The organism is Aliiroseovarius sp. PTFE2010 (assembly GCF_049943335.1).
GTDB lineage: Bacteria > Pseudomonadota > Alphaproteobacteria > Rhodobacterales > Rhodobacteraceae > JBNFVY01.
On record NZ_JBNFVY010000008.1, the window covers coordinates 56,064 to 107,571 of the forward strand.

Annotated in this window: 48 protein-coding genes; 24 read left to right on the plus strand and 24 right to left on the minus strand. The window is 59.0% G+C overall.

What is annotated here, in order from left to right; translation table 11 throughout:
- Positions 1 to 5 precede the first annotated feature (5 nt).
- The 11 genes from ACP2AV_RS11800 (at position 6) to ACP2AV_RS11850 (ending at position 12,906) form a co-directional block, all read left to right on the plus strand.
- A complete protein-coding gene (locus tag ACP2AV_RS11800; RefSeq protein ID WP_426372932.1) occupies positions 6 to 209 on the plus strand; it encodes an SDR family NAD(P)-dependent oxidoreductase in 204 nt (67 codons plus the stop codon).
- A gap of 27 nt (positions 210 to 236) precedes the next feature.
- Entirely contained in the window at positions 237 to 1,109 is an 873-nt protein-coding gene (locus tag ACP2AV_RS11805; RefSeq protein WP_426372933.1) for a branched-chain amino acid ABC transporter permease, read from the plus strand.
- Positions 1,110 to 1,113: 4 nt separating this feature from the next.
- Complete coding sequence (locus tag ACP2AV_RS11810; RefSeq protein WP_426372934.1) at positions 1,114 to 2,190, plus strand: branched-chain amino acid ABC transporter permease; 1,077 nt, start codon at positions 1,114 to 1,116, stop codon at positions 2,188 to 2,190.
- Positions 2,187 to 2,951 (plus strand): ABC transporter ATP-binding protein, encoded by a 765-nt coding sequence (locus ACP2AV_RS11815; RefSeq protein ID WP_426372935.1) that lies wholly within the window; start codon positions 2,187 to 2,189, stop codon positions 2,949 to 2,951. The genes ACP2AV_RS11810 and ACP2AV_RS11815 overlap by 4 nt, the downstream gene beginning before the upstream one ends.
- On the plus strand, positions 2,948 to 3,721 hold the full coding sequence (locus tag ACP2AV_RS11820) for an ABC transporter ATP-binding protein (protein WP_426372936.1): 774 nt from the start codon (positions 2,948 to 2,950) through the stop codon (positions 3,719 to 3,721). Before ACP2AV_RS11815 ends, ACP2AV_RS11820 begins: the two co-directional genes overlap by 4 nt.
- A gap of 2 nt (positions 3,722 to 3,723) precedes the next feature.
- Positions 3,724 to 5,553 carry an AMP-dependent synthetase/ligase gene (locus tag ACP2AV_RS11825; protein WP_426372937.1) on the plus strand — a complete coding sequence of 610 codons (1,830 nt, stop codon included), beginning with the start codon at positions 3,724 to 3,726 and terminating at the stop codon, positions 5,551 to 5,553.
- 34 nt (positions 5,554 to 5,587) lie between these two features.
- Complete coding sequence (locus ACP2AV_RS11830) at positions 5,588 to 6,772, plus strand: ABC transporter substrate-binding protein (protein ID WP_426372938.1); 1,185 nt, start codon at positions 5,588 to 5,590, stop codon at positions 6,770 to 6,772.
- Between the two features lie 67 nt (positions 6,773 to 6,839).
- Positions 6,840 to 7,934, plus strand: coding sequence for a CaiB/BaiF CoA transferase family protein (locus ACP2AV_RS11835; protein ID WP_426372939.1), 1,095 nt, complete (start codon positions 6,840 to 6,842; stop codon positions 7,932 to 7,934).
- 732 nt (positions 7,935 to 8,666) lie between these two features.
- Entirely contained in the window at positions 8,667 to 10,316 is a 1,650-nt protein-coding gene (locus ACP2AV_RS11840; RefSeq protein WP_426372940.1) for a sensor histidine kinase, read from the plus strand.
- The gene (locus ACP2AV_RS11845) at positions 10,316 to 11,653 is read left to right on the plus strand and encodes a sigma-54-dependent transcriptional regulator (protein WP_426372941.1); all 1,338 of its coding nucleotides are present in this window, start codon (positions 10,316 to 10,318) and stop codon (positions 11,651 to 11,653) included. Before ACP2AV_RS11840 ends, ACP2AV_RS11845 begins: the two co-directional genes overlap by 1 nt.
- On the plus strand, positions 11,650 to 12,906 hold the full coding sequence (locus tag ACP2AV_RS11850) for an ABC transporter substrate-binding protein (protein WP_426372942.1): 1,257 nt from the start codon (positions 11,650 to 11,652) through the stop codon (positions 12,904 to 12,906). Before ACP2AV_RS11845 ends, ACP2AV_RS11850 begins: the two co-directional genes overlap by 4 nt.
- Positions 12,907 to 13,115: 209 nt before the next feature.
- On the opposite strand, the gene ACP2AV_RS11855 is transcribed toward ACP2AV_RS11850, so the two are convergent.
- The 9 genes from ACP2AV_RS11855 to ACP2AV_RS11895 form a co-directional block, all read right to left on the minus strand.
- Entirely contained in the window at positions 13,116 to 14,600 is a 1,485-nt protein-coding gene (locus ACP2AV_RS11855) for an NAD-dependent succinate-semialdehyde dehydrogenase (RefSeq protein ID WP_426372943.1), read from the minus strand.
- A gap of 359 nt (positions 14,601 to 14,959) precedes the next feature.
- Positions 14,960 to 16,117 (minus strand): iron-containing alcohol dehydrogenase, encoded by a 1,158-nt coding sequence (locus ACP2AV_RS11860; RefSeq protein WP_426372944.1) that lies wholly within the window; start codon positions 16,115 to 16,117, stop codon positions 14,960 to 14,962.
- 491 nt (positions 16,118 to 16,608) lie between these two features.
- Positions 16,609 to 17,268, minus strand: a complete 660-nt coding sequence (locus ACP2AV_RS11865) for an ABC transporter ATP-binding protein (protein WP_426372945.1) — start codon at positions 17,266 to 17,268, stop codon at positions 16,609 to 16,611.
- Positions 17,268 to 18,059 (minus strand): ABC transporter ATP-binding protein, encoded by a 792-nt coding sequence (locus tag ACP2AV_RS11870; protein WP_426372946.1) that lies wholly within the window; start codon positions 18,057 to 18,059, stop codon positions 17,268 to 17,270. Before ACP2AV_RS11870 ends, ACP2AV_RS11865 begins: the two co-directional genes overlap by 1 nt.
- A 2-nt stretch (positions 18,060 to 18,061) precedes the next feature.
- Positions 18,062 to 19,030, minus strand: coding sequence for a branched-chain amino acid ABC transporter permease (locus ACP2AV_RS11875; RefSeq protein ID WP_426372947.1), 969 nt, complete (start codon positions 19,028 to 19,030; stop codon positions 18,062 to 18,064).
- Between the two features lie 8 nt (positions 19,031 to 19,038).
- Positions 19,039 to 19,935, minus strand: coding sequence for a branched-chain amino acid ABC transporter permease (locus ACP2AV_RS11880; RefSeq protein ID WP_426372948.1), 897 nt, complete (start codon positions 19,933 to 19,935; stop codon positions 19,039 to 19,041).
- Positions 19,936 to 20,093: 158 nt separating this feature from the next.
- A complete protein-coding gene (locus tag ACP2AV_RS11885) occupies positions 20,094 to 21,422 on the minus strand; it encodes an ABC transporter substrate-binding protein (protein ID WP_426372949.1) in 1,329 nt (442 codons plus the stop codon).
- A gap of 699 nt (positions 21,423 to 22,121) precedes the next feature.
- Positions 22,122 to 22,769, minus strand: a complete 648-nt coding sequence (locus ACP2AV_RS11890; RefSeq protein WP_426372950.1) for a pseudouridine synthase — start codon at positions 22,767 to 22,769, stop codon at positions 22,122 to 22,124.
- 473 nt (positions 22,770 to 23,242) lie between these two features.
- A complete protein-coding gene (locus ACP2AV_RS11895) occupies positions 23,243 to 24,403 on the minus strand; it encodes a thiolase family protein (protein ID WP_426372951.1) in 1,161 nt (386 codons plus the stop codon).
- 89 nt (positions 24,404 to 24,492) lie between these two features.
- Here ACP2AV_RS11895 and ACP2AV_RS11900 point away from each other — a divergent pair, with 89 nt between their 5' ends.
- Both ACP2AV_RS11900 and ACP2AV_RS11905 read left to right on the plus strand, forming a co-directional pair.
- Entirely contained in the window at positions 24,493 to 24,834 is a 342-nt protein-coding gene (locus tag ACP2AV_RS11900; RefSeq protein ID WP_426372952.1) for an STAS domain-containing protein, read from the plus strand.
- Positions 24,827 to 25,303, plus strand: coding sequence for an ATP-binding protein (locus tag ACP2AV_RS11905; protein WP_426372953.1), 477 nt, complete (start codon positions 24,827 to 24,829; stop codon positions 25,301 to 25,303). Before ACP2AV_RS11900 ends, ACP2AV_RS11905 begins: the two co-directional genes overlap by 8 nt.
- Positions 25,304 to 25,658: 355 nt before the next feature.
- Here the strand turns inward: ACP2AV_RS11905 and hspQ are convergent, their stop codons facing one another.
- Complete coding sequence (gene hspQ / locus ACP2AV_RS11910) at positions 25,659 to 25,985, minus strand: heat shock protein HspQ (RefSeq protein WP_426372982.1); 327 nt, start codon at positions 25,983 to 25,985, stop codon at positions 25,659 to 25,661.
- Positions 25,986 to 26,070: 85 nt separating this feature from the next.
- Between hspQ and ACP2AV_RS11915 the strand changes: the two genes are divergently transcribed.
- Positions 26,071 to 26,952, plus strand: a complete 882-nt coding sequence (locus tag ACP2AV_RS11915; RefSeq protein ID WP_426372954.1) for an AEC family transporter — start codon at positions 26,071 to 26,073, stop codon at positions 26,950 to 26,952.
- A gap of 75 nt (positions 26,953 to 27,027) precedes the next feature.
- Positions 27,028 to 27,615: a lytic transglycosylase gene (locus ACP2AV_RS11920; RefSeq protein WP_426372955.1), complete on the plus strand. Its 588-nt coding sequence runs from the start codon at positions 27,028 to 27,030 to the stop codon at positions 27,613 to 27,615.
- Here ACP2AV_RS11920 and ACP2AV_RS11925 read toward each other — a convergent pair whose 3' ends face one another.
- The 4 genes from ACP2AV_RS11925 to ACP2AV_RS11940 form a co-directional block, all read right to left on the minus strand.
- Complete coding sequence (locus tag ACP2AV_RS11925; RefSeq protein WP_426372956.1) at positions 27,616 to 28,218, minus strand: LolA family protein; 603 nt, start codon at positions 28,216 to 28,218, stop codon at positions 27,616 to 27,618.
- A gap of 157 nt (positions 28,219 to 28,375) precedes the next feature.
- Positions 28,376 to 31,258 (minus strand): DNA translocase FtsK 4TM domain-containing protein, encoded by a 2,883-nt coding sequence (locus ACP2AV_RS11930; protein ID WP_426372957.1) that lies wholly within the window; start codon positions 31,256 to 31,258, stop codon positions 28,376 to 28,378.
- 13 nt (positions 31,259 to 31,271) lie between these two features.
- Entirely contained in the window at positions 31,272 to 32,453 is a 1,182-nt protein-coding gene (locus ACP2AV_RS11935; RefSeq protein ID WP_426372983.1) for an aminotransferase class I/II-fold pyridoxal phosphate-dependent enzyme, read from the minus strand.
- A 134-nt stretch (positions 32,454 to 32,587) separates the two neighbouring features.
- Positions 32,588 to 33,916 (minus strand): amidase, encoded by a 1,329-nt coding sequence (locus ACP2AV_RS11940; RefSeq protein ID WP_426372958.1) that lies wholly within the window; start codon positions 33,914 to 33,916, stop codon positions 32,588 to 32,590.
- A gap of 47 nt (positions 33,917 to 33,963) precedes the next feature.
- Here ACP2AV_RS11940 and ACP2AV_RS11945 point away from each other — a divergent pair, with 47 nt between their 5' ends.
- Positions 33,964 to 35,220, plus strand: a complete 1,257-nt coding sequence (locus ACP2AV_RS11945) for a UbiH/UbiF/VisC/COQ6 family ubiquinone biosynthesis hydroxylase (protein WP_426372959.1) — start codon at positions 33,964 to 33,966, stop codon at positions 35,218 to 35,220.
- On the opposite strand, the gene ACP2AV_RS11950 is transcribed toward ACP2AV_RS11945, so the two are convergent.
- The 5 genes from ACP2AV_RS11950 to ACP2AV_RS11970 form a co-directional block, all read right to left on the minus strand.
- Positions 35,217 to 35,399 (minus strand): Trm112 family protein, encoded by a 183-nt coding sequence (locus ACP2AV_RS11950; RefSeq protein ID WP_426372960.1) that lies wholly within the window; start codon positions 35,397 to 35,399, stop codon positions 35,217 to 35,219. The genes ACP2AV_RS11945 and ACP2AV_RS11950 overlap by 4 nt on opposite strands.
- Positions 35,399 to 36,040 (minus strand): LON peptidase substrate-binding domain-containing protein, encoded by a 642-nt coding sequence (locus ACP2AV_RS11955; RefSeq protein ID WP_426372961.1) that lies wholly within the window; start codon positions 36,038 to 36,040, stop codon positions 35,399 to 35,401. The genes ACP2AV_RS11950 and ACP2AV_RS11955 overlap by 1 nt, the downstream gene beginning before the upstream one ends.
- Positions 36,041 to 36,066: 26 nt before the next feature.
- Complete coding sequence (gene trxA, locus ACP2AV_RS11960) at positions 36,067 to 36,975, minus strand: thioredoxin (RefSeq protein ID WP_426372962.1); 909 nt, start codon at positions 36,973 to 36,975, stop codon at positions 36,067 to 36,069.
- 53 nt (positions 36,976 to 37,028) lie between these two features.
- The gene (locus ACP2AV_RS11965; RefSeq protein ID WP_426372963.1) at positions 37,029 to 37,817 is read right to left on the minus strand and encodes an exodeoxyribonuclease III; all 789 of its coding nucleotides are present in this window, start codon (positions 37,815 to 37,817) and stop codon (positions 37,029 to 37,031) included.
- A gap of 227 nt (positions 37,818 to 38,044) precedes the next feature.
- A complete protein-coding gene (locus ACP2AV_RS11970; protein WP_426372964.1) occupies positions 38,045 to 38,731 on the minus strand; it encodes a response regulator transcription factor in 687 nt (228 codons plus the stop codon).
- A 161-nt stretch (positions 38,732 to 38,892) separates the two neighbouring features.
- Here ACP2AV_RS11970 and ribA point away from each other — a divergent pair, with 161 nt between their 5' ends.
- Both ribA and ACP2AV_RS11980 read left to right on the plus strand, forming a co-directional pair.
- The gene (gene ribA, locus ACP2AV_RS11975) at positions 38,893 to 39,981 is read left to right on the plus strand and encodes a GTP cyclohydrolase II (protein WP_426372965.1); all 1,089 of its coding nucleotides are present in this window, start codon (positions 38,893 to 38,895) and stop codon (positions 39,979 to 39,981) included.
- Between the two features lie 32 nt (positions 39,982 to 40,013).
- On the plus strand, positions 40,014 to 40,505 hold the full coding sequence (locus ACP2AV_RS11980) for a L,D-transpeptidase family protein (RefSeq protein ID WP_426372984.1): 492 nt from the start codon (positions 40,014 to 40,016) through the stop codon (positions 40,503 to 40,505).
- Here the strand turns inward: ACP2AV_RS11980 and ACP2AV_RS11985 are convergent.
- Both ACP2AV_RS11985 and ACP2AV_RS11990 read right to left on the minus strand, forming a co-directional pair.
- On the minus strand, positions 40,496 to 41,149 hold the full coding sequence (locus tag ACP2AV_RS11985; RefSeq protein ID WP_426372966.1) for a YggS family pyridoxal phosphate-dependent enzyme: 654 nt from the start codon (positions 41,147 to 41,149) through the stop codon (positions 40,496 to 40,498). The two genes, ACP2AV_RS11980 and ACP2AV_RS11985, sit on opposite strands and share 10 nt — an antisense overlap.
- Before the next feature lie 100 nt (positions 41,150 to 41,249).
- Positions 41,250 to 42,107 carry a porin gene (locus ACP2AV_RS11990; RefSeq protein WP_426372968.1) on the minus strand — a complete coding sequence of 286 codons (858 nt, stop codon included), beginning with the start codon at positions 42,105 to 42,107 and terminating at the stop codon, positions 41,250 to 41,252.
- A gap of 280 nt (positions 42,108 to 42,387) precedes the next feature.
- Between ACP2AV_RS11990 and ACP2AV_RS11995 the strand changes: the two genes are divergently transcribed.
- The 4 genes from ACP2AV_RS11995 (at position 42,388) to holA (ending at position 46,994) form a co-directional block, all read left to right on the plus strand.
- On the plus strand, positions 42,388 to 42,882 hold the full coding sequence (locus ACP2AV_RS11995) for a DUF3576 domain-containing protein (RefSeq protein WP_426372969.1): 495 nt from the start codon (positions 42,388 to 42,390) through the stop codon (positions 42,880 to 42,882).
- A gap of 74 nt (positions 42,883 to 42,956) precedes the next feature.
- Positions 42,957 to 45,509 (plus strand): leucine--tRNA ligase, encoded by a 2,553-nt coding sequence (gene leuS / locus ACP2AV_RS12000; RefSeq protein ID WP_426372970.1) that lies wholly within the window; start codon positions 42,957 to 42,959, stop codon positions 45,507 to 45,509.
- Positions 45,496 to 45,972, plus strand: a complete 477-nt coding sequence (lptE, locus tag ACP2AV_RS12005; protein WP_426372971.1) for an LPS assembly lipoprotein LptE — start codon at positions 45,496 to 45,498, stop codon at positions 45,970 to 45,972. The genes leuS and lptE overlap by 14 nt, the downstream gene beginning before the upstream one ends.
- Positions 45,969 to 46,994, plus strand: a complete 1,026-nt coding sequence (gene holA / locus ACP2AV_RS12010; protein WP_426372972.1) for a DNA polymerase III subunit delta — start codon at positions 45,969 to 45,971, stop codon at positions 46,992 to 46,994. The genes lptE and holA overlap by 4 nt, the downstream gene beginning before the upstream one ends.
- On the opposite strand, the gene ACP2AV_RS12015 is transcribed toward holA, so the two are convergent.
- From ACP2AV_RS12015 to ACP2AV_RS12025, 3 genes are read right to left on the minus strand one after another with little or no spacing between them, the layout of a single operon-like run.
- On the minus strand, positions 46,991 to 48,172 hold the full coding sequence (locus ACP2AV_RS12015; RefSeq protein WP_426372973.1) for a TIGR03862 family flavoprotein: 1,182 nt from the start codon (positions 48,170 to 48,172) through the stop codon (positions 46,991 to 46,993). The genes holA and ACP2AV_RS12015 overlap by 4 nt on opposite strands.
- 44 nt (positions 48,173 to 48,216) lie before the next feature.
- Positions 48,217 to 48,825 (minus strand): enoyl-CoA hydratase/isomerase family protein, encoded by a 609-nt coding sequence (locus tag ACP2AV_RS12020; RefSeq protein ID WP_426372974.1) that lies wholly within the window; start codon positions 48,823 to 48,825, stop codon positions 48,217 to 48,219.
- Positions 48,822 to 49,577: an SDR family oxidoreductase gene (locus ACP2AV_RS12025; RefSeq protein ID WP_426372975.1), complete on the minus strand. Its 756-nt coding sequence runs from the start codon at positions 49,575 to 49,577 to the stop codon at positions 48,822 to 48,824. Before ACP2AV_RS12025 ends, ACP2AV_RS12020 begins: the two co-directional genes overlap by 4 nt.
- 129 nt (positions 49,578 to 49,706) lie before the next feature.
- Between ACP2AV_RS12025 and ACP2AV_RS12030 the strand changes: the two genes are divergently transcribed.
- Both ACP2AV_RS12030 and ACP2AV_RS12035 read left to right on the plus strand, forming a co-directional pair.
- Positions 49,707 to 51,206 (plus strand): hypothetical protein, encoded by a 1,500-nt coding sequence (locus ACP2AV_RS12030; protein WP_426372976.1) that lies wholly within the window; start codon positions 49,707 to 49,709, stop codon positions 51,204 to 51,206.
- 51 nt (positions 51,207 to 51,257) lie between these two features.
- Positions 51,258 to 51,508, plus strand: a 251-nt coding sequence (locus ACP2AV_RS12035; RefSeq protein ID WP_426372977.1) for a PmbA/TldA family metallopeptidase, incomplete at its 3' end; no start/stop codon positions are given.

Here is a 51,508-nt window from a genome sequence, read left to right on the forward strand (position 1 = left end):
GATCTATGGCGTATCTGACCGGCAAAACCGCGTTCACCACAGGTTCTGGTCGTGATTTTGGCGGCGCAGTAGTGCTGAAACTGGCCGCCAAAGGCGCGCATGTCATTGTCGGCGATCTGGACAATGCACCAGCCGCAGAGGTGATCGAAACCATAAAGGCAGCAACCGGCAAAGTGCTGTCGATAGGTGGCAGCATGACACGCGGCTGAAGCCAAACATCGGGGAGGGGGAGCGTCATGGAATTTTCAGACGCAATACAACTATTGGTAATCGGGATATCGCAGGGCTGCGGCTATGCGTTGATCGCGATCGGTTTCGTGTTCATCTACCGCGCGACCGAAATCGTCAATTTCGCCCATGGTGAATTGATGATGCTGGGCGCGTTCATGGTGCTCACGTTCTCGGAAATCTGGGGCTTGGGCTTTTGGCTTGGCTCTGCTCTGGGCATCCTGTCGCTTGGGGTGTTCGGGTACCTGTTGGACGCCGTGGTCATGCGGCGCCTGGTGGGACAGGCGCAGGCCACGATCTTTATCCTGACTGTCGCAATCGCGATGATGCTGCGCGCGCTGGCTGGGATGATCTGGGGCTGGAGCCCGCTTACACTGAGCGTACCGTTCATGCGGGACGTGAACATTGGCGGCGTCGTGATCGGACTGGACCGGATCACCATCATCCTCGGCACGATTGTAATCTCGTTGCTGCTTTACGTCTTCTTCTCGCGTACCCGCACAGGTCTGGCGATTCAGGCCGCCTCGCAAAACCAGCTGGCGGCGTATTATTCGCGCATTCCGGTCAAACGACTGATTGCAGTGGTCTGGGCGATCGGCGCGATGGTTGCCGCAGTTGCGGGCATCATGATGGCGCCTGTGACTCAGGTCGATACCGGCATGAGCATTTTCGGCATCAAGGCGCTGGCGGGCGCGGTTGTGGGCGGCTTCGGCTCTATCCCCGGCGCGTTTCTTGGCTGCCTGATCATCGGCATCGCAGAACCGTTCCTTGATTTCTACTTCCCAGCATTCAAGGGCACATATGCCTATATCATCATGCTGGCCGTTCTTTTCATCCGCCCCGAAGGTCTGATCTCACAGACCTTCCAGAAGAAGGTCTGATGATATGCAGGTACTTTTCAAAACCAACTACGATCAAGACATCAACTACCTTGTGGACCGGGGCGAGCGTTTTCGCGTTCTGCTGGCGCTCGTTCTTGCGCTGATTGCGCCGCTGATCGTGGGCGGATACTTTCTTTCGGAACTCACGATGTTTCTGGTCTACATCATTGCCGGTCTGGGACTGATGGTACTGGTCGGATTTACCGGCATGGTCAGCTTTGGTCACGGTGCCTTCTTGGGGATCGGTGCTTACACCAACGCGGTGTTGTTGGGCTACGGCTTGCCGTTCTTCATCACGTTGCCAGCCGGCGCGTTGGCTGCGGGTCTGATCGGTGCGGCGCTTGGGCGTGCCGCAAGCAAGATGCACGGGTTTTACATGGCCATCGCCACGCTTGCCTTTGCGATTGTCGTAGAAACCGGCATCGGCGCCTGGGAACATGTCACGGGCGGACATATGGGCCTTTCGGTCCCGCCCATGACGGCCTTTGGCTGGGAAGTCACCGCCGGTCCGCTGCAATACTATCTGATCCTTGCACTTGTCGTGTTCTGCATCTGGGGCGTTGCCAACCTGATGCGTTCACCCACAGGACGTGCTTTTGTTGCGGTACGCGATTCCGAAACCTCGGCGCGATCGCTGGGGCTGAACATCGCACGCACCCGTATCAAGGCCTTCTTTATCAGCGCCATGCTGACGGGTCTTGCGGGTGGCTTGCTGTCGCATCTGACGTTCTACCTGTCGCCGGAATCCTTCGGCGTCAACGAATCCCTGAAACTGCTTTTGATGGTCATCGTCGGCGGTCTGGGCACGATCACTGGCGCGATCTTTGGTGCGGTTTTCGTGTCAATCCTGCCCAACCTGATCAATCTGCTGCAAAACGTGCTGCCGCAATCCATCGCGCAGGCTGCAGGGCTGGAACAGTTGTTGTTCGGCGCCATCATCTCCGGGTTCATAATGTTCGAACCGGAGGGTCTGTATGGCCGCTGGCGTAAACTGCGGCTGTTTCTGGAGACCTTCCCTTATTACAAACGGGCCACGTTCACGCGCCAGAAACGTTATCTCAAAACGGAGCGGTTCAGATGAGCGAATTGGAAGTCAACAATCTGGTCGTGGCCTTTGGGGGCGTCAAAGCGATCAACGATGTCAGCTTTTCGGTAGAACCTGGCGAAATCTACGCTGTTATCGGCCCGAATGGCGCCGGCAAGAGCACGATCTTCAACGCGATCAGCCGTGTCTATACGCCCAAATCCGGCTCGATCCGGTTTCAGGGTCAAGAGTTGCTGAACTGCGAGGCACATGAGGTCGTCAGCGCAGGCATCGCCCGCACGTTCCAGAACATCGAGCTGTTCGAGAACGCGACTGTGCTGGACAACTTGTTGGTCGGTCGCGCTTCGAAAGTGCGCACCGGGGCGCTGTCCGAGTTCTTCTTCACGCCTCGGGTACGGCGCGAAGAGCATGAACACCGCCGCAAGGTTGAGGATATTCTTGATCTGCTGGACATGCAGCATCATCGGTATGAAAAGGTCGCCGACCTGTCCTATGGCGCGCGCAAGAACGTCGAACTCGCGCGGGCGCTTTGTGCCGATCCCAAATTGCTGCTGCTGGACGAACCCGCATCGGGGCTGAACCCCGAAGAAACGGCGGACATGTCGTTCTGGCTGAAGGACATCAAGGAAGAACTGGGCGTAACCATCGTGATGGTCGAGCATGACATGAATCTGGTGGGCCGCATTGCCGACCGGGTTCTGGCCATCGCGGGCGGCGAGGTTCTGGCCGTCGGCAATGTCACCGAGGTTCAATCGAACCCCACCGTACAAGCCGCATATTTGGGGACAGACGCATGACCACTCCGCTGCTTGAACTGCGAAACATTGAAACCTTTTATGGCCCGATCATGGCCATTGCCGGTGTCAGCCTCAAGGTTGAGGCGGGTAGTATCGTCACCATCCTTGGCGCCAATGGCGCGGGCAAGACGACGCTGCTTAAAACCATTTCCGGCGCGATTGACTGCCGCAAGGGCAAGGTCCTCATCGACGGCGAAGAGGTGCAAAATCGGGCGCCGGACGTGGTTGCTTCGAAGGGCATTGGCCATGTCCCCGAGGGACGCGAAGTGTTCCCCTTCATGACTGTCGAGGAAAATCTCAAGCTGGGGGCGTGGGGGCGAAAGGATCGCGACGGCATCGCGCGCGATTTCGAAACGATTTATTCCTATTTCCCCGATCTCAAGACCAAGCGCCGCGACATGGCTGGTTTTCTATCTGGTGGTCAGCAGCAGATGCTTGCCATCGGCCGCGCTTTCATGGGCCAACCGCGCCTGATGATCCTTGACGAGCCGTCGCTGGGCCTGTCGCCGCTGCTGACCAAGACCATTTTCGACATCGTGCGGCGTATCAACGCCGAGCAGGGGGTGACCATCGTGCTGGTTGAGCAGAATGCGCAAGCAGCGCTGAACGTCGCCGAACACGGTTTCATCATGGAGGTCGGCCGGGTTGTGATGGACGCACCTACGAGTGAACTTCTCGACTCTGACGACATCAAGGAATTCTACCTCGGGCAGTCCGATGTAGGCGTGCGCGGCGAAAAGCGCTGGAAAAAACGAAAGACCTGGAGGTAGTCATGGACGCCGTTATTACATCCGATTTCGTCTCTATCGACGGGCACGACACACTGGCCAAGCTGTTTCGCGCGCGCGCGAAGGAATGGAGCGACCGTATCGCCATGCGCGAAAAGGACTACGGCATCTGGCGGGCCTTTACCTGGGCGGATTACGAACGCTTCGCCTATGATTGCGCAGGTGGCTTTATGTCACTGGGACTTACGCACGGCGATGTGGTGTCGATCCTGTCAGAGAACAATAAGGAATGGGCCTTTGTCGATATGGGCGCGCATGCCGCCGCACTGACGATAAACGGGGTCTATCCGACCTATCAGGAAGGCCAGCTGCGCCATCTTCTGAACGATTCCCAAACCCGCGTGCTGATCGTCGAAAACGAAGAGCAGCTGGACAAGTATCTGTCGGTCCGTGACGAAGTTCCGTCAGTCTTGCGGGTTTATGTGATCGATTGGAAAGGGCTTCGCGGATTCAGCGATCCCATGGTCGAACCCATCGAAAACCTCTACGAGGCGGGCGCGCTCTATCGCAAAGAGAACCCGGACGCGATCAACAAGGCGATTGACAGCGGCAAAAACGATGACACCGCGGTGCTGATCTATACCTCTGGCACCACCGGCGCGCCCAAAGGGGCGCTGATCCCCGATCGCTATCTGCTGTTCCAGATGTCCGCCGCGCCAGACACCTTTCCGATCACCGGCGACGACGATATCCTGACCTACCTGCCGCTGTGCCACGCGGCTGAACGGTTGATTTCGCTGTGCATGAACCTGGGCCACGGCACCCGGATCAACTTTGCCGAGAGCTCCGAGACGGTGTTCGAAAACATACAAGAGCTGTCGCCGACGGTTCTTTTTGCGGTGCCGCGGATTTGGGAAAAGTTCTATTCGCGCATCAACACCCTGATGACCGAAGCAACGTGGGTCGGCAAGAAAGGGTACGAGATTGCGCTTGGGATCGGGCGCAAGCGCGCCGACTATCTGTTGCAAAACCGCCGGGTTCCGCCCCTTCTGGAGGCGCAATTCAAAATCGCGGATCGACTGGTGTTTCGCAATCTCAAGCAGCTCTTGGGCCTTGATCGCTCAACGTTCCTGTTGTCCGGCGCGGCGCCTATTTCGTCGGATCTGCTGCGTTGGTTTTTCGCGCTTGGCCTGCCGGTCGCGGAAGTCTACGGCCAGACCGAAACCGGGCTTGCGGCCATTACAAATTCCGACGAACCCAATCCTGGGACGATCGGCTTTCCGGTGCCGGGGGTCGAATTGAAACTGAGCGAGCAAAACGAAATTCTGATGCGCGGCCCCTCGATGTTCTCGGGTTATCTCAACAATCCAGAAGCCACACAGAATGCGCTGGTCGATGGATGGATCCACACCGGCGACGTCGGCAAGATCGACGATGACGGTGCCTGGAGGATCACCGACCGGCTGAAGGACATCATCATCACGGCAGGCGGCAAGAACATCACGCCCAGCCAGATCGAGAACGAATTGAAATTCTCGCCCTTCATTTCTGACGCGGTGGTGGTCGGTGACAAGCGCAAGTATCTGACCTGCCTGATCATGATTGATCAGGAGAACGTCGAGAACCATGCGCAAACCCACAATATCCCGTTCACTGATTATCGCTCATTGTGTGCGCACCCCGAGATCATTGAACTGATCGAGGCCGAGATCAATAGCGCGAACAAAAAGTTCTCTAGCGTCGAGCAGGTGAAAAAATTCCGCCTTATCAATGTGTTGCTCACAGCGGAAGACGATGAAATGACGCCTACCATGAAGCTGAAGCGCAAGTTCGTCGAAACCAAGTATGAGAACCTGATTTCCGAAATGTACTAACCGCCGCTAACCTGCGGCATCTGGGAGGAATACCATGACCAACAAACTGCTAACTTATGCGGCCGCCACGCTGATGGCACTGGGCACCACGGCACAGGCCCAGCAAGGCGTCACAGACGACACCGTGAAAATCGGCGTTCAAACCGACTTGTCCGGCCCACTTGCGACCTGGGGCGCACCTGCGACCAACGGCGTCCGGCTGCGCTTTGACCAGGCAAACGAAGCCGGCGGCGTGCATGGCCGCAAGATTGAACTCTTCGTCGAGGACACCAAATACGAAGTTCCAATGGCAGCGCGCGCCACCAACAAACTGGTCCAACGCGACGGTATCTTTGCAATGCTCATGGGGGCGGGCACGTCCCAGACCCTTGCGTCAATGAAGATCCTCGATAGCAAGGGTATCCCCAACCTGTTCCCGCTGACCGGGGCGGCGTCAATGACGGAACCCTTCAACAGACTGCACTTCAGCCAGTTCGCCAGCTACCGTGATGGCGTGATTGCGGGACTTCGCCATTTTGCAGAAGGCGGCGCAAAAAAGATTTGTGTGCAATCCGTGGCCAATGAATTCGGCGAAGAGATCAACGCAGGTGTCGCGATTGCTGTCGAACAAAACGACCTGGAGGTTGTCTACAAAGGGTCGCACAAAGTCACCGAAACAGACTTTGCCGGTGTGGCGACTGCCATCAAGAACACCGATTGTGAAGTCTTGGCCATGGGCTCTGCGATCAAGGATTCGATCACGCTCTACGCAACCTTGCGCCAGTTGGGCTGGGACAAGCCGATGCTTGGCTCGATGGTGCCCTATACGCCCATCGTCGCGGCGGCCGGTGACGGAAAGCTGACAGAGGGCATGTATGTGACCACGTCGGTTCTGGCGACCAATCTGGAAGGCAGCGAGGTCGATTTGGAAAGCTTTGACGAAGATCTGCAAGCCTTTGCCAAAGCGTATGAGGAAGTCTACGGTGAACCTGCAACCCTGCAAGCACAGATGGGCTACGTTGCGGCGGATCTGACGGTCCTGGCGCTGGAAAACGCAGGGCGCGACCTGACGGTTGATTCCCTGATCGCTGGTATCGAACAGATCACCGACTACAACGACATCTTCGGCGGTCCGACCCTGTCGTTCGGCCCTGACAAGCACGCGGGCGGCGACGGCTTCGTGATGGTGCAGAGCCAAGGTGGCGATTGGGTCGTGGTTGAAACCGACCTGCCCTACTGATCTTATCTAGCTCACTAACCTACCGGCGCGGCATAGTCCCCGCGCCGGTCATCAAGGGGACAAGACAATGCTCAGCGGAATACGTATCATCGAGATCGAGGGGCTTGGCCCAGCACCGTTCTCGGCCATGCACCTGGCCGATCTTGGCGCGGATGTCATCGTGGTGCATCGCAAAGGCGGCCCCGGCCTGCCGATCCTGCCTGACGCGCCGATCATTGATCGCGGCAAGCGCTCGATCGAACTGGATCTCAAGGATCCAGACGACGTGACGACGCTGAAAAAACTGATCACCACCGCAGACGGAATGGTCGAAGGGTTCCGCCCCGGCGTGATGGAAAAGCTTGGGCTGGGGCCTGAGGTCTGCCACGCCGTCAACCCCAAGCTGGTTTACGGACGCATGACCGGTTGGGGACAGACCGGGCCGATGTCGTCCATGGCCGGACATGACATGAACTACATCGGGCTATCGGGCGCATTGTGGTATGCCTCGCCTCCGGGACAACCGCCTGTAGCGCCTCCCACTTTGGTGGGTGATATCGGCGGTGGAGCGCATTATTTGACGGTCGGCATGCTGGCCGGAATTCTGCACGCCCGCAGCACTGGCAAGGGAACCGTCGTGGATGCGGCCATTGTCGATGGCTCGGCGCATATGATGAACCTGTTGATGGCCCTTCGCCAAAGCGGGCCGCAAAATTCGACGCGCGGCGCAAGCCTGCTCGATGGTCCACATTGGAGCCGCAGCTACGTCTGCGCAGACGGCGGCTTTGTCAGCGTGCAATGTCTGGAACCCCAATTTTATGGCACCTTCATCGGGCTGCTGGGGCTAAGCGATGACCCCGATTTTGCAACGCAGTTTGATCCGAAAAGCTGGCCAAAGGCGACGGCGCGATTGATCGAACTGTTCGCGACACAACCGCGCGATCACTGGGCCGAATTGTTTGCCGACACCGACGCCTGCGCAGCCCCGATCCTCAGTCCGGATGAGGCGGCGACCCACCCGCTTAGTCAAGCGCGCGGCATTTGGAAGGGCGACGATGGTCCGTTGCAATCAGCCCCTGCACCCCGTTTCGACGGGCATGCCGTGACACCGAACCATCCACCTGCACGCGGCGAGCACACCCAAGAAATTCTCGCTATGCTTGACGATGAACCTGACAGCTGAAGAACAACCGGCGGGGACTGACTGACCCGGATGAGTGGACGGCCAGATGGAAAGGCATTCCCCCAAGATCGACCGTGTTTTGGTGGAACCCAATTGCAAGCGATAACCTCAGGTCGGCGCGCCTGGCACGAAGGCGCGCCGTGATCGCCCCACGGTATCAGACGCTGTCGATCTAGCGGCCAAGCCTGCTGATCCTGGCGCGGGTGCAGCTGATTGTTGCGCAGTCCTTGATGCCGTCAGGTGGCTAGGCACCTGCGCACTCAGGCTTGTTGCGCCGGGCGCCAACACATCAGGCGGCTGATAGCACAATGGGTCTAAGAAAGTTTTGTCAGCGCCTAAGAACAACGGTGCCGCCCCGGGGCCCCACAGATATTCCCGTGTGAAAAGAAAGATGGCGATTGATCACCCCAACCAGGTTTGGTGAGCAGTCGTCACTTGCCGCCCTGCCGCACGGTGTCCCCAAATCGGCAGAATGAGCAAAAGGCAAGTTTATCAACGCCGGATACCTGCCAGGATAATGGGGGCAGCCCAATCCCAAAGTTACAGACGTCCCCGGAACACCTAATGACCAAAGTGAGTTCGGCAATTTTTGGGGCTGGGCCAGATTTTCTCTCATGAGCGGCATCCGCTCGAAATTGTGGCTTGAGCGATTAGCGCTCGAAATCGTTTGCCTGTATGCTTCCTCATGGAGGAAGCTGTTTGCGATTAAAGCTGCCATTTTCACGGCTAAATTTGGCGCAACGCTACATTTGGGGCGCATTGGTCGCCGCGCTCATTCCATTGGCAACCATTGCCGGACTTTATGATCGCTACAGTGCCAATCTTTTGGACAATCTCATCACCAACCGCATGGAGTCCGAGCTCGAAGCAACGGCCGCGAAATTGAACAACTTCATGGCGGTCCAGGTCAATCGGTTGGAAAACATCGTTGATTTGCCCGATACAACCGCGTTCTTTTCAAACCAGGATGCGGGCGGACTGACGCCGTTGTTGGGGGATTTTCTGAGGATTGAAACTGAAAGCCCGGACATCTATGCAATTGAGCTTGCAGACATTGATGGCAATATCCTGCAAACGATTCCGGAAACCCGTCACCGTGGCAAGCCAGATGACTACAATACACTGCCGTTGATCCAACACGGCGCTGTGGGGGTCTTAGGCCCCGTCCTGCCAAAAGGCGGTCGTCCGGGCTGGTTTCTTATCAGTATGCCTGTGAAGCTCAATCAAGAGGTCATAGGCATTGTTTCCTTGCGCATGCGCCTTGCGTCTCTTTCAGAGCAAACCTCATCCCTGGTCGAACCGAATGTCCACCGCCCCCAAATCGTGGTTTTTGACCGCATCAGGCTTTCGGCGGTTGGCACGGCAGCCAAGCCAGGCATCGAAATAGCGGGATCGCGTCAGTTTTTTCCCGGCTGGAAGATTCAACTGGTGAAGGGTCGGGATATCTTCAAGGAGCCTCGAACCTATATCCGCTATCTGCTCATGGTGGCGGCGGCAGCTTCTGCGCTCTGTCTGATATACCTGTTCTTGCAAATGTCAGAACGTTTGTCGCGCAACCTACAGCCACTCAGTGAAGGTGCGCGTGCGATTGCAAACGGGAATTTCAGTGTTCCGGTGTCCGAAGACGCGCCCGGAGAGCTCGGAGTTCTCGCCCGATCCTACAACCAAATGAGAGAACAACTCGGCAAACTCATTGAATCTCGGATTGACGTGGAACGCCGTGCTGCACTTGGCAATATGGCGGCTGGTATTGCGCATGAAATTCGAAACCCACTGACGACGGTATCGGCCACCGTGCATGGGTTGAAGCGCACAGAAAAAGATGCCGAGCGCCAACAAATGCTAGATGTAATCTCGTCAGAGATTGCCCGTGTTGATGGCGCGATCAGTGAGCTTTTGAACTATGCCCGACCGAGCGAGCCAGAAAAAGAACAAGTCGCGATCAAAGAGATCCTGCAATCCATAAAGGTCCTGATCGCGACGACTGCGCATGAAAAAAATGTTGTCGTCAACATCTCGGGTCAGTCGAATTTGCTGCTATTGCTCGACCAGTCCCATCTTCGACAGATAATGCTCAACCTGGCCCTCAATGCGATCGAAGCAATGCCCGAGGGAGGCCACCTGACCATGCGCGCCTATCGCAACAAGCGTAGCGCCGTGCTGGAGGTTTCGGACGACGGAACGGGTATTGATGAGGCGACCAAAGCGAAGGTCTTGCGACCGTTCTTTACAACAAAATCGGATGGTTCGGGTCTAGGGTTGTCGATAACCAATCAGCTTGTCGAGGCCAACGGCGGCACTATGCAGATTGAAAGTGAAACAGGGGTTGGTACCACCGTCACCATTACGTTCCCCGTCATCGATCCAGAGCGAGCGGCGTGATGAGAAAGACAACCGTGCTCATTATTGACGATGAGATAAAGCTGACCCAGTCCTTGGCATTTACGCTTCGCCAAGCAGGGATGGAATGCCTCGAAGCCCACAATGGGCATGCCGGATGCAACCTGGCCAAGAGCCACACACCGGACGTTGCTCTTCTCGACATCAGAATGCCTGGCCAATCCGGGCTAGAGGTGTTGGATTGGATGACGACAGAAACGCCAGATATGCCCGTCATCATGATGAGCGCCTTCGATGACACGAAGGACGCCGTGACGTCTATCAAGATGGGCGCTGTCGATTACATATCAAAGCCCTTCGATATCGATGAGTTAATTCATTTGATCGAAGAAACCAGCCGACGCAAACAACTTGAATCGGAAGTAAAGTACCTTCGCCAACGTTACACGAACGATCCCGAGTTTATTGGCAATTCGCACTTGATCCGAAGCTTGCGCGCGCAAATCAACCGCGTGAGCGAGAGCAATGTGAACACGTTGTTGCTGTCTGGCGAAACTGGCGCCGGGAAAGCCGTGGTTGCCAAGCAACTGCACTTGAAAGGAAGCGAAGCAGACAGTCCGTTCGTCGAAATCAACTGTGCTACTTTACCGGAAGGGCAGATTGAGGCCGAGCTTTTCGGGGCTGACAAGGGCGCCGTTCCTGGCAACGTATCGCGCAGTCGCGGCCTGGTAGAAATCGCCGATGGCGGAACGCTATTTCTTGATGAAGTCAGTGAAATGCCGCTTTCTGTCCAAGCCAAATTGCTGACCTTTATCGAAACTCGGAACTATCGCCCGGTTGGAATAACCCGCGAGCATTGCGCCGACGTTCGTGTCGTTGCAGCCACGAACAAGAATTTGGAGGAAGCCGTTGCGAATGGGTCGTTTCGCCAAGACCTGTTCTTTCGTCTCAACGTCATGCCCATGGAAATTCCACCGCTACGGGATCGAGGTCAGGACATAGAGTTGCTCGCAAGTTATTTCGCGCAGCGCTTTGCGCAAGAGACCGCGAATAAGCCTATTGGCTTTGGCAAGTCCACGATCGCGTTTTTCAATTCATACCCTTGGCCAGGAAATGTTCGGGAATTGCGAAACCTCGTCGAACGCTTGACGATCCTTCATCCGGGACAGGTCATTTCTGCAGATCACCTTCCATCTGAATTTCAATCCGTTGATCCAGTGGGGCCGGTATCCATCGAAGAGTCGATAGATGGCGTTGAAAGAAACATGATCCAGGATGCTCTGTTGAAATCCGGTGGGAAAAAGGGGGTGGCCGCAGAACGGCTGGGCATCTCTCGTCACGCGCTCAAACGTAAAATGCACCGGCTAGGTCTGCAATGAATTGGTTGAAAAGCATTCGGGGTCTGGGTTTCGCAGGTTGCGCGGCGTTTTCAATCGCATCGCAAGCTTTGGCGCAAGTGGTGCCAGTCAAGGTTGGGTGTCTTTATCCCCTGACCGGGCCCGCTGGGCTTTATGGGCGTGACAGCTCTGTCGCGATTCAAATGGCCCTGGATCATATCAGATCTCAGGGCTCTGCAGGCGATCCAGAGCTGGACGTGACAATTGAAGACACGCGGTCGAAGTCCTTGCGATCTGAAAAAATGGCGCGTCGCTTCATCGAAGAAGAAAAGGTTGATTTCCTATGTGGCGTTGTGAGTTCAAGCGTCGCGCGGGCGGTTTCCGCCGAGGCATTCAAGCACGAGACCTTCTTTATCGGAACCGACCACGCATCCCCTAACCTGACAACCGAAGCACTGCACTCCTATTACTTTCGCATGAGCAACGGGACCCGGCAGTCGATGCTCGCTGGTGCCAAATACATTCGTGAAAGTTATCAAAATCCGGATGAACCTCTATCCATTGCCTTCATCGGGCCCGACTACGAATACGGCTATCAAGCCTGGGATGATCTCAGAGAATTCTTGCGGCAGGAGGGCGTGGATTTTGAAATCGCTGGCGAGTATTGGCCTCGCCTGTTTGAAACCGACTACTCACTTTACCTACAACAGCTTTCAGATTCCCCCGCCGATATAGTTGTGAACGGCCACTGGGGGTTGGATCTGGTGACCTTCGTGAAACAAGCGCGCCTGAGCAACCTTTTCGAACGCACCCAGTTCATGAATTTTGATGCGGGGGGCAATTTTGAAATTTTGGCCGAACTGGGCAATGATATGCCCCTTGGTCTGGTTCTGTCGGCTCGACATCACGTCAATTGGCCCCCGACGAACGCCAATCACACTTTTGTCGAAGAGTTCTACGACATAGCCGGCCGCTATCCCAGCTACGCCGCGCAGGGGGCCTATGCGGGTATTTTGGCCATTGCAGAGGCCGTAAAAGTTGCAGGCGGCATGTCTGACAAACAGGCCGTTCGCACCGCACTTGAAAACCTGTCTTTGTCTCTGCCCGAAGACCCGCAAGGCTTTCGGTCAACCATGGATCCGACGTCACACCAACTCTTGCAAGTGCAGGCAATTGGGAAAACAGTTTTCAACAATACTCATGTGCCTGCAACTGTCCTTCTAGGTGAATGGTCGATCTACTATCCACCGGAAACCTGGCCGTCGCTTGACAGCGATCCCGGCTCCGCGCGGTGAAAGCTCCGCGCGTCGCGGCAATTGCGCAATCTGCGCGGTGTGGCGCAAATAACCTGCGGACTTCGTGAGAGTGCAGGGCACGGACTCTACGCAAGGATAGCCAAGCAACAAACCAATGCAATCCAGCTTTTGTGGGCGACACATTCCGCCGACAGGGAGCCGTCGCCTAAAGCGGCAACACGTTCACGACTGCATGCCTCAGAATGGGCTCATATACCCCCCAGGCAGACGTATTTCATCTCTAGGTAATCATCGATACCGTACTTTGATCCTTCACGACCTTGCCCTGACTGCTTTACCCCGCCAAAGGGGGCTACCTCGGTAGAAATCAGACCAGTGTTCACACCAACCATTCCGTATTCAAGCGCTTCCGCGACTTTCCAGACCCTCGAAAGATCGTTGGCGTAAAAGTAGGACGCGAGGCCAAAGATGGTGTCATTCGCTTGCTCAATAACGTCCTCGACACTCGCAAATTTGAACAGCGGGGCAACGGGTCCGAACGTCTCGTCGGATGCTATCAGCATGTCGCGGGTCACATCCTTGAGGATCGTTGGTTCAAAGAACGTACCGCCCAGTTCATGCGCCTTGCCGCCAGTCACAATCGACGCGCCTTTGGACGTGGCATCCTTGATGTGCTCTTTGACTTTCGCAACCGCCTCAGTGCTGATGAGCGGGCCAGCCACGACTCCGTCCGTGAACCCATCGCCGACCTTCATGGCGTCCACGGCTGCTTTCAGTTTTTCAGCGAACGCTTCATAGACGCCGCTTTGAACGTAGATACGGTTCGCGCAGACGCAGGTTTGACCGTTGTTGCGATATTTTGAGATCATTGCCCCTTCAACGGCAGCATCCAGATCCGCGTCATCGAACACAATGAACGGTGCGTTGCCGCCAAGTTCCATCGAGGTCTTCATCACCTGATCCGCCGATTGCTTCATCAGGATGCGACCGACTTCGGTCGAGCCGGTGAAGGTGAGTTTACGGACCTTTGCGTTTTCGCAAAACTCTTTCCCGATGATTGAAGATTGCTTGCTGGTCACGACTGAAAAGAGCCCTTTGGGAAGTCCTGCTTGCTCGGCAAGATACGCCATGGCCAGTGCCGAAAGGGGCGTTTCGGCCGCCGGCTTCGCGACGAAAGCGCAGCCGACCGCAAGCGCCGGCCCAACCTTTCTGGCAATCATGGCATTCGGGAAATTCCAGGGCGTAATCGATGCAACGACACCGACAGGTTGCTTGAGCACCATGATCCTTTTGTCAGGTTGGTGCCCGGGAATGATGTCGCCGTAGACGCGCTTGGCTTCTTCTGCAAACCATTCGATGAAACTTGCGCCATACAGGATTTCACCTTTGGCCTCGGCCAGGGGTTTTCCCATTTCGGCACACAGGATTGCACCTAGATCGTCGACATTGGCGACCATGAGATCATACCACTTGCGCAGAACGCTGGCGCGGTCTTTCCCGGTTTTGCCTGCCCAGTCTTTCTGCGCAACATAGGCTGCGTCAATTGCCGCCCGTGTCTCGTCTATGCCCATGTCCGGCAACACCGCGATCACGTCTCGCGTCGACGGGTTTAGGACCTCAAAGGTATCGCCGGTGGAAGACTCGGCCTGCCATTCGCCGCCGATATAGGCGCCTTTCAGCAGAAGGCTCTTGTTGCTCAACCGTTGCTCCAGAGTTTCTAGAAATTCAGTCATCTTTCTGCATCCCGCTTTCCTGTATCCCAGCCAGCCGCCGGGCGTTTCCTTACTTGTCCCAAAATGTTGGCACGACGCGCGGCCTGGGTTCGGTGTACTTTTGTCGGACCTGACCTGTGCCCAGACCCGGCAACGGATCCGACGGGATTTTTCCGAAGGTCATGGTTTCGATAAGTCTCAGGATACGCATACTGTCTTTGAACTCGACGTTGTCTCATCCCACAAGGACCCGCCGGTCCAGTGCACCAGTCCCGTCTGCCGCTGACACTGTGCCCGAAGGTTATCGCTTTCGTGTAATCCCAGGTTTGCGGATCGACGTGTAGCGATTGGTTGTCCAACATTTCGCGATCCGCGTTCCCTTAATATGCCGCTTGATAGATCGCCAAAGCATCTTCGCGTGTGACCTCACGGGGGTTGTTTACCAACAGCCGGGTCTGGTTCATCGCATCATCGGCGAGCTTGGGAAGCACGTCTTCGGGGATGTCCATCTCGCGCAGAGACTGTTGCAAACCGCAGGCCTCAGAGAGCTTTTGAAGCTCGTCACAGAACGCGAGCGCCCGACCTTGTTCGCCAACCTCGGCAAGTTTGGGGAATGCATAAGGTGCGATGGCCGCATAGGGTTCGGGATTGGTTTCAGCGTTGAAACGAAGCACATGCGGCAAGACCAGCGCGTTTGATAATCCGTGTGGAATGTGGAAATGACCGCCCAACGGGTAGGCAAGGGCATGCACAGCGGCGACAGGAGAGTTCGCGAATGCCTGTCCAGCAAGCAAGGATCCCAACAGCATTGCCGAGCGCGTTTCCAGGTCAGAGCCATCTTGGACGGCACTCAACAAAGATGAGCCCATAAGCCCAAGCGCTTTTTCCGCAAGCATGCGTGAGATCGGATTGTTGTTTTCACTGGTTGATGCGTAGGATTCGATTGCGTGCACCATGGCGTCAATGCCGGTGGCTGCAGTGATATGGGAGGGCAATCCCAGCGTCAGTTCTGGATCAAGTAAAGCGATATCAGGAATGATGACCGGTGACACGACCCCCATTTTTTCATTGGTGCCGGTGGTGACGATGGAAATCGGCGTAACTTCTGACCCAGTGCCCGACGTCGTCGGAATAAGGATGAGCGGAAGACGCGGCCCCTTCGCGTTGCCGACACCAAAAGCGTCCTTGAGGGTTTCCGTCCCAGGCGCCAACAACGCCGCCAGTTTCGCCACATCCAGTGAAGAGCCGCCCCCAAGGCCAATGACACCATACGAACCATGCTCGATGGCCGCTTCGGCACAGAGCATGACCACTTTTTCCGGTGGGTCTGCCTGCACATCCTGAAACAATCTCACCTCAACGCCGGAAGACTTTAGCGCGGCAAGTGCTTTGTCGACGATGCCCGTTGCCACCATGCCTGGATCTGTAACCAGCAGAACGCGCGTACCAATGGTTTCTTTGACCATTTCGCCAAGCTGCGAAATCAATCCAGCACCAAATCTGACACTGGCTGCGGTGCTAAAGGTAAATGGGTTCATTGGAGGGCCTCTCTTTTTCGATCTTATTCGAATATCCGTGTGGTTGTTTTCGTGGGTGCCGCAGATGGCGAAATCGCGCGGCCAAACCCGGGCATCATAGCCCCCCAATAGGGGAAGACGTCTGCAGAGCTCCCGCCGCTACCGGTTTGAATGTCGCCCACATCAACCGCCTCGGTAGCGGAATGCGAAACGGCGTGGCGATCGATCAATCGGAGAAGCTTCGGCCGCAACGGGTGCAGTTCTGAAGTGCGCAAGTTTGGCGCAACTGGCGAGAGCTTGGGAAACTCTATAATCGGCAGCGTCTTTGTTCCCCTCACGATGTCATCACAACTGGTCATCTCAACCGATTTCCCACTCATCCAAACCTGATCGTCTGACATGTTGACGCCCCCCTTGATCGAGCCTTTCGGAAAACTCCGAAATCGATGGCTTCTGTTTCACTGCGCCCCGGTTGGTTCATGTATGTGAGCGTTCTGACAGTGTGTTGGCGGCTAGGCCGCTTCAGTGTTGGTCATCAGGCTGATCTGACCGCGTTCGATCGAATAGACCTTGTCGACCACCTTTTGCGAATGCGTGTAATCTGACTCGGACACCAGGACTGTGAGATGTTCAGACCTGAGATTTCCGATCACTTCCATCAGACGCGCCGCAAGTGCCGGCGCGACACCTTCGAAGGGTTCATCAAGCAGAAGAAGGTTGGAACCGGCGACCAATGCACGCGCCAAAGCGACCAGTTTTTGCTGACCGCCACTGAGGGTAAGCGCCTTTCGATCGGCAAACCGGCCAATTTCTGGCATCAGTTCATAGACCCATTTCAATCGGGCAGTATCGGTGTTTTTGGTGGCCCAGAGGGAAACCAGGATGTTCTCTTCGACCGTGAAATGCGGGACAAGCCGGCGATCTTCTGGAAGATACCCGATACCCAAGGCCGCCCGCTCATGCGCTTTGGCCGTGTGCAGATCGACATGATTGAACCGAATGCTGCCCTTCTCGACAGGCAGGATCCCCATGATGGAGCGCATCAGTGTGGTCTTGCCGGCCCCATTTCGCCCGACCAGACCGCATGTCGTTCCCGTTTCGATTTCCAAGCTCACATCCCGAAGTATGGGCACGCGTTGGATGGATAGGCTGATGTTATCGATTGCCAGCATCAGTTTGCTCCCGTTGGTTGCTTGTCGTCGGCCGCGTTGCGGTGGAGTTCACTGCCAATCACGAATTCACGCACCTTCTGGTTCTCCAGGACCTCTGCTGTTGGTCCATCGGCAAGAATGGTGCCCTCATAAAAGGCGACGCAGCGGGGCGAAAATTCTTCAACGATTTCCATGTCGTGTTCGATAAAGAGAACGGCCGTTTTGGTGGTCTTCAGCGCATCGATAAGAACACGCATGAAATCCATCTTTTCATCCGCGCTGACCCCACTGGTCGGCTCATCAAGAAACAGCAGATCAGGTTCTGAGACGGTTGCCATGGCAATATCCACCAGTTTGCGCACGCCTTGGGGTAGGGTCTGGATCTCTTGGTCGGCGTAGCGCTCGATGCTGAACCGTGCGAGCAACTCATGCGCCTCTTTTTCCAGCTGGCTATCGACGGCAGGTTTGAACAGAACAGGTCTGTCCTGTTTTGCGATCGTCAACGCGATCAGCATGTTTTCGATCACGGGCAACTCAGGAAAGAGCTGCGGAATCTGAAACGACCGACAAATACCCAGCTTGGTAATGTCGCGCGTTGGGCGGCCCGTGATGCTCTTGCCGCGATAGATGATATCCCCCGAAGTTGGCTTGAGGTATCCGGTCACCATGTTGACGAAAGTTGTTTTGCCGGCCCCGTTCGATCCGATGACGCCCATGACTTCGCCGGCCTGGATCGAGATATTGATGTCCTTCGCCGCGTACACGGCGCCGAATTTCATCTCGAGGTTTTTGGTTTCAAGAATTGTCGTCATCACTATTCACCCGCGAACGGTGCTGCAGCACCTTCTTGTTTTGTTGCCGTCTTCTTTCTGGCGATCAGTGACCACAGGCCTTTTGGAAGAAAGATGATTGTGAGCAACATCACCGTGCCCAGGATCATCTGCCAGGTATTCGGAGAGATCTCGACGGCGTACACCCGAATGATTTCCAAGAGGAATGTGCCGATCATCGGTGCCGCGATGTTTCCGATACCCGAAAGGATTGAGACAAACACAAATTGACCCGAGGTCGTCCAATTCGTCATTTCAGGATCAACATGGCCAAGCGGCAGCGCCCAAAGCACACCGCCAATGGCCGAAACGACCGCAGCCAGAACATAGGTGATGTGAACGGCCTTGTGAGCTGACGTACCAAGATATTCTACGCGCAATTCGTTTTCGCGGATGGCTTCGTTGATGTAGCCGATCGGGCTTTTCAGAAAGCGATTCAGCGCAATAGCACAGCCAATCGCGATAATGCACGTCAGCGAATACAGCGTCAGTCGGGCAGTTTCACCGGTTGGGCTCCAGCCAAGATACGACGCTGTTGGCAAGTTGAAGCCGTCCGTCGAGCCCAATTCTTCAACGCCCGAAAGCACACCGAACAGGATCATTGAAACCGCCAGCGAAAGCATGGCGAAAAAGATCTCTCGGTATCGGCGCAACAGAAAGCCGAGCACCGTAGAGAGAACAAGGGCCGCCAGGATGCCAACAACCAACAAAACGAAGAAATCAGTGATGCCAAAGAATTTGGCCGTCATGCCAGCAGCGTATCCGCCGACACAGAAGTAGAGCCCTTGACCGAATGACACGAGCCCTGCGCGCATCTGGATCATCACACCAAGCGCAACAAGGCCTGTTCCCAAGGACACGTGCACGTAATTCACCAGCCATTTGGGCAATATGAAAGCGATGCAAATAAGGATAGGTAGGGCCACGAGAAGCCCGATTTCGGTGCGGTCCAAATTCTTGGTCATATCTTTCTGCTTTCTGCCAGGGCGAACAGGCCATAGGGCTTCACCGCCAAAACTGCAGCCATGACAAGGTAGATTGAGAACAGTTCAGCAGGCGGGTAGAGGTGGACTGAGGCCGCACGCGCGAAACCCACAATAAGAGCGCCCAGCATTGCGCCGCCGATGGACCCCATGCCGCCGATCACGATGACAGCAAACGACAGCACGATGATCTCGGCACCAATGCCGGGTGAGACCGAGATTTCGGGGGCAGTGATTGCGCCGCCCAAGGCCCCCAGCACTGCGCCCAAAACAAATGTAGCGGTGAAGAAGAACGTCACATTGATGCCCAGAGCGCCGCTGATCTCACGGTCTTCAATGACCACAAGAAGCAACTTGCCGATGCGGGTCTTGTTCAGCGTGTAAAACAGCGCAAGCCCAACGACAATCGCCGTGCCGATAATCAGGAATTTGTAGACCGTGTAAGGAATCCCAAACACGTCAATGGTTCCAAAATAGAACGCCGGCTGCCAGGCAACGTAGGAATCCGTGCCCCAAATCAGTTTCGTCACATCTTCGAGGATGAGGAAAATCGCGTAGGTCACAAGCACCATGAGCACTTCATCACGCCCGTACATGAACCTCAGGATACCGCGTTCGACGACCAGACCCGCGATAACCCCCGCGATTAGTGCGGCAAGGGGTATAAGCAAAAACGTGAAAGCAACTGTACTGCCAGTCGCGGTGTAGAGCCCGATGGCCCATGCCGATGAATAGGCCCCAAGGGCATAGAAACCGCCGTGGGCCATGTTGAGAATGCGCATCACGCCGTAGATCAGCGTCAGCCCCACCGATGACAAGAAAAGCCATGCAGCAAAACCAAGGCCATCCACTGCTATCGCTACTGCGGAAAGCATACGTTACTCCAATCATTGCGGGCCGTTCTGTTCGGCGTACCGGCTTGGCCCCGAAAGAAAGCCTGAACCATCTAAATCCCAAGTCCGAGCTGGCTCGGCGAATTGGCTTTCGGGGCGACAGCACGTTGTGCAGCCGCCCCGACAGGGTGGTCACTGTGCTATTCGCACTTTGCGCCTTCGAAGCCGCCATTGATCCAGTCAATGGAAATCGCGCCAGCCGGCGGGTTCACGCATTCGGCAGGGAAGCGGATGATATCCACCAGCGTCGCTGACCCTGTATCCTTGTCGTATTGATACGTGCCATAGGCCGTGCCCTGGATCGCCTGGTGTCCGTTTGCCAGGGCCATGGAAACGGTGCCGCTTGGCCCTTCCCATTCAAGCCCTGTAAGAGACCCAATGATCGCATCCTGATCTGCGCTTCCGGCCTTGTCGGCCGCCGCTTTCACCCCAAGAAGGGCTTGAGCCATCTTGTACGACGGATAGGTCGGCAACGTCCCAAAGCGATCAAAGTATGCCTTGCGGAACCATGTGTTCAGCTCGGATGCGGGTGCAAGATCACCGTGCGGGCCACGCGCGCCAATGATGGTTCCGTCAGGCATTTGGGGGCCCAACCGGTGCATGGCCGTCTCGCCAGTGCTCAGAACGACCTTCGAGCGCTCAAAGATACCGCGCGCGGACCCCTGGATGATAAAGGCTTCCAGATCGCCACCCCAAAAGCTGGAGTGCACCACATCAGGTGTTGACGTCAGCAAGGCTGAAATCTCCGAGCCGTACTGACCCGCATGGATCTTCGGGAATTGCTCTGTCGCGATTTGTGTTCCGCTTTTCAGCTGCGCCATCGTTGCGGAAAAATCACGCCAGTTGTCCTGTCCGAAAGCGTAGTTCTGGTTGATACCGGCGATGGTATCGGATGGCGCCCCGGTCTCGACAAGATATCGGGCCGCAGCAACGCTATCCATTGTCGCGTGTCCACCAGTGCGAAAGGTGTACTTCGGGTCCGTCACGATTTCTTCGAAAATCTGGGGTGTTCCGCAATCAAACAAGATTGTCAGGCGCTCGGCCTTTTCTGCTTCCGGCGCGATCGCTTTGCAGCTGCCCGAAGAGACATAGCCGATGACCATTTCAACGCCGTCTTTTTCGACAAGTTTGAGATAATCCGCGTTCTTTTGTTTTGAGTTTTCATCAACGAAGATCGGATCAATTATGGACCCACCGATACCGGCGGTATTGTACTGCCCGGGCACGGCCCCTGCGTTGATGGCTTCGATCATCAATTCGGCAGCATTGCGTGCAGGCACTCCGAAGGGCCCTGCCGCACCACCTGACAGGAACGTCACAAAACCGACTTTGACGGAACTGTCCTGAGCATGGGCTTCGGACGGAGCGGTAAAAGTGGCCATCAGACCAATTGCGGCAGCGGCGAACAGCGACGTTGTGTTATTGAGTACCGCACCAAACGGCGACTTCTTATGAACGGAATTGTCCATTCTTCTCCTCCAAGTTTTGACCTTGTGAAGGATCAAAATCCGCACAGTCGATCGTGATTGATCGGGGCACTTTGCGTGCCTTCTTGCTGAACGAAATCCTCCCCACACGACCGTCTGATCGCGTCCGCTTATTTCGGCAGACGAGACAACTTCATTCAACTTGCAGAAGAAAAGTACCCGAGCGCATACCGCTCATGATAACTGTTTTCTTGAGCGCATACCGCTCAAACGGGATTTTCTTGGCTTTGGGCACGGTCGATACCAAGGGAAAATCTGTGTGATAGGCCGCTGCGCCGGCTGCCCACCGTCGGACCAGGTCTTCCCTGGCCGACTTGACGCAAGTCGCAACCGCTGCGGTGTCGCAGCAGTCGACCTTTCTGGCCTGGGATCCCCGACATTTCTGCCGGCGAATAGGGGCGGCAGGTTGCACCCCGTTGCCGTCACCGCGCAACACCGCGCCCGACAATTGGAAATCCGCGACGCGTTATTGGCCAATGGATATCAGGTCACACCGCCGCCTATCGAATATTAGGATTTCCCGGCGATCTGTTTTCGTCTCAGGGCGTGGTTGATGTTCCAACCAACGGGCTGGGATTTGATCGCGAAGGGCACATGCGCGCGAGGCGGCGTCCTGCGCCTGACGACCAAGTACGAAAAACTTGCCCCCGCGCCTTGAATGTCCCTAGAGCCGATCGCTGGCTAGAACGAGCACTTGGCCCGGAAACTGACGCCTGCGCCCCCGTCCGGGTGGCGCACGCGCAATTCCTCGGCGTGCAACATCAGGCGCGGGAAATCGCGCGCGGGCCCAGCAGCGTAAAACGGATCGCCCAAAATCGGGTGGCCAATTTCAAGCATATGAACCCGCAACTGGTGTGACCGACCGGTCTTGGGGAACAGACGTACCCGGCTTTCCCCGTCGCGTGCCCGAAGAACACGGTAGTCAGTGATCGCCTGCTTGCCATTTTCGTGATCGACTTTCTGAAGCGGCCGGTTGGGCCAATCCACGATCAGGGGCAAATCGATGGTTCCGGTCTTTGGCGTCAGTTCGCCCCAGACCCGCGCCACATAAGTCTTCTTCGTCTGGCGTTTTTCGAACTGTAGCCCCAAGTGCCGTTGCGCGTGGGGCGACAGGGCAAACACCATCACGCCCGATGTGTCGCGGTCCAGTCGATGGACCAAAAGCGCTTCTGGAAACACGGCCTGAACACGTGACAACAGGCAGTCGGCCAGGTGCGCACCCTTGCCCGGAACGGACAGCAGACCGGCGGGTTTGTCGACGGCCAGAAGTTCGTGATCGTGATGCAGGATAACCAACGGGTCCTGCGGCGGGGCATAGGCGTCATTCATGACGGCGGGGTAACGGTTGACGGTCGGCGCGTCCAGTTGATTGAGTAGTAGGGCCCCGCCGACATCAAAGGCATCACCGTTGTCGGCCGTGAAAATGGCTGCTCCGACCGCAAGCCTCTGTCTTCATCCAATGCACCGACCGCGCCTTGGAGCGGGCGCTTGGCCCGTCAGGTCACGGTCATGCGCGCACAGCGACCAGTCTACACTTCATGCACCCTGGGCGAACACATCCGTCAACATTTCGCTTAACGCATCCGCGTCATGTCGCGTGAAGGCATCGGGATTATCGCCGTCTCCACCCACCCTCGGGCTATGTCCCTTGCGTTCATATCGCCCGCCCGCTGGTGCATAGGCCCCTGCGACCACCTAACCAGTTGTCCCCGCACGGTTGGCGCTGCGGACCAAGGCCAACAGATTCCCTGTGGACTTGGTCGTGGGAATGCTCGGTGCGCCCTTTTGGGGGACTGAGCGCGCTAAACCCGCTCAATCGCGATGGCCGTGCCTTCGCCGCCGCCGATGCAGATCGCTGCGACGCCGCGTTTTAGATCCCGTTTTTCCAAAGCGTTCAGCAAAGTGACGATGATTCGGGCACCGGACGCGCCGATCGGATGACCCAGAGCGCAGGCACCGCCATTCACATTCACGATGTCATGGCTTAGCCCCATCTCGTGCATGAAAGCCATCGGAACAACGGCGAAGGCTTCGTTCACCTCCCACAAATCCACGTCTTCCTTGGCCCAGCCGATTTTTTCCAGCAACTTTTGTGCCGCTGGAACCGGGGCTGTCGGAAAGTGCGCGGGTGCGTGCGCGTGGCTGGCATGGCCCAAAATCCGTGCCCGCGCGCCTTCGGGCGTTGACGCCAGCACCAAGGCCGCTGCCCCATCCGAAATGGACGAAGAATTGGCCGGCGTCACGGTGCCGTCTTTTCGGAACGCAGGCTTCAACAGCGGAATTTTGTCGGGACGCGCATTGGCCGGCTGTTCATCGGCCGCGACCGTGGTTTCGCCTTTGCGGGTCGAAAGGGCTACGGGTGTGATTTCATTATCAAATGCCCCGCTTTCCTGCGCCTCCAGAGCCCGCGACAATGAGGCAAGCGCGTAGTCGTCCTGTGCCTGGCGGGTGAACTGGAAGGCTTCTGCGCAGTCTTCGGCAAATGTGCCCATCAGGCGGCCCTTGTCATAGGCGTCTTCCAACCCGTCAAGAAACATGTGGTCCATCACCTGAGCATGTCCCAGCCGCGCCCCGACGCGCATCTTGGGCAGCAAGTAAGGCGCGTTTGTCATGCTTTCCATACCACCGGCCACCATCACCTCGGCCCCGCCAAGTGCGATCTGGTCGAAAGCAATCATGGCCGCTTTCATGCCCGAGCCACACATTTTGTTCAGGGTGGTCGCCGGCGTTGCGTCGGACAAACCCGCGGCGAACCCGGCTTGTCGCGCAGGCGCCTGCCCCTGCCCGGCCGGCAGAACGCAACCCATCAAAACCTCGTCTACTTGGCTTGGATCTGTCTTTGCGTCCGACAGTGCGGAACGGATCGCCTCTCCGCCCAAATCCGCGGCTGGTTGGTCGGTAAAGACGCCCTGGAACCCACCCATTGCAGTTCGTTTGGCCCCCAGAATGAACACTTCGCGCATGACATCTCTCCCCATCCAAATAGCGAAAACCGATTGGTAACAATTCCTAGCTATTCTGCGTCCAAGTGTCGAGAACAGGAGACATCCCGATGAACCTAGAAATTGATCATTATGCGGATGCCGTTTTGGTTTCGGTCGACGATTCACGTATCGACGCGTCGGTCGCTATTCAGTTCAAGGATTCCATGCGGGCGTTGACTTCTGGCGGGCCCAAACGTGTCATCTTGAATATGGAAAAGGTGGATTTTTTGGATTCGAGCGGCTTGGGCGCGGTTGTGGCCGCAATGAAGCAACTGGATGCGAACCAAACGTTGGAATTGGCCGGACTGACGGAAAATGTCGCCAAGGTGTTTCGACTCACGCGCCTGGATGCCGTTTTCACGATTCACCAGAATGCGAGCGATGCGGTTGCCGGGCTTGCCGATGTGTAAACCTGTTAAGACGACAGGAGGAAACGGTGAACGCCTGTTCGAACGTACCTTTGACGCTTCTTTCAAAGAGGTGCGCGCTGTCTTGTGCGGACTGATTGGATGCCTGCGCGCGCGCAACTATTCAGAAGAAGAGATCGGTTCGGTAGAATTGGTTCTTGCTGAAACGCTGAATAATATTGTCGAACATGCTTACGGAGAGGACAAAGGCGGCAAGGTCGTTCTGACATCGGACCTGACGGACCGGGGATTGAAATTTACCATTCTCGACTTCGGCGCCGCCATGCCGAACGGAGAGCCCCCCTTGGGGATGACGGCCGATCCAACCGCCGAAACTGAAGACCTCGCCGAAGGTGGATTTGGTTGGTTCCTCATCCGAGAGATTGCGCGGGACCTGGAATATTCCCGTGTCGATAATGCAAACCAAGTCACGTTTCGCATTGCCGTCGGCAATGTGATTCAGCTGAACTAGGTCCATATTTCAAAATTCCAGGCAAGGATGCGCGCAAGCTGCGCAATCCTGCCCCGTTTGCGATGAAAAATGCCGCTTGAAATGTGACGTGTGGCCCATCTTGGTGGGCTCTTATGCCTGGCATTCTTACAGTTCGCGCTTAGCGTGTGTCACGTCCCGAAAACGCCTTATTTCGATCAAAGCCACGCCCCATTCAACCGTCAAAAGAGCTGGGTAGCTGCATATAGCTTCCCTCGGCGTCGCGTTAAACAGCCCCCACCCAGTGCGCGGCGCCGAGGAACATATCACACGACACTTACGACTGTATGGTGTGCGTGACTGCTAACCACGCATAAAACAAGGCGTGTGGCGGCGATCAGTTCAACTGGAAGTGGAGTGGATATTGTCCATCCTCAAACGGCCCGAAAAGGTCGGGTAGATCGGGGTGGTCAACCGGCTGGCCAGAGTAATCTGCGATCAGGTTTTGCTCACTCACATACGCAACGTAGTAACTTTGGTCGTTTTCAGCGAGCAGGTGATAAAACGGTTGTTCACGACGGGGGCGTGCTTCCTCTGGGATTGCATCATACCATTCCTCGGTATTCGAAAACTCAGGATCCACGTCAAACACCACCCCCCGGAAGGGATGCTTCCGGTGGCGGACCACTTGGCCTAGATGATATTTCGCACGCGCTCTGAGCATTCGTTTGCAACCCCCGTACTCTGTTAGTAATCCTTTCATTAAGAGCATGTCCATTCATCTACGCTGAAAAATAGGGAAACAGTCTGTGAACCTTGTCTTGACAGTTCTGGAAATTGTCGCCCCTGTTTTTTTGCTCGCACTGGTTGGATTCGCATGGGTAAAACTGGGATTCGAATATAGAATTCAGTTTGTTACGCAACTGGCAATGACCCTGTCGGTTCCTTGCCTTATTTTCACTTCACTCATGAAAACCGATGTCTCGCCGCAAGCCCTTGCCGCAGTCTCATTGGCTTCCATCGTAGCCTATGCTGCGGTGACCGTCGTGATGTGGATTTTGGTGAAGGGGGTCGGCATGGATTCCCGGACCTACTTGGCGCCGCTCATTTTTGGCAACACCGGCAATCTTGGCTTGCCGCTCGCCCTGTTTGCATTTGGGGACGAAGGGCTGGGCTACGCCGTCGTAGTCTTCGCGATCATGGCAATCTGGTCATTCACCTTCGGCGTCTGGCTTGTGTCGGATGGCGGTGGATTGGGGAAGGTCATCAAGGAACCTTTGGTCGGGGCAACGATTTTGGGCGGGATTTTCCTGTGGCAAGGGTGGGAAACGCCGACGTTTCTGACCAACACCCTGACGCTCATCGGACAGCTGGCAATCCCGATAATGCTGATCACACTGGGCGTGGCAATTGCGCGTCTGACCCCAGGCGGATTGGGCCGCGCGATATGGGTTTCAATTTTGAAGTTCGCCTTGTGCGCGGGGATTGCCTGGGGTGTCGGGCTGGCGTTCCATCTGGACCCGGTTGCATTTGCGGTTCTTGTGATTCAGATCGCAACGCCGGTCGCGGTAACGTCCTACTTGCTGGCGGAAAAATATGGCGCAGACGCAGACGCGGTCGCGGGGCTTGTCGTCGTTTCCACACTATTATCAGTGGTCACGCTTCCGCTGACATTGGCGTTTGTGATCTGAATCCTGCGGATTTTCCGTTTTCTTGCAGGCCAGCGCGCGCTATGGTGCCAAAAAACAAAAATGCGAGCGAGGCAAATGAGCAGACTTCTTCGCGCTCTGATATTACTGAGCTTTGCTGCCGCATGCGGCAGCGGCAACTTTTCGGCGCCACGGCAACTGGACAATGCCTGTGCCATTGCCGCCGAGAGACCGCAATATATCAAAGCTATGAAACGATCCGAACGTCGTTGGGGCGTTCCGGTCGCCGTTCAGATGGCGACAATCTATCAGGAAAGCAAATTCATCGGGAATGCGCGGACCCCCTATCAATTCGCCTTGGGCGTCATCCCCATGGGCCGCCAGAGTAGCGCCTATGGATACAGTCAGGCGCTTGACGCGACGTGGAAAGAATACAAGCGCGAGACCGGCAATCGCACCGCGCGTCGGGACCGGATCGCGGACGCGACGGATTTCATCGGCTGGTACATGGATGGCTCGACCAAACGATTGGGCATTCCAAAAACCGACGCCGGGAACCAATACCTTGCCTATCACGAAGGGCGCAGCGGATATGCACGCGGAAGCTATCGCTCAAAGCCCTGGTTGTTGAGGGTGTCGGGCGAAGTGGCGCAACGCGCGCAGCTCTATACCATCCAGATGGCAACCTGTCCGCGGCGGTTTTGATCACAGTCCGCGGCGGGTGATTTCCTGAGGAATGTTGAACTTGGTGTCGCCGATCGCGAGGCCCTTTTCCAACTCGCCCAAAATGACTGTCGTTTCGGATCCGCCGCCGTCGCGAATGATCCATTGACGCAGCTCGACCGGGTTGGCCGTAAAGACCATTTCGATGGACCCGTATTCGGGGTGATCGGGGTCTTGCGCCACCACTGTCGTGGTTGTCGCATCAGATTTGTGCCCGACCACCATGCGGTCGCGCGTCAGATCGACGTTGCGCGCAAGAATCAGCGACAGGGGCGTGCGCGCAAGGGGGTATCGTTCGGGCGATTGGTTCGACTTGCCGTCGAAGATCGCCACCTCGGACCCCCCGGCCATGACCAGCGTTCGTTCCGGCGGATTGTAATCGAAGCGCACCCGCCCAGGACGCTTGATCAGGATCGTCCCGGTCAGGATCGTGCCGTCATCGTTGACTTGGGTGAATTCGCCCGATGCGGTCTTGAGCCCGTTCAAGTAATTGGAAATGGCTTGAAGCGACAGTTTTTCTGCGGCAACTGGCGTAGCGACAACGGAGGCAACAAGAATTGCCAAGGCAAAACGACGTGTAATCATGCCGCAAAGATAGCGCGTGGCAGGCAGGATGACACCACACATTTCAATCACGGTGAAATGAGCGGCACGCGACCGCTCACGCCATTCCACTGGGGCCTTCGACGCCCTTGAATGCGTCGCGTCCAAGACCGCCCCGAACCTTATCGTTCAGGCGCCCTTATTGTTCAGGCACCAGGATTTCGCGCTTGCCGACGTGATTGGCCGCGCTGACAACGCCGTTGTCTTCCATCTGCTCAACCAGACGCGCGGCCTTGTTGTAACCGATGGCCAGCTTGCGCTGGATGTAGGATGTCGAACACTTGCGATCCTTGACGACGATCTGAACAGCCGTGTCATAGAGCGCGTCCTCCATATCGGTGTTGCCGCCGGTGTTCAGCCCGAGCACCGCATCAATGTCGGCTTCTTTTCCGCTATCGGGGCCTTCGACCACGCCGCCGACATATTCGGGGGGGCCATACGCCTTGAGGCAGTTGACGACCTCTTCAACTTCTTCATCCGACACGAAGGGTCCGTGGACGCGGATGATTTTCGAGCCGCCCGCCATATACAGCATGTCACCCATGCCCAGCAGTTGTTCCGCGCCTTGTTCGCCAAGGATCGTCCGGCTGTCGACTTTCGATGTCACCTGGAAGGAAATCCGCGTAGGGAAGTTGGCCTTGATCGTCCCGGTGATCACATCGACCGACGGGCGCTGCGTGGCCATGATCAGATGGATACCGCTGGCACGCGCCATCTGTGCAAGACGCTGGATGCAGGCTTCGATTTCCTTGCCCGCGACCATCATCAGATCCGCCATTTCGTCGACGACAACGACGATATAGGGCAGTTTTTCTGGCTGAAATTCTTCGGTTTCAAAGATCGGATCTCCGGTATCTTCATCAAAACCGGTTTGCACGGTGCGGCTGAACATCTCGCCCTTGGACAGAGCATCGGCCACGCGGCTGTTGTAGCCATCGATGTTGCGCACGCCCATCTTGGACATCTTGCGATAGCGCTCTTCCATTTCGGCCACGACCCATTTCAACGCCACGACGGCTTTTTTCGGGTCGGTCACAACCGGCGAAAGAAGGTGCGGGATGCCATCATAGACCGACAATTCCAGCATTTTCGGGTCGATCATGATCAGCCGGCAATCTTCTGGGGTCAGCTTGTAAAGCAGCGAAAGGATCATCGTGTTGATCGCCACGGACTTACCCGAACCAGTGGTCCCCGCGATCAAAAGGTGGGGCATTTTGGCAAGGTTCGCGACGATAGGGTCGCCGCCAATATCCTTGCCAAGAGCCAGCGGCAGTTTCTGGTTGCCGTCACCAAAATCGCGTGCCGCCAGAATTTCACGCAGAACAACTTTTTCCCGGTTCACATTCGGCAGTTCGATGCCGATCACACTGCGCCCCGGAACGGTGGAAACACGCGTCGACAAAGCAGACATCGAACGCGCGATATCATCGGCCAGACCTATGACGCGGCTGGCCTTCAGACCCGGTGCAGGTTCCAGTTCGTACATGGTCACCACGGGGCCCGGACGAACGCTGACGATTTCGCCCTTGACGCCGTAATCGTCCAGCACGCTTTCCAGCATCCGCGCGTTTTCTTCCAACGCTTCATCGCTCAGATGATGACGCTCAACCTGATCCGGGTTGGTCAAAAGCGACAGCGGCGGCGTATCATATTGGGTGGCCGAACCATCAAAATTCAGTGCCGGCTGCGCTTCCGCAATCGCCTTTCGCGACGGCTGGGTTGCTTTGCGGGGCGCGTGTTGGACGACCGGTTTGGGCGCAGTCCGCTGGATCGGAACCTGAACCGGGGTTTGCACCTCTGGCTCAAGGACCGCATCGGTTTCTGGTGCAGGGGATGGCGAGACGCTTTCAAGGTCCTGAGGCACAAATGCTGTGGCGGTGTCGGTCACCGGTGCAACGTCCTCTGGCATGGTTTGGCCGTGGTTCAGGATCATCGGATCAGGGCCTTTGCGATGCTTGCGAACAGCGGTCGTCAAAGGTGGTTCGTCGCGCACGACACCGGGTGCATGAGCATTGCTGCGCGATTTGATGACATGTGCAATCTTGGCCTTGATCCGGTCATCCCCGTCCAATTCGGGCGCGCTTTCCGGTTCCGCCGCAGGCTCGGGGTTGCGACGCAAGAGCGAAGGTACGCGCGCCAACAGGCCGGGCTTTTGCAATTCGGGCTGCTCAACCAGGGTATCTGCGGCCGGATCGGTCGGCTCGACCAGGGGTTCGGGGCGCATGACACGCGCGGCCTGTGCATCAGACAGCGCGGGGTCCTGAACCACTTGGGCCTGCGCATCACGCCGCTCGGCCCGCATGCTGCGATAGGACGAAATGGCACGCGCACCTTGGCTGATCCCGGCGCTGAGGGCACGCAGCGACATCGCGGCGCCGCGCCGTAAAACATGGCGGATGGCCGCATAGGTCATCACGATGCCCGCTAGAACATAGCGCAGCCCGCGTACGATTTCTGACCGGGTAAAGCCAAGAACAAAGGCAAACATCGCTACGGTGGCCGCCGCAAGCAGCGCCGAAATCAGTTTGAACGTGAATACTGACGTGACACCAAGCAGATTCAGGAACGCCCCAAGTGCCGTTTCGCCAAACATGCCGCCCAGACCAAAGGAATGGGTCCACCCTGCGCCCGGAACCAGTGTGGCCGCGTACACAGCGGCAATGGCGACAGCGATCGGGCCGAACAGGACACGTGGCAGCGCCCGTTCAGCGCCGTGATGGGTCATGAAACGCAGGGCCCAGACAGCACAAATCAGGACAATACCCCAAGCGGCGTACCCGGCGATGACAAACAGAGGCGACGCGACCGATGCACCGAAACGGCCCAGCAGATTGCGGGCCGGTTCATCCGTGGCGGCCAGCCAGCTGGGGTCGGCTGCATCATACGACCCGATGATCATTCCCAGAATAATCGCGACCCCCAACAAGCCCAGCCCGAACAATTCCTTGGTTCGGGCCTCCAAGATCGCTTGGGTATTTCTGTCGAACAGCGGGTCGCGTTGTCTCGCCGGAAAAGATGCCATGTTTACCCTCGTCTCAATTGTAGAGGCAGTCACGCAACTGGATCAGTGCGTCCTGCGTTTCTTGTTTTGGGGCCACCAAGGCGACCCGGATATACTTTGCGCCGGGATTTTTCCCGTTCACGTCGCGGCTGAGATAGGCGCCCGGCAGAACCTGAACCCCCGTTTCACGCCAGAGCTTGATCGTGGCTTGTTCACTGTCACGCACCGGCAGCCACATGAAAAATCCGCCCTCGGGGGCTGCCGCGTCATCGATGCCTGCGAACACCTTATCCGCAAGATCGAATTTTTCGATGTACATGGCGCGCGAGGCGTCGACATGGGTTTCATCGGCCCACGCACGCTCGGCGACGCGCTGCAACGGCAGGGGCATGGGCGCGCCAGCGTAGGCGCGCAATTGGCGAATGGCGGCCATGTTCCTGGGCCCCGATGCGACGAACCCCGATCGCAGGCCCGGCAGGTTCGACCGCTTGGACAGGGAATTGAAGACCACAAGGCGCTCGGGGTTCGCACCGATTTCCTTGGCGACCTCCATCGCACCGCACGGCGGCGCGGCGCGGTAGATTTCAGAATAGCATTCATCCGCAAACACCCGAAAATCATGCGTTTCGGCAAGCTCCAGCAAGGTTTTCCAATACTCGCGCGAAGCGATGGCGCCCTGCGGGTTCGCCGGTGAACAGATGTAAGCGATTGTGGTCCGGTCCAGAACTTCGGCAGGGACAGATTCAAAGTCCGGCAGAAAACCGGTGTCTTTGTCGGCGGGCAGGAAAACCGGATCGGCCCCGGCGGTCAGGGCCGCGACCATATAGACCTGATAAAACGGGTTCGGCATCAGAACGACAGGCTTCTTGCCCGATTTCGTTTCTGGCGAAAGGGCCAGCGCCGCGTTGAACAGCCCTTCGCGCGTGCCGTTCAGGGTCATGAGTTCTGTTTCCGGATCACGGGTGACCCCATAGCGACGGTCGATCCAATTCGCGATCGCGTTCAGCAACTCTGGCGCGCCGTTGTTGGGTGGATAAGAGCCAAACCCTTGTGAATTCTGCGCAATAACGTCCGGCACCCAGTGGGGAAAGGGGTGCTTGGGCTCACCAATAGTCATCTTGCGCTCGGGGCCACCCGGCGCAATGCCTGCCAAAAGCGCCCGCAAACGCGGGAACGCATAGTCCGGCAGGTTCGAAAACCGCTCTGGGAACGCCAGTGTCACGTTCAATGCCTGTATGTGCTGCCATCAGAAGGGGTCTTTGCCCCGATTTTCACCTACGATAACCGCGTGCTGCAGTTCGGTCCAGAAGTCAGGCGCCGGTTTTTCCGCTGTACCGACGAATGTGGCTTTTAAGCCAAGGCGCGTTCCACGGCGCGCCCGACGCGCAGCAAGCGCGCTTCGGATCGGGGCGGCGCATTCAGCATGATCCCCGTGGACGGCACGCCGGTGGGAATGGTCAGCGCACAGTTCCCCATCAGGTTTCCAACACGCGGATTGCGCAGGGCCAACAAATTCTCGGTCACATAGGTGTCGCTGTCGGCCAATCGCGTCATCGCGGGCGGCATGTTCGCGACCGACGGCATGATAACCGCATCGAAACCAGCGGTCGCGCCGTGGTATGCGCGGCGAAGATCTGTCAACTTGTGCCAGGCCTGGCTCAGTTCGACCGCACCAAAGTCAGCGCCGGCACGAAACCGCGCAAGGATTTCAGGGAACATCTTGTCCGGCGCGCCCTCAATGGTATCGCGCCAGATCCCGTAGGCTTCGGCCGTGTAAAGGATGCCGGCCAGGGGAAATGCCTCGGCCACTTCGGGAACGTCGATTTGCGTGATCGTGACCCCCTTGGCCCGCAATCGTGCAACCGTATCGGCATAGGCCTGCGCGGGTTCAGGGCGCAGATCGTCCATCGCAACTGTGTTCAGCTGCGCAAAACGCATGCCGTCCAGGTCCGCGCCGCGCAGATCCGGGGCGGGCGCGCCGGATAATACCGACAACGCCAAGGCACAGTCTTCGACGCTGCGACAGAGCGGGCCGACCGTGTCAAAGCTATCGGCCAGAGGCACCACGCCGTCCAAAGACAAAAGCCCTGCCGACGTCTTGAGCCCCACCAGATCGTTCCAAGCAGAAGGCACCCGCACGGACCCACCGGTGTCCGAACCGATGGCACCGGGCGCAAGCCCAAAGGCGACGGACGCCGCCGCGCCCGACGACGACCCCCCTGCCACCGCGTCGATATCATGCACGCAGGGCGAAGTTTGCGTCACCGGATTGTACCCCAGCCCGGAAAACGCCAGTTCGGACATATGTGTTTTGCCCAGACACACCGTGCCCGCCAAGGTGGCCTGACGCAGAACACGCGCGTCGGCTGACGGGATACGTCCCGCCAACAACGCAGACCCGGCCTCGGTCGCCACGCCCTGTGTGTCGAACAGGTCTTTCCATGACAGGGGGACGCCATCCAAGTGCGACCGGCGCTGCCCGTATTTGGCCCGGACGCTTGCACCCTGCGCCTCGGCTATCGCGCGATCTTCGGTCAGGCGCGCGTAGATTCGCGGTGTCATCTCATGCGCGGTGATCGCATCCAGATAGCTTTGCGCCAATGCCAACGGGTCAATTTCGCCCGCATCAATGCCGCGCCCCAGATCGGCCATGGTCATGTTCAGCCAACGTTCGCTCATGCCTACCCCGCCCTTGCTTGGTGGGCACGGTAGCGTCAGGACAGCGCATGGACAATCCCGCACCGAAGGCCATATTGGGCGACATGGAAACCCATTCGGATATCGTGATTGTCGGCGGCGGGCTGAACGGGCCAGCCCTGGCTTTGGCGCTGGCCCAACACGGGCTGCGTTCTGTCGTGATCGACGCGTTGCCCGCCGACGTGCGGAACGAGGACACGTTTGACGGGCGCGGCTACGCGCTGTCGCACAGTTCGGTCAACTTGCTCCGCGCTATCCGTATTTGGCCTGAAGTCAGTGAAAACGCGCAACCCATCACCCACGTGCAGGTCAGCGATGGAAAGCCGGGCCAAGGGGCCGGTCCCTTTCTGGTCGAATTCGACGAAGCCGAACTGGACAGCGGCCATTTGGGCCAGATGGTCGAAGACCGGTTCTTGCGCCACGCCCTACTGGACGCGATCGCCGCGCACCCGTTGATCACGACCCTACAAGGGACAGTGTCTGCGCAAGACACAAGCGATACCGCCGTCGTGACCTTGACCAATGGCGATACCGTGCGCGGCAAAGTGCTGGTGGGATGCGATGGACGCGCGTCGGGCACCTGCGCGCGCGCAGGGATCAAGCGCACCGGCTGGAGCTATGGTCAGACCGCGTTGGTCTGCGCCATTGCGCACGAACGGCCCCACAATGGAACCGCGCACCAGTTCTTTTTGCCATCCGGGCCGCTTGCGATCCTGCCCCTGCCAGGCAACCAGAGTTCAATCGTCTGGACAGAAACAGACGACAACGCAGCGCGCATCATGTCGATGTCAGATGAAGAATATCTTTCAGTCCTGCGCCCGCGGTTCGGCGCGTTTCTTGGCCAGATCAGCCTGGCTGGCAAGCGGTTCAGCTACCCGTTGAACATCACGATCGCCAATCGTTTCGTGACAAACCGCGTCGCACTTGTCGGGGACGCCGCCCATGGGATGCACCCCATTGCCGGGCAGGGCCTGAACGCAGGCCTCAAGGATGTGGCCGCGTTGGCCGAGGTGTTAGTGCTTGCCCACCGCCGCGGCGAAGATATCGGCATGATCAATGTGCTTGAGCGTTATCAGCAATGGCGCCGCTTTGACACGGCGACGCTGGCGCTGGCCACGGACACGTTCAACAAGATGTTTTCCAACGATAACCCGCTCTTGCGCGCGGCACGCGATATCGGGATGGGCATCGTCAACGGGCTGCCCGGCTTGCGGCGCACGGCCATGCGCGAAAGCGCGGGGCTGATTGGCGACTTGCCCCTGCTGCTACAGGGCCGCGCAATCTAGTCCAGCTTGCGCGCCTCATCGACCAGCATGATCGGGATCCCGTTGCGAATCGGATAGGCCAGATGCGCAGCTTTTGAAACCAGTTCCTGCTTTTCCGCGTCAAAGGACAGAACGCCTTGGGTGTGTGGGCACACCAAAGCTTCGAGCATCTTGCGGTCAAATGTATTTTCTTCGGACATCACATCACCTCGTCATTGGTGCCGCCGTGTAGCGCGAATTTCAACAGCGTGACCAGCGTTTCGCGACGCGTGGAAAGACTGGGCGCTTCGAGCAACGCTTGCTTGTCTTCGGGATCAAAGGGGCAAAGCATGGACAGTGAATTGATCAGGATTTCATCGTCGGCGTCGCGCATGCTGTCCCAGTCGGTGTCCAGCTCTTCTTGCGCGAAGTACTTTTTCAAAAGGTCCAGAAATGTGTCGCGGCAAAACCCCGGATCGTGCTCGGGTTTGCCCAGATCCGCATCAAACCCGTCCCAACTGACGGCGCAGTTCCGGTAGGGGGAAAACCCTTCGATCTCGTGCTTGACCCGGAACCGGGATATCCCGGTCAGCGTGATCATGTAGCGCCCGTCTTCGGTTTCCGAAAAGGCGGTGATGCGCCCTGCGCAGCCGATCTGATGCAGGCGCGGCGTGGCGCCGGGCCCATCTGGCAAGGGCTGTATCATGCCAATCAAGCGGCCAGGGGTTTTCAGCACATCTTCGAACATCTGCAGATAACGTGGTTCGAACAGATGCAGCGGCAACCGCGCGCGGGGCAACAAAAGTGCCCCAGGCAGCGGGAATACGGGGATCGTCCCGGGAAGATCAGAGGAACGGAACATGGCCATGACCTAGCCCGCCCGTCCAATCAGGCAAATATGATCGACGACAGTTTCCTGCGCCCGTTCAGGATGATCGGATCGTTTGCAGGCAACGCATCGAAAATGGTGAAAAGCTGGGTCTTGGCCGCACCATCGTTCCAGTCACGATCTTGCTGGAAAGCGGCAAGAAGTAAATCCACAGCCTCTTCGGTCTGGCCGGCAGCATGCAAGGCGGTGGCCAGGTCCAGCTTGGCCTGCATGTCTGTCGGATCGGCGTCGACCTTTTCGCGCAGGTCGGTCAACGGCCCGGCGTCTGCGGCCTGGCGCGCCAAAGTCAGCTGGGCATGTGCCGCTTCGATTTCCGGGGCGCCGTGCAATTCGGCCGGTGCGCCGTTCAGGACCGCTTCGGCCTGATCCACCTGGTCCAGCGCCAAATACGCCCGCGCCATGCCGCCAAACGCGGCCGCGTTCATCGGGTCTTCTTCCAGAATGGCAGCGAACGTCGCCTGTGCGTCGGCAGCGGCGCCCGCCGCCAACATTTCTTCGGCCGCCGCAACCGCGTCATCCAACCCGCCACTGGCGTCGCCGTCAGACAGCTTCAACAGACCCTCAATAAAGCGTTTGATTTCTGAACCTTGCACTGCCCCTTGGAACCCGTCCACGGGCTGACCCTTGTGAAACGCATAGACCGTCGGGATCGACTGGACCCGCATCTGGGACGCAATCTGTTGGTTTTCGTCGACATTGACCTTGACCATCTTGACCGCGCCGCGGGCCGCTTTGACCTCTGCTTCCAGGGCCGGGCCAAGGGTTTTGCACGGACCGCACCACGGGGCCCAGAAATCGACGATGACGGGCACATCGTTCGAGGCTTCGATGACGTCTTGCATGAAGGTCGCTTCCGAACTGTCTTTGATCAGGTCTTCAGCGGGCGGGGTCTGTCCGAGTTCAAGCATCGGGGCCTCCTATCATTCCGGTTGCTGCATATATGCGCCCTACGGGGCGGTTTTTAAAGGTCGAAGGTGGCGAAAACGGGGGCGTGGTCGCTGGGTTTTTCCCATCCGCGCGCGTCGCGCAAAATATGGCTGGAATGACCCGAATTCGAGATGTCGTCCGTGGCCCAGATATGATCCAGCCTGCGGCCCTTGTCGGCGGCATCCCAATCGCGTGCCCGGTACGACCACCAGCTATAGAGCTGGCCCTGCGGAATATCCTGACGGGTGATATCGACCCAGCCGCCCGCATCTTGCGCTGCGCCCAGGTGGTCAACTTCGACCGGCGTGTGACTGACGATCTTGAGCAGGCTTTTGTGATTCCAGACATCATCTTCGCGCGGGGCGATGTTCAAATCCCCGACAAGTATGGATTTTTCCGGCTTATCCACATGAAAGGCGTCGCGCATTTCGGTCAGGTAATCCAGCTTTTGGCCAAACTTTTCGTTGATGTCGCGGTCGGGTTTGTCGCCCCCCGCGGGGACGTAAAAGTTGTGGATCGTCACCCCGTTTTCAAGTTGCGCGGCCACGTGGCGGGCATGGCCCAGCGCGGCATAATCCACCCCACCGACGTCTTTCAGCGGCAGTTTCGACAGGATCGCAACGCCGTTGTACCCTTTTTGGCCGCGCGCCACGATGTGCTGATAGCCCAGCGATCGAAAGCCATCCAAAGGGATTTTTTCGACCGGCGATTTGCATTCCTGCAGGCACAGAATATCGGGTGATTCTTGGGCCAGTAGCTTGAGCACGATGGGCTCGCGCAGGCGGACCGAATTGATGTTCCATGTCGCCAGTTTGAATGTCATCTGCGCCTCCGAAAATCAGGTGTGGCGACCCTAGACCGATCGCCCGCAAACCGCCAGCCAATGGCCAAAATCGCCCGTCGGCTATGCGTCGGCAACGCGTCTGCAACCTGTCTGCGAAGCGTCGGACATCTGTCGGGCAAAATGTCGGGCACACGTCTGGTGCCGGAAATGCGCAGAAAATCGCACAAAAAACGGGACGGACCGCACCAGGCGCCCGCCCCAATTCGTCACGCCACCAGACGGTATCCGCCGGATTCCGTCACCAGCAGCCGCGCGTTCGACGGATCGGGTTCGATCTTTTGGCGCAGGCGGTAAATGTGGGTTTCAAGCGTGTGCGTCGTGACCCCGGCGTTGTATCCCCAAACCTCGTGCAGCAGCACATCGCGCGGCACGATGCCATCGGGGGCGCGATAAAGGAACTTGAGGATGTTCGTTTCTTTTTCCGTCAGGCGGATTTTCTTGTCGTCCTCGGTCATCAGCATCTTCATCGCCGGCTTGAACGTGTAATGGCCCAGTTGGAACACCGCGTCTTCAGATTGTTCATGGGTACGCAGCTGGGCCCGGATACGCGCCAGCAGCACCGGGAACTTGAACGGCTTGGTCACATAGTCATTCGCGCCGGCATCCAGACCCAGGATGGTATCGGCGTCGCTGTCATGGCCCGTCAGCATCAGGACCGGGCATTTGACACCGGATTTGCGCATGCGCTTGCACAGCTCGCGCCCGTCTGTGTCGGGCAGCCCAACGTCAAGAATCACCAGATCGTAGATCCCGTCCTTGACCTTTTCCATCGCGCTGGCGCCGCTGTCGGCTTCGAAGACGTCGAAGTCTTCGGTCATGACAAGTTGTTCGCTCAACGCCTCGCGCAGGTCGTCGTCATCATCGACCAGCAGAATTTTTTTCAGGGTGGCCATTTGCATGCCTCCGTTGTTCAGATCTGACACCGATGTGAGGAGCCATCACCGATCCGACAAGATTTGCTGCAGATCGCTCACGCAACCGTGTGGCCTGCGCACCAAATGTTTCAAAATGCTGCAAAGATCGCTACATGGAACGGGTCTGAAAGGAAAACCGCATGAGCCTGAGCCCCACACCCGTCGAACGTCTTGCCCGCGCCCGCGCCGACCTGCGCCTGGGGCTGCCGGTTGTGTTGGCAGGACATGGCGGCGGGGCGGTCATTTTGGCCTCGGAAGCGGTGTCCGACGAAAGACTGGCCGATCTGCGGGCCCTGGGCGACGTGGCGCTGGCGATCACCGCACGCCGGGCCGAAACGCTGAAAGCGCGCGTTTATGACGGCGATCTTGCGCGAATCGCCCTGCCCCGTGATGCCGATGCGGGCTGGGTTGCGGCCGTTGCCGATCCGGCGGACGATCTGACGCACCCGATGAAGGGGCCGCTGCAAAGCTGGCGCGATGGCGACACGATTCCGGCGCGTGCGGCGCTCCAACTTGCCAAGTCGGCGCATCTGTTGCCCGCGGCGCTGGTGGTGCCGGTGGATCACCCGACGCAATTGGCCAATGCCCATGCGCTGTCGCTGTTGCCCTTGGGCGATGTCGCAACGCTGGCCGGGGCGCTGTCGCCGTTGTCGGCGGTGGCCGCGGCGCGCGTCCCGATCGAAGCATCAAAGGCGGGCCGGGTGCATGTGTTCCGCCCCCAGGACGGCAGCGAAGAGCATTACGCCATCGAAATCGGTCATCCCGACCGCGACAAGCCGGTGCTGACGCGGCTGCATTCGGCCTGTTTCACCGGCGATGTGCTGGGCAGTCTGAAATGCGATTGCGGCCCCCAGTTGCGCGCGGCGCTGGCCCAGATGGGCGAGGAGGGCGCAGGCGTTCTGCTCTACCTGAACCAGGAAGGGCGCGGCATTGGCCTGGCCAACAAGATGCGCGCCTATTCGTTGCAGGATCAGGGGTTTGACACGGTCGAGGCCAACCACCGCTTGGGATTCGAGGATGACGAGCGCGACTTTCGCATAGGCGCGGCGCTGCTGAAAAACATGGGGTTTGGCGCGGTGGATCTGCTGACGAACAACCCCCGCAAGGTCGGCATGATCGAAGCGCAGGGGATCCAGGTGCGGCGCCGGGTGCCGCTGAAAGTCGGTCTGAACCCGCTGAACGCGGCCTATCTGGATACCAAGGCAAAGAAATCCGGGCACCTGTTGTGACCACGTGCGCCATGGTTGCGCGGCGCGCAGATATGGTGGTCACCCGCTGGGGCGCGCGGTTTGCGGGGCGCCGATTCCCGGTGGCCATCGGACGCGCCGGCATGACCAACGACAAGCGCGAGGGCGACGGCGCCACCCCCTTGGGTGTGTGGCGAATGATGTGCGGCGGCTATCGGGCCGACCGGCGGGCGGCGCCGGGCGCGCCATTTGCGATGCGCCCCGTGCGGGCGGGCGATTTATGGTCGGACGATCCCGGCGCGCCCGCCTATAACCACGCCGTGCGCGCGCCCTATGGGCCGTCGCACGAACGGCTGCGGCGGGGCGATGGGCTGTATGACGTGGTGATCGTGACAGACTGGAACTGGCCCGGCGCTGCCCCGGGCAAAGGATCCGCGATTTTCGTGCATTGCTGGCGCGGGCCGCGCCGCCCCACGGCCGGATGTCTGGCGTTTCGCCCCGATCATCTGGACTGGATCTTGGCGCGCTGGACCCCGCGCAGCCGAATCATCCTGCGTCAGCCGTAGTCGCGATCGCCAAAGATCGCCGAGCCGACGCGCACATAGGTGGCGCCCTGGCCGATCGCGGTTTCGAAATCGGCGCTCATTCCCATCGACAGGTCAGGCAGATCGTTGCGCGCCGCGATCTTGGCCAGCAACGCGAAATGCAGCGACGGCTCTTCGTCGGCGGGGGGAATGCACATCAGGCCGATGATCGGCAGGCCCAGATCCCGACACTCGGCGATAAAGGCGTCGGCGTCGGCGGGCAGAACACCGGCCTTTTGCGGCTCTTCGCCGGTGTTGACCTGGATCATCAGGTCGGGGCAGTGGCCTTCTTCTTGGGCGATCCGGGCGATGGTGCGGGCCAGCTTGGGGCGATCCACCGTTTCGATCACATCGAACAGTTGCATCGCTTGCCGGGCCTTGTTGGTTTGCAGCGGGCCAATCAGGTGCAGCGTGACGCCGGGAAAGCGGGCGCGAAAATCGGGCCATTTGCCGGCGGCCTCTTGCACCTTGTTTTCACCGAACAGGCGATGGCCTTGCTGCAAGACCGCTTCGACCCGGTCGTTCGGCTGGACTTTGGACACGGCGACCAGCCGGACCGAATCTGCGTCTCGGCCCACACGCTGGCACGTGGCCGCGATACGGTTCTGAATATCGTTCAGCGACATGGCGGGGTCCCTTTTGGGTTTCGGTTACACACCATGTCCGCCAAAAAGAAAAGAGCGGGTCCAAAGACCCGCCCTTTCCCTAGACAATAATCCGTTAGGATTAGAAGCCCATGGTGAAGCCCAGCTGTGCTTCGGTGTCGCCGTCGACGCCTTCGCCGATACCAGCGTGTGCAGTCACACCGCCGCCCAGCGAGTGAGCAACGCCGATTGCGTAAGTTTCGCCGATGCTGTCACCCATGTCGGTGTAGACAGCGCCGATCTTGGTGGCGCCCATCGAGTAGTTGCCCCAAACGCGGAACTGCTCGCCGGTGACGTCGCCGTCACGGAAGATGGCACCAACAACGAAGTCACCCGAAGCGTAGGAACCCGAAACGGCCCAGTTGTCGTCGTCGTCGCCACCAGCAGCAACGGTGATACCGTTTGCCGAGTATTCAGCAGCGAATTCAGTCGACGTGTCGCCAGCAACCTGGGACGAAGCAGCGATCGAGAAATCGCCGAACGAGTAACCAACCTGCAGGGTCTGGTTCGATTCGTCATCAGTGTCGAAGCCGCCGGTCAGGTTTTGACGTGCCAGAGTGGCGTCGAAACCAAGACCACCGTCCCACAGACCAACGATGTCAACGACAGCACCGTTGGAGTTACCCAACGCCGCTTCGAAGCCCATGCCCGAGATCATGACAGTCGAGTGCAGTTTGCGGAAGTTGCTGCCGTTGGCACCAACAGCAACGCCTTCTTCCGAACGCGAGTCCAGACCAACGCGAGCGCCGAATGTCAGGCCAGCGTCAGTTTCAGTCGACATGTTGAAGTGAACGCGAACACGCTGGATTACCGACGTTTCGTCAGCATTGCCATCGTCGTATTTCAAACCAAAGCGTGCGTCTCCACCTACGGAAACGTCAGCAACGGCGGCGCCAGCGAGCAGCGACAGAGCCGAAGCGGTCAAAAGAACCTTTTTCATCTTGTTTTCCCTCATTAGAGTTCAAAGGTGCACCTCAATCCAAGGAAAACATGAATTGAGTATGGGAGGGTATTTCCCGCTTTCCCCCGCCTAATGCAAGCGCCGCCCTGACCCGGCAAATGAACTTGGTAGGTATTGATGCAAACTTGTCACAACGCAGTTTGGGCGCCAAAATGACATGGTCCTGCCACGGGTTTGCGGCCGCCCCGATAACAATGGGTTGTCGGTGCCCCTAGGCTTGGATACTAATTCGCCCCAACGCGGGCGTGGGAGCGAGAGAATGATCAAACCGGTTCGAGCACTGATAATCGCAGCCTTGGCTGGCCCGCTTGTCCTGAGCGGGTGTGAAAACGGCCTGGCGCCGAATACCACGGCCTCGCTGCCCAAATCGAATGAACTGGATACATTGGGCGCCCCGATCGATGCCGAAGGCCAGGGCCTGTTCGATCTGTTCAGCCCGTCGGACAACCCCAACACCACCGTCGGCGTATCGAAATACATCTGGACGGCCACGTTGGATGTGCTGGGTTTTCTGCCGGTCACCAACGCCGATCCGTTCACCGGGGTGATTGTCACGGGCTTTGGCACGCCGCCGGGCGGGGGGCGTGCCTATCGCGCGGTCGTCTATATCACCGACCCGGCGCTGGATGCGCGATCGCTGAACCTGTCACTCTATACACGCAACGCCGCTGTAGACCCGGCCACCGTGCGCGCGGTCGAAGATGCGATCCTGACGCGTGCGCGCCAATTGCGCAGCGCCGAATCCCGGCTCTAGACCCGACGCCTCATTGCAATTATCACACGCGCCGGGCCATTCGCCCGGCGTTTTCACTTCCCGAAGGACCAGACATGAGCCGCTATATTCCTGCCGAGATCGAGCCGAATTGGCAGACCGCCTGGGACGAGGCCGGAATTTTCACCTCCAAGCGCGACGATTCGAAACCCAAGTACTATGTGCTTGAGATGTTCCCCTATCCGTCGGGGCGCATCCACATCGGGCACGTGCGCAACTACACGATGGGCGACGTGGTGGCGCGCTACAAGTCCAGCACGGGCCATGCGGTACTGCACCCGATGGGCTGGGACGCGTTCGGGATGCCGGCCGAAAACGCCGCGATGGCATCGGGCGGGCACCCGGCCGACTGGACCTATCAGAACATCGCCGACATGAAGGCGCAGATGAAACCGATGGGCTGGTCGCTGGACTGGAGCCGTGAATTCGCGACCTGCGATCCCGAATATTACGGCCAGCAACAGGCTATGTTCCTGGATTTCCTGGACAAAGGGCTGGTCTATCGCAAGAACGCGGTGGTCAACTGGGACCCGGTGGACATGACCGTTCTGGCCAATGAACAGGTGATCGACGGCTGCGGCTGGCGCTCGGGGGCGCCGGTCGAGCGGCGCGAACTGACCCAGTGGTTCTTCAAGATCTCGGACTATGCCGACGACCTGTTGGCATCGATCGACGCCCTGGACGACTGGCCCGAAAAGGTGCGCGCGATGCAGCGCAACTGGATCGGCAAGTCGCGCGGGCTGCAATTTGCCTTTTCGCTGATCGACGGGCCGCACGGCCACGACCGGGTCGAGGTATATACCACCCGGCCCGACACGTTGATGGGCGCATCTTTTGTGGGTATTTCGCCGGATCATCCGCTGGCAAAGGAACTGGAACGTTCGGACCCGCGCGTGGCGGAATTCTGCGCCATCGCGCGCCAGGGTGGCACCACCGAAGAAGCGCTGGAAAAGGCCGAAAAGCTGGGCTTTGACACCGGCCTGCGCGTGCGTCATCCCTTTGATACAGCTTGGGAATTGCCGGTCTACATCGCCAATTTCATCCTGATGGACTACGGCACCGGCGCGATTTTCGGCTGCCCCGCGCATGACCAGCGCGATTTCGAATTTGCCACCAAATACGGCCTACCGATCAAAGCCGTGTTCGCGCCGCACGACGCCCCCACCCCTACCGAGCTGACCGAAGCCTTTGTGCCGCCCAGAACCGAAAAGGTCCGCTACATCCGCGGCTTCGCCGGCGACGCCGTTCAGACCGGCGAAGAGGGTGTCGAAACCGCCGTCGACTTTTGCGAATCTCAGGGCGTCGGCCAGAGCGTGACGAAATTCCGCCTGCGCGACTGGGGGCTTAGCCGTCAGCGCTATTGGGGTTGCCCGATTCCGGTGGTTCACTGCGACGCTTGCGGCGTGGTGCCCGAGAAAAAGGAAAACCTGCCGATCGAATTACCCAAGGACGTCAGCTTTGACGTGCCGGGCAACCCGCTGGACCGTCACCCGACCTGGCGCGACTGTACCTGCCCGGCCTGCGGCGCACCCGCCCGGCGCGAAACCGACACGATGGACACGTTCGTCGATTCGTCCTGGTACTATGCGCGTTTCACCAGCCCGCACGCGTCCACGCCCACCGTGGCCGAAGACGCCGATTACTGGATGAACGTGGATCAATATATCGGCGGGATCGAACACGCGATTCTGCACCTGCTCTATTCCCGCTTTTTCGCGCGCGCGATGAATGTCTGCGGCCATCTGCCCGACAAATCGCGCGAACCATTCGACGCGCTGTTCACCCAAGGCATGGTCACCCATGCGATCTATCAGACCGAAAGCGCCGACGGGCGGCCTGTCTATCACTACCCCGAAGAAGTCGAACTGCGCGACGGCAAGGGGTTTCTGAAAGACGGCACCGAAGTGCAGATCACCCCGTCGGCCAAGATGTCCAAGTCCAAGAACAACGTGGTCGATCCGGTCAACATCATCGCCGAATTCGGCGCCGACACCGCGCGCTGGTTCGTGCTGTCCGACAGCCCGCCTGAACGCGATGTGGAATGGACCGCATCCGGGGCCGAAGCCGCGCACAAGCACCTGTCGCGCGTCTGGCGCATGGCCGACGACCTGCGCGACGCGGCGGACGGCGACACCGATGCGGCGCTGGAAAAGATCACCGCACGCGCCATCCTGGACGTGACCAACGGCATTGAAAGCTTTGGCTTTAATGCCGCAATTGCAAAGCTTTATGGGTTTACCAACGCGATCCAGAAGGCCAAGGCCAGCGACAGCGCCAAAAAGGCCGCGATGAAGGTGTTGGCCCAGTTGATGTCGCCCATGACGCCGCATCTGGCCGAAGAAATCTGGCATATGCTAGGCGGCGAAGGGTTGGTGGCCAGCGCGCCCTGGCCCGTTGCAGACGAAGCGCTGCTGGTCGAAGACACCGTGACCCTGCCGATCCAGATCAACGGCAAGCGCAAATCCGAAATCGACGTGCCCAAGGACATGCCCAAGGATCAGGTTGAAAATCTGGCGCTGGCCGACGATGCTGTGGTCAAGGCGCTGGAAGGTCGCGCGCCGAAAAAGGTGATCGTTGTGCCGGGGCGTATCGTGAATGTCGTCATTTAACCGCCGAATCGTTGCGCTGTCGCTGTTGGCGCTTGGCGCCTGCGGCTTCACCCCGGCCTATGGGCCGACGGGCAGCGGGGCGGCGCTGCGGGGCGCGGTGACAGTGGCCGCGCCGGACGATCAGGCATCCTACGCGCTGGTGCGCCAGCTTGAATCGCGGCTGGGCCGGCCAGAGCGCCCGATCTATGATCTGAACTATACGATAGAAACCCAGCGCCGCGCCGTGGGCATCACACCCGAACAGGAAACCACCCGCTATCATCTGACCGGCACTGTGACCTACGTGCTCAGCGATCGGGCCGGGCAAACGGTGCACGACGGCGTGGTGCGAAGCTTTACCGCCTATGCGGCAACCGGGTCGACCACATCCACGCTGACCGCAACGCGCGACGCCGAAGAACGGCTGATGGTCATTCTGGCTGATCGGATCGTGACCCGGCTGGTCGCGGATCTGGCGCGATGAAACTGGCCGCACGCGACGCGTCACGCTATTTCGCCAAACCCGATCCGGGCAAGACCGGCCTGTTGATTTTCGGCGGCGATGCCATGCGGGTTGCGATGAAGCGGCAGGAATTCCTGGCCGCGCTGCTGGGCAAATCCGCCGAAGAGGAAATGCGCCTGACACGTATCCCCGCGGCCGAGCTGCGCAAGGATGGCGCGCTGCTGCTGGATGCGATCAAGGCGCAGGGGTTTTTCCCCGGCCCGCGCGCCGCCTTTGTCGAAGATGCAACCGACGGCTTGGCCGACACGATCAAATCGGCGCTGGCCCAATGGCGCGAGGGCGATGCGCAGATCGTGGTGACGGCCGGATCGCTGACGGCGAAATCCAAACTGCGCAAGGCCTTCGAAGAGCACCGCAACGCCTTTAGCGTCGGACTCTATGACGATCCGCCCAGCCGCGACGACATCGAAGCTGAACTGGCGCGGGCCGGGCTGACCCGCTTTGCACGCGGCGCGATGGAAGACCTGACCGTGCTGGCGCGCGAACTGTCTGCGGGCGATTTCCGCCAGACGCTGGAAAAACTGGCGCTGTACAAGTGGGGCGACGACAGCGATGTGAGCACGCAGGACATTCTGAACTGTGCGCCCGCCACCCATGAAGCGGTGATCGACGACCTGCTGAACGTGGTGGCCGAGTCCCGCACAGACGAAATCGGGCCATTGATGGCGCGGCTGGAAGGCCAGGGCCAGCAACCCGTGGGCCTGGTGATCGGGGCGACGCGCCACTTTCGTCAATTGCATGCCGCCGCAGCCGATCCGGGCGGGCCGGGGCAAGGCATCGGGCGGCTTCGCCCGCCGGTTTTCGGCCCCCGCCGGGATCGCATGGTGCGTCAGGCGCAGGCATGGGGCATGTACAAGCTTGAACAGGCGCTGCAAATGCTGACCGATACGGATCTGCAACTGCGATCAGGCGGTCAGACCGCGCCGCAAATGGCGGTGATGGAACGCACCCTGATCCGCGTGGCGATGCTGGGGCGGCGCTAAGCCAGGTACTGCGCCGCGCCGCGCCCGGCGGCCCGCCCCGACGCAAGGCAACCGGAAATCAGGTATCCGCCCGTCGGCGCGTCCCAATCCAGCATTTCACCCGCCGCGAACACACCCGGCAGCGCCCGCAACATCAGCGATTCGTTCAGCGCATCGGGCGCGATGCCGCCGGCCGACGATATGGCGTGGGTGATCGATTGCAGCCCCGATTGGCGAATGGGAAGCGCCTTGAGGATCGGCGCAAGATCATCCGGCAGCGGGCGTGCGAATTCATTGATCAGCGCGATCTTGACCGGCGGCAGACCCAGGGACTTGCGCAGATGTGTGCTCAGCGTGGCCTTGCCGCGGGGGCGCGACAGGCGGGCGCGGACGGTATCGAGCGTCAGGTCGGGCAACAGATCGACGTGCAGCGCGGCGCCGTCACGGATCGCGGCCGAAAGCGGATAGATGCCGCCCCCTTCGATGCCCTTGGCGGTGATCGTCACCTCGCCGCGCGACAAGGCCGGGCCGGCGCGCAAGGCGACGGATTTCAACGGCGCACCGAAATGTTTTGCCATATGCGCCGACCAGTCCACCGACAGGGCCGCGTTGGACGGCGCAAAGGGGGTGATCGTCACGCCGCGTTCGGCCAGCCATGGCACCCAGGCGGCGTCCGAACCCAGCCGCGGCCAACTGGCGCCGCCAAGCGCAAGAACGGTGACGCGTGGTGTCAGCAGGCGCGGCCCGGCGGGGGTTTCAAAACGCAAAGCGCCCCCCTGCCAGCCCTGCCAGTGCCAGTTGCGCTGCAGATCGACCCCCTTACCCGCCAGCCGGGTCAGCCAGTTGCGCAGCAGCGGCGAGGCTTTCATGACCTTGGGAAAGACGCGCCCGCTCGAGCCGGTGAAAAGCTGTTGCCCCAGGGTTTCGGCCCAGACCTGCACCGCCGCGTTGTCAAATTCGGAAATGATTTCCGGCCATTTTGTTATCTTGGTATCAAAATGCGCCACAAAATCCGAACTCGGTTCGGCCTTGGTGATGTTCAACCCGCTTTTGCCGGCCATCAGGAATTTGCGGCCCGGCGACGGTTTGGCTTCGGCCACGGTGACCGCGTGGCCGGCATCGGCCAGCGTTTCGGCCGCCATCAGGCCAGCGGGCCCTGCCCCGATCACCACGACAGCGGGTTGTTCCAGATCGCTCATGTCCATCACCTTGCCCGTCCATCACCTTGCCCGGCGCGCAGGCGCTAGATCAGTGCCTTGATCCCTGCCACGTGGCTAGGCGTGGCGGACAAGGCATCGGCGGACAATTCGCCAATCGTATCGACCAGCGCATCGCGTTGAACGATACGGTCGATCAGCCCCATTTCCAGCGCGTCCGGCGCGGTGATCTTTTGCCCCGCCATCAAGATCAGCTTGGCCCGTGACGGCCCGACCAGCGCGGCAAGGCGGCGCGGATCCGAGGGCTGCGGCAGAAAGCCCAGCTTCATGACCGGGTAGAAGAACCGGGCGTCGGGCACGGCGATGCGCAGATCGCATGCCAGCGTCATGCCGAATGCGCCGCCCGCCAGCGTGCCGTTCAGCGCGGCAATGGTCAGGCAGGGCAGATCGGCAATGGCGCCCGAAAGGCGTTCCCACACGTCCGATGTCGCAAGGCCGGCGCGCACCATGTCCAGATCGGCGCCGGCGGAAAACACCTTGCCGGTGCCGGTCAGCACGAAGACCTTGGCCTTGCCCTTTGCTTCGGTCGCGAAATCGGCCAGATCCGTCAGCATGTCCAGGGTCAGCGAATTGGCCTTTTCGGGCCGGTCGAGGGTTGCAGTCCAGAGCGCATCGCTACGGTCAAAACGGATCATGAGGGTAACTCCAGTTTGGCGCGAATCGCATCGTCGCGCAGGGACACATCGCGGCCCAGAAAATCGTCGCTGTCAGGGCTGCACATCCAGATCAGCGCAGCGGCGACCCATTCGGGGGGCACGTGATCGGACCAGTCAAGTTTGCTGACCGGGTTGATGCCCGAGGCCTTGATCTTGCGCTGCATCTGCGTGGCCACGGTGCCCGGCGACAAGCCCAGGGCGCGGATACCGTTTTCACGTTCTTCGGTGTCGAGCATCCGCGTCAGCATCAGCGCGCCGGCTTTTGACGCGCAATAATGGCTCCAACCTTCGATGGGATTGCTGGCCGCGCCGGACGATATGTTGATGACCGTGCCCTGCCCGGCGGATTTCATCACCGGCAAGGCCGCGCGGATGCCGTTATAGACCCCCTTGAGATTGATATCGATCGCCTTGGACCAATCGTCAGGGTCCGACGCGTCGAGACGTGCAATCGGGTCAATCACGCCGGCGTTGTTGATCAGCACGTCCAGCGCACCGAATGTTTCGACCGCCGCCGCAACGGCCGCGTCGACTTCCCAGTAGCGGCTGATGTCGCAGGGGATTGCCAGCGCCTTGGGGCCGATTTCCCCGGCCAGTTCGGCAATGGCGTCTTCGCTGCGCGCGATCAGGACGACATTCGCACCCGCGCCGGCAAAGGCCCGCGCCGCCGCCGCGCCGATCCCGCGGCTGGCCCCCGTGATCATGACTGTCTTTGATTGCATATCCGACATGGCCCCCTCTGCGCGCTTGTGTGGGTTGTTGGAACCGACTCTTAGTGCCCCTGCAAGGCGGTGACCAGTCCTTGACCTTGCCAAGCGCGCAGCAGAGAGTGCGGGCGAACCATTTTCAGGACACGCCGAATGACCCGCTTTACTGCTCTCATTTCCGCTGCCATGGCCGCAACTTTTGCGATGCCCGGCTTTGCTGACGTTACACCCCAACAGGTCTGGGACAACCTTTCCGGCAGCCTTGAACGCGTGGGCATGTCCGTGGTCGTCGCCGATCAGACCCAATCGGGGGACACGCTGGTCGTGGACGGGCTGAGCCTGGTGTTCCAGATCGGCCCCAGCCGCAGCGTGAGCGAAATTGAACAGCTGCGTCTGGTCGGACAGGGCGACGGCACCGTGGCCATCGAAATCGAACCGGCGATCCGCCTCACCACCCAAACCCGCATCGACGACGAACTTTTGGCGCAAAACACGGGCCTGGTGACGTTTTCGGGGCTGGGCATGATCGCCTCGGGCGAGGCGGGGCGCATCGTCTATGACATGGGCGCCGACCAGGTGGTCAGCGAAACCAAGGTGGCGGCGACCGACCTGACCCCGATGGCGCAGCTGAGCACCATGACGCTGTCCGGTTTCACATCCCAAGCGATCGCCGAAATGCAGGGTCAGGACATGCATCTGCAGACCACAGGGTCAGCCGAATCCTATGCGGCAAACATGGCCACCGAAGCGCCCGAAGGGGCGGCGGACCTGCGCGTGGATTTCACCGGCAGCGATTTCAGCTTTGAAAGCACCGCGGTCCTGCCCCCGGCGGGGGACGGCAACGGGTTTGACGCGATGATGCGCAACCCGAACGGGCTGACGGCGGCCTATGGGCTGGGCCCGTCCACGATGTCGATGGTGTCCGACAGCGGCGGGGGATCATTTGCGTTGGAATTTGCCAACCAGGCCCTGGCGTTCAACCTGGACCTGCGGGACGGTGTGGTCGGATATGACGTCACCACACGCGGCAACGCGTTTTCCGTACTGACGGGGGGCCTGCCCCCGTTGTCCGGGTCAGCCGAAGTCGCCGATTTCGGTTTGCGCATGCCCCTGGTGCAGACCGACACGCCGCGCGACATGGGCCTGACACTGCGGATCGGGCAGGTTGCGCTGGACGAAACGGTCTGGGCCATCTTCGATCCGGGACAGGCCCTGCCGCGCGACCCGGCCGATCTGAGCGTTGATCTTGCGGCCAAAGGGGCCTGGACGGCCGACCTGATGGATCCGCGATCGATGGCCGAAGCGGACGCCGCGGGCGCGATGCCGATCGATATGGACAGCGCAACGCTGACATCCCTGGTGCTGGATGCCCTTGGCGCGCGGATCGAAGCGCAGGGCGAGGTGGAATTCCAACAGGCCGACGACGCGCCCGTCCCGGTGCCGGTCGGCGCGGTGTCGGTGTCGGCCCAGGGCGTGCAGGGGCTGATCGAAAAGCTGCAGGTGGCCGGGCTGCTGCCGATCCAGTTCGGGACAATGGCGACGGTGATGCTGGGCACGTATGCAGTGCCCGCCGAGGGCGCTGACAGCTATACTTCGCAAATCGAATTTGAACAAAATGGCGGCATCACCGCGAACGGGCAACCTCTGCGCTGAGGCCACAAAGCCAGCGCGCGACGGGATGCGGGAACGGTCAGGGAAAGACGAATGGATAGTTTAGCCAATTTGACACAGGCGCTGGTCGATGCGGCCCGCAAGGCCGGCGCCGATAGCGCGGACGCAATCGCGGTGTCGGGCACATCGGTGTCGGTGGGGGTGCGCGCGGGGCAACTGGAAGATGCCGAACGATCCGAAAGCACCGATATCGGAATCCGTGTTCTTGTCGGCCAAAAGCAGGCCTGCGTGTCGGCCTCGGACACCAAGCAACAGACCATCGACGATATGGCGGCGCGCGCCGT

Coding starts and splice junctions, on each gene's coding strand:
- ACP2AV_RS11800 (WP_426372932.1), top strand. CDS start 6: ATGGCGTATCTGACCGGCAAAACCGCGTTCACCACAGGTTCTGGTCGT.
- ACP2AV_RS11805 (WP_426372933.1), top strand. CDS start 237: ATGGAATTTTCAGACGCAATACAACTATTGGTAATCGGGATATCGCAG.
- ACP2AV_RS11810 (WP_426372934.1), top strand. CDS start 1,114: ATGCAGGTACTTTTCAAAACCAACTACGATCAAGACATCAACTACCTT.
- ACP2AV_RS11815 (WP_426372935.1), top strand. CDS start 2,187: ATGAGCGAATTGGAAGTCAACAATCTGGTCGTGGCCTTTGGGGGCGTC.
- ACP2AV_RS11820 (WP_426372936.1), top strand. CDS start 2,948: ATGACCACTCCGCTGCTTGAACTGCGAAACATTGAAACCTTTTATGGC.
- ACP2AV_RS11825 (WP_426372937.1), top strand. CDS start 3,724: ATGGACGCCGTTATTACATCCGATTTCGTCTCTATCGACGGGCACGAC.
- ACP2AV_RS11830 (WP_426372938.1), top strand. CDS start 5,588: ATGACCAACAAACTGCTAACTTATGCGGCCGCCACGCTGATGGCACTG.
- ACP2AV_RS11835 (WP_426372939.1), top strand. CDS start 6,840: ATGCTCAGCGGAATACGTATCATCGAGATCGAGGGGCTTGGCCCAGCA.
- ACP2AV_RS11845 (WP_426372941.1), top strand. CDS start 10,316: ATGAGAAAGACAACCGTGCTCATTATTGACGATGAGATAAAGCTGACC.
- ACP2AV_RS11850 (WP_426372942.1), top strand. CDS start 11,650: ATGAATTGGTTGAAAAGCATTCGGGGTCTGGGTTTCGCAGGTTGCGCG.
- ACP2AV_RS11855 (WP_426372943.1), bottom strand. CDS start 14,600: ATGACTGAATTTCTAGAAACTCTGGAGCAACGGTTGAGCAACAAGAGC.
- ACP2AV_RS11860 (WP_426372944.1), bottom strand. CDS start 16,117: ATGAACCCATTTACCTTTAGCACCGCAGCCAGTGTCAGATTTGGTGCT.
- ACP2AV_RS11865 (WP_426372945.1), bottom strand. CDS start 17,268: ATGCTGGCAATCGATAACATCAGCCTATCCATCCAACGCGTGCCCATA.
- ACP2AV_RS11870 (WP_426372946.1), bottom strand. CDS start 18,059: ATGACGACAATTCTTGAAACCAAAAACCTCGAGATGAAATTCGGCGCC.
- ACP2AV_RS11880 (WP_426372948.1), bottom strand. CDS start 19,935: ATGCTTTCCGCAGTAGCGATAGCAGTGGATGGCCTTGGTTTTGCTGCA.
- ACP2AV_RS11885 (WP_426372949.1), bottom strand. CDS start 21,422: ATGGACAATTCCGTTCATAAGAAGTCGCCGTTTGGTGCGGTACTCAAT.
- ACP2AV_RS11890 (WP_426372950.1), bottom strand. CDS start 22,769: ATGAATGACGCCTATGCCCCGCCGCAGGACCCGTTGGTTATCCTGCAT.
- ACP2AV_RS11895 (WP_426372951.1), bottom strand. CDS start 24,403: ATGCGCGAAGTGTTCATTCTGGGGGCCAAACGAACTGCAATGGGTGGG.
- ACP2AV_RS11900 (WP_426372952.1), top strand. CDS start 24,493: ATGAACCTAGAAATTGATCATTATGCGGATGCCGTTTTGGTTTCGGTC.
- ACP2AV_RS11905 (WP_426372953.1), top strand. CDS start 24,827: ATGTGTAAACCTGTTAAGACGACAGGAGGAAACGGTGAACGCCTGTTC.
- hspQ (WP_426372982.1), bottom strand. CDS start 25,985: ATGCTCAGAGCGCGTGCGAAATATCATCTAGGCCAAGTGGTCCGCCAC.
- ACP2AV_RS11920 (WP_426372955.1), top strand. CDS start 27,028: ATGAGCAGACTTCTTCGCGCTCTGATATTACTGAGCTTTGCTGCCGCA.
- ACP2AV_RS11925 (WP_426372956.1), bottom strand. CDS start 28,218: ATGATTACACGTCGTTTTGCCTTGGCAATTCTTGTTGCCTCCGTTGTC.
- ACP2AV_RS11930 (WP_426372957.1), bottom strand. CDS start 31,258: ATGGCATCTTTTCCGGCGAGACAACGCGACCCGCTGTTCGACAGAAAT.
- ACP2AV_RS11940 (WP_426372958.1), bottom strand. CDS start 33,916: ATGAGCGAACGTTGGCTGAACATGACCATGGCCGATCTGGGGCGCGGC.
- ACP2AV_RS11945 (WP_426372959.1), top strand. CDS start 33,964: ATGGACAATCCCGCACCGAAGGCCATATTGGGCGACATGGAAACCCAT.
- ACP2AV_RS11950 (WP_426372960.1), bottom strand. CDS start 35,399: ATGTCCGAAGAAAATACATTTGACCGCAAGATGCTCGAAGCTTTGGTG.
- ACP2AV_RS11955 (WP_426372961.1), bottom strand. CDS start 36,040: ATGTTCCGTTCCTCTGATCTTCCCGGGACGATCCCCGTATTCCCGCTG.
- trxA (WP_426372962.1), bottom strand. CDS start 36,975: ATGCTTGAACTCGGACAGACCCCGCCCGCTGAAGACCTGATCAAAGAC.
- ACP2AV_RS11965 (WP_426372963.1), bottom strand. CDS start 37,817: ATGACATTCAAACTGGCGACATGGAACATCAATTCGGTCCGCCTGCGC.
- ACP2AV_RS11970 (WP_426372964.1), bottom strand. CDS start 38,731: ATGGCCACCCTGAAAAAAATTCTGCTGGTCGATGATGACGACGACCTG.
- ribA (WP_426372965.1), top strand. CDS start 38,893: ATGAGCCTGAGCCCCACACCCGTCGAACGTCTTGCCCGCGCCCGCGCC.
- ACP2AV_RS11980 (WP_426372984.1), top strand. CDS start 40,014: ATGGTGGTCACCCGCTGGGGCGCGCGGTTTGCGGGGCGCCGATTCCCG.
- ACP2AV_RS11985 (WP_426372966.1), bottom strand. CDS start 41,149: ATGTCGCTGAACGATATTCAGAACCGTATCGCGGCCACGTGCCAGCGT.
- ACP2AV_RS11990 (WP_426372968.1), bottom strand. CDS start 42,107: ATGAAAAAGGTTCTTTTGACCGCTTCGGCTCTGTCGCTGCTCGCTGGC.
- ACP2AV_RS11995 (WP_426372969.1), top strand. CDS start 42,388: ATGATCAAACCGGTTCGAGCACTGATAATCGCAGCCTTGGCTGGCCCG.
- leuS (WP_426372970.1), top strand. CDS start 42,957: ATGAGCCGCTATATTCCTGCCGAGATCGAGCCGAATTGGCAGACCGCC.
- lptE (WP_426372971.1), top strand. CDS start 45,496: ATGTCGTCATTTAACCGCCGAATCGTTGCGCTGTCGCTGTTGGCGCTT.
- holA (WP_426372972.1), top strand. CDS start 45,969: ATGAAACTGGCCGCACGCGACGCGTCACGCTATTTCGCCAAACCCGAT.
- ACP2AV_RS12015 (WP_426372973.1), bottom strand. CDS start 48,172: ATGAGCGATCTGGAACAACCCGCTGTCGTGGTGATCGGGGCAGGGCCC.
- ACP2AV_RS12020 (WP_426372974.1), bottom strand. CDS start 48,825: ATGATCCGTTTTGACCGTAGCGATGCGCTCTGGACTGCAACCCTCGAC.
- ACP2AV_RS12025 (WP_426372975.1), bottom strand. CDS start 49,577: ATGTCGGATATGCAATCAAAGACAGTCATGATCACGGGGGCCAGCCGC.
- ACP2AV_RS12030 (WP_426372976.1), top strand. CDS start 49,707: ATGACCCGCTTTACTGCTCTCATTTCCGCTGCCATGGCCGCAACTTTT.